51 protein-coding genes and 3 pseudogenes (2 of these 54 running past the window's edge) are annotated in these 56,430 nt (G+C 70.0%); 25 read left to right on the top strand and 29 right to left on the bottom strand.

Going from position 1 to position 56,430, the window contains the following annotated elements:
• Both WT16_RS25165 and WT16_RS25160 read right to left on the bottom strand, forming a co-directional pair.
• Positions 1-614, bottom strand: partial view of an ABC transporter permease gene (locus WT16_RS25165; RefSeq protein ID WP_063534481.1) — the 5' portion only. Its footprint begins 376 nt before the window's first position; 614 of the gene's 990 nt are visible here — the first part of the coding sequence; the start codon lies at positions 612-614; its stop codon lies off the left edge, out of view.
• Positions 611-2,128, bottom strand: coding sequence for a sugar ABC transporter ATP-binding protein (locus WT16_RS25160; RefSeq protein ID WP_006029044.1), 1,518 nt, complete (start codon positions 2,126-2,128; stop codon positions 611-613). Before WT16_RS25160 ends, WT16_RS25165 begins: the two co-directional genes overlap by 4 nt.
• A gap of 238 nt (positions 2,129-2,366) precedes the next feature.
• Between WT16_RS25160 and rpiB the strand changes: the two genes are divergently transcribed.
• The gene (rpiB, locus tag WT16_RS25155) at positions 2,367-2,861 is read left to right on the top strand and encodes a ribose 5-phosphate isomerase B (RefSeq protein ID WP_015603100.1); all 495 of its coding nucleotides are present in this window, start codon (positions 2,367-2,369) and stop codon (positions 2,859-2,861) included.
• 34 nt (positions 2,862-2,895) lie between these two features.
• Entirely contained in the window at positions 2,896-3,858 is a 963-nt protein-coding gene (locus WT16_RS25150; RefSeq protein ID WP_063534480.1) for a sugar-binding transcriptional regulator, read from the top strand.
• A 59-nt stretch (positions 3,859-3,917) separates the two neighbouring features.
• On the opposite strand, the gene WT16_RS25145 is transcribed toward WT16_RS25150, so the two are convergent.
• The 6 genes from WT16_RS25145 to WT16_RS25120 all read right to left on the bottom strand — a co-directional run bounded on the left by WT16_RS25145 (position 3,918) and on the right by WT16_RS25120 (position 9,559).
• Positions 3,918-5,117, bottom strand: coding sequence for a porin (locus tag WT16_RS25145; RefSeq protein ID WP_009914233.1), 1,200 nt, complete (start codon positions 5,115-5,117; stop codon positions 3,918-3,920).
• A gap of 67 nt (positions 5,118-5,184) precedes the next feature.
• Complete coding sequence (locus WT16_RS25140) at positions 5,185-5,730, bottom strand: hypothetical protein (RefSeq protein ID WP_006029048.1); 546 nt, start codon at positions 5,728-5,730, stop codon at positions 5,185-5,187.
• Positions 5,711-6,538, bottom strand: coding sequence for an ABC transporter permease subunit (locus WT16_RS25135; protein ID WP_015603586.1), 828 nt, complete (start codon positions 6,536-6,538; stop codon positions 5,711-5,713). Before WT16_RS25135 ends, WT16_RS25140 begins: the two co-directional genes overlap by 20 nt.
• Before the next feature lie 10 nt (positions 6,539-6,548).
• The gene (locus tag WT16_RS25130; RefSeq protein ID WP_015602743.1) at positions 6,549-7,637 is read right to left on the bottom strand and encodes an extracellular solute-binding protein; all 1,089 of its coding nucleotides are present in this window, start codon (positions 7,635-7,637) and stop codon (positions 6,549-6,551) included.
• 40 nt (positions 7,638-7,677) lie between these two features.
• The gene (locus tag WT16_RS25125) at positions 7,678-8,706 is read right to left on the bottom strand and encodes an ABC transporter ATP-binding protein (protein ID WP_006029051.1); all 1,029 of its coding nucleotides are present in this window, start codon (positions 8,704-8,706) and stop codon (positions 7,678-7,680) included.
• Between the two features lie 4 nt (positions 8,707-8,710).
• Positions 8,711-9,559 (bottom strand): ABC transporter permease subunit, encoded by an 849-nt coding sequence (locus WT16_RS25120; RefSeq protein ID WP_063534479.1) that lies wholly within the window; start codon positions 9,557-9,559, stop codon positions 8,711-8,713.
• Positions 9,560-9,725: 166 nt separating this feature from the next.
• Between WT16_RS25120 and WT16_RS25115 the strand changes: the two genes are divergently transcribed.
• The 8 genes from WT16_RS25115 (at position 9,726) to WT16_RS25085 (ending at position 18,154) form a co-directional block, all read left to right on the top strand.
• Positions 9,726-10,622: a LysR substrate-binding domain-containing protein gene (locus tag WT16_RS25115; protein ID WP_006029053.1), complete on the top strand. Its 897-nt coding sequence runs from the start codon at positions 9,726-9,728 to the stop codon at positions 10,620-10,622.
• Between the two features lie 179 nt (positions 10,623-10,801).
• On the top strand, positions 10,802-11,029 hold the full coding sequence (locus tag WT16_RS25110) for a hypothetical protein (RefSeq protein ID WP_006029054.1): 228 nt from the start codon (positions 10,802-10,804) through the stop codon (positions 11,027-11,029).
• Positions 11,030-11,395: 366 nt separating this feature from the next.
• Positions 11,396-13,681, top strand: coding sequence for a TonB-dependent hemoglobin/transferrin/lactoferrin family receptor (locus WT16_RS25105; protein WP_063534478.1), 2,286 nt, complete (start codon positions 11,396-11,398; stop codon positions 13,679-13,681).
• 56 nt (positions 13,682-13,737) lie between these two features.
• Entirely contained in the window at positions 13,738-14,889 is a 1,152-nt protein-coding gene (locus tag WT16_RS25100) for a ChuX/HutX family heme-like substrate-binding protein (RefSeq protein ID WP_063534477.1), read from the top strand.
• Positions 14,886-15,812, top strand: coding sequence for a helical backbone metal receptor (locus tag WT16_RS25095; RefSeq protein ID WP_015602662.1), 927 nt, complete (start codon positions 14,886-14,888; stop codon positions 15,810-15,812). The genes WT16_RS25100 and WT16_RS25095 overlap by 4 nt, the downstream gene beginning before the upstream one ends.
• Positions 15,809-16,057 carry a hypothetical protein gene (locus WT16_RS33960; RefSeq protein ID WP_082874663.1) on the top strand — a complete coding sequence of 83 codons (249 nt, stop codon included), beginning with the start codon at positions 15,809-15,811 and terminating at the stop codon, positions 16,055-16,057. The genes WT16_RS25095 and WT16_RS33960 overlap by 4 nt, the downstream gene beginning before the upstream one ends.
• The gene (locus WT16_RS25090) at positions 16,054-17,175 is read left to right on the top strand and encodes an iron ABC transporter permease (protein ID WP_063532565.1); all 1,122 of its coding nucleotides are present in this window, start codon (positions 16,054-16,056) and stop codon (positions 17,173-17,175) included. Before WT16_RS33960 ends, WT16_RS25090 begins: the two co-directional genes overlap by 4 nt.
• A gap of 160 nt (positions 17,176-17,335) precedes the next feature.
• Positions 17,336-18,154, top strand: coding sequence for a heme ABC transporter ATP-binding protein (locus WT16_RS25085; RefSeq protein ID WP_063534476.1), 819 nt, complete (start codon positions 17,336-17,338; stop codon positions 18,152-18,154).
• A gap of 38 nt (positions 18,155-18,192) precedes the next feature.
• Here WT16_RS25085 and WT16_RS25080 read toward each other — a convergent pair whose 3' ends face one another.
• Positions 18,193-18,801, bottom strand: a complete 609-nt coding sequence (locus WT16_RS25080; protein WP_006029060.1) for a trimeric intracellular cation channel family protein — start codon at positions 18,799-18,801, stop codon at positions 18,193-18,195.
• A 12-nt stretch (positions 18,802-18,813) separates the two neighbouring features.
• Positions 18,814-20,967, bottom strand: a complete 2,154-nt coding sequence (locus tag WT16_RS25075) for a PBP1A family penicillin-binding protein (RefSeq protein WP_063534961.1) — start codon at positions 20,965-20,967, stop codon at positions 18,814-18,816.
• On the opposite strand from WT16_RS25075, the pseudogene WT16_RS35200 reads away from it, so the two are divergent.
• Positions 20,956-21,147, top strand: a pseudogene (locus WT16_RS35200) (hypothetical protein). The gene WT16_RS25075 and the pseudogene WT16_RS35200 overlap by 12 nt on opposite strands.
• On the top strand, positions 21,144-22,115 hold the full coding sequence (locus tag WT16_RS25070; RefSeq protein WP_063534960.1) for an HTH-type transcriptional regulator ArgP: 972 nt from the start codon (positions 21,144-21,146) through the stop codon (positions 22,113-22,115). Before WT16_RS35200 ends, WT16_RS25070 begins: the two are co-directional and overlap by 4 nt.
• On the opposite strand, the gene ltaE is transcribed toward WT16_RS25070, so the two are convergent.
• Positions 22,084-23,097 (bottom strand): low-specificity L-threonine aldolase, encoded by a 1,014-nt coding sequence (ltaE, locus tag WT16_RS25065; RefSeq protein WP_063534475.1) that lies wholly within the window; start codon positions 23,095-23,097, stop codon positions 22,084-22,086. The two genes, WT16_RS25070 and ltaE, sit on opposite strands and share 32 nt — an antisense overlap.
• A 401-nt stretch (positions 23,098-23,498) precedes the next feature.
• Here ltaE and WT16_RS25060 point away from each other — a divergent pair, with 401 nt between their 5' ends.
• The 3 genes from WT16_RS25060 to WT16_RS32745 are packed head-to-tail and all read left to right on the top strand — an operon-like array spanning position 23,499 to position 26,096.
• Entirely contained in the window at positions 23,499-24,911 is a 1,413-nt protein-coding gene (locus tag WT16_RS25060; protein WP_009914212.1) for a cytochrome ubiquinol oxidase subunit I, read from the top strand.
• Between the two features lie 35 nt (positions 24,912-24,946).
• Positions 24,947-25,954 carry a cytochrome d ubiquinol oxidase subunit II gene (gene cydB / locus WT16_RS25055; RefSeq protein WP_006029065.1) on the top strand — a complete coding sequence of 336 codons (1,008 nt, stop codon included), beginning with the start codon at positions 24,947-24,949 and terminating at the stop codon, positions 25,952-25,954.
• A complete protein-coding gene (locus WT16_RS32745; RefSeq protein WP_015604075.1) occupies positions 25,926-26,096 on the top strand; it encodes a hypothetical protein in 171 nt (56 codons plus the stop codon). The genes cydB and WT16_RS32745 overlap by 29 nt, the downstream gene beginning before the upstream one ends.
• Positions 26,097-26,154: 58 nt before the next feature.
• On the opposite strand, the gene WT16_RS25050 is transcribed toward WT16_RS32745, so the two are convergent.
• From WT16_RS25050 to WT16_RS25040, 3 genes are all read right to left on the bottom strand, one after another.
• Positions 26,155-26,349 carry a YqaE/Pmp3 family membrane protein gene (locus tag WT16_RS25050; RefSeq protein WP_009914210.1) on the bottom strand — a complete coding sequence of 65 codons (195 nt, stop codon included), beginning with the start codon at positions 26,347-26,349 and terminating at the stop codon, positions 26,155-26,157.
• Positions 26,350-26,486: 137 nt separating this feature from the next.
• On the bottom strand, positions 26,487-27,332 hold the full coding sequence (locus WT16_RS25045; RefSeq protein WP_063534474.1) for an MBL fold metallo-hydrolase: 846 nt from the start codon (positions 27,330-27,332) through the stop codon (positions 26,487-26,489).
• Positions 27,333-27,350: 18 nt separating this feature from the next.
• Entirely contained in the window at positions 27,351-27,677 is a 327-nt protein-coding gene (locus WT16_RS25040; RefSeq protein WP_059933321.1) for a hypothetical protein, read from the bottom strand.
• Positions 27,678-27,681: 4 nt separating this feature from the next.
• On the opposite strand from WT16_RS25040, the pseudogene WT16_RS35195 reads away from it, so the two are divergent.
• Positions 27,682-27,897 (top strand): annotated as a pseudogene (locus WT16_RS35195) (LysR family transcriptional regulator); the annotation flags it as partial.
• Here the strand turns inward: WT16_RS35195 and WT16_RS25035 are convergent.
• A pseudogene (locus tag WT16_RS25035) lies at positions 27,896-29,031 on the bottom strand (phytoene/squalene synthase family protein). The pseudogenes WT16_RS35195 and WT16_RS25035 sit on opposite strands and share 2 nt — an antisense overlap.
• A gap of 24 nt (positions 29,032-29,055) precedes the next feature.
• On the opposite strand from WT16_RS25035, the gene WT16_RS25030 reads away from it, so the two are divergent.
• From WT16_RS25030 to WT16_RS25015, 4 genes are all read left to right on the top strand, one after another.
• A complete protein-coding gene (locus tag WT16_RS25030) occupies positions 29,056-29,340 on the top strand; it encodes a hypothetical protein (RefSeq protein ID WP_009914203.1) in 285 nt (94 codons plus the stop codon).
• Between the two features lie 147 nt (positions 29,341-29,487).
• Positions 29,488-29,877: a VOC family protein gene (locus WT16_RS25025; protein WP_015603896.1), complete on the top strand. Its 390-nt coding sequence runs from the start codon at positions 29,488-29,490 to the stop codon at positions 29,875-29,877.
• A gap of 200 nt (positions 29,878-30,077) precedes the next feature.
• Positions 30,078-31,739 carry an alkaline phosphatase family protein gene (locus tag WT16_RS25020; RefSeq protein ID WP_063534473.1) on the top strand — a complete coding sequence of 554 codons (1,662 nt, stop codon included), beginning with the start codon at positions 30,078-30,080 and terminating at the stop codon, positions 31,737-31,739.
• 254 nt (positions 31,740-31,993) lie between these two features.
• Complete coding sequence (locus WT16_RS25015; protein ID WP_006029072.1) at positions 31,994-32,215, top strand: hypothetical protein; 222 nt, start codon at positions 31,994-31,996, stop codon at positions 32,213-32,215.
• 12 nt (positions 32,216-32,227) lie between these two features.
• Here WT16_RS25015 and WT16_RS25010 read toward each other — a convergent pair whose 3' ends face one another.
• The 3 genes from WT16_RS25010 to WT16_RS25000 form a co-directional block, all read right to left on the bottom strand.
• Positions 32,228-35,962 (bottom strand): DUF748 domain-containing protein, encoded by a 3,735-nt coding sequence (locus WT16_RS25010; RefSeq protein ID WP_063534472.1) that lies wholly within the window; start codon positions 35,960-35,962, stop codon positions 32,228-32,230.
• Between the two features lie 155 nt (positions 35,963-36,117).
• Positions 36,118-37,542, bottom strand: a complete 1,425-nt coding sequence (locus tag WT16_RS25005) for a DUF1254 domain-containing protein (RefSeq protein WP_063534471.1) — start codon at positions 37,540-37,542, stop codon at positions 36,118-36,120.
• 383 nt (positions 37,543-37,925) lie between these two features.
• Positions 37,926-38,756 carry a lysozyme inhibitor LprI family protein gene (locus tag WT16_RS25000; RefSeq protein ID WP_063534470.1) on the bottom strand — a complete coding sequence of 277 codons (831 nt, stop codon included), beginning with the start codon at positions 38,754-38,756 and terminating at the stop codon, positions 37,926-37,928.
• 328 nt (positions 38,757-39,084) lie between these two features.
• Between WT16_RS25000 and WT16_RS24995 the strand changes: the two genes are divergently transcribed.
• Entirely contained in the window at positions 39,085-41,997 is a 2,913-nt protein-coding gene (locus tag WT16_RS24995) for a heavy metal translocating P-type ATPase (RefSeq protein WP_082874993.1), read from the top strand.
• A gap of 173 nt (positions 41,998-42,170) precedes the next feature.
• Positions 42,171-42,599 (top strand): DUF4087 domain-containing protein, encoded by a 429-nt coding sequence (locus tag WT16_RS24990; protein WP_063534469.1) that lies wholly within the window; start codon positions 42,171-42,173, stop codon positions 42,597-42,599.
• Positions 42,600-42,618: 19 nt separating this feature from the next.
• Here WT16_RS24990 and WT16_RS24985 read toward each other — a convergent pair whose 3' ends face one another.
• The 4 genes from WT16_RS24985 to WT16_RS24975 form a co-directional block, all read right to left on the bottom strand.
• Positions 42,619-43,098, bottom strand: coding sequence for a GNAT family N-acetyltransferase (locus tag WT16_RS24985; protein ID WP_006029078.1), 480 nt, complete (start codon positions 43,096-43,098; stop codon positions 42,619-42,621).
• 159 nt (positions 43,099-43,257) lie between these two features.
• Positions 43,258-43,413, bottom strand: a complete 156-nt coding sequence (locus WT16_RS34570; protein WP_009914188.1) for a hypothetical protein — start codon at positions 43,411-43,413, stop codon at positions 43,258-43,260.
• Positions 43,414-43,609: 196 nt separating this feature from the next.
• The gene (locus WT16_RS24980; protein WP_063534468.1) at positions 43,610-45,244 is read right to left on the bottom strand and encodes a hypothetical protein; all 1,635 of its coding nucleotides are present in this window, start codon (positions 45,242-45,244) and stop codon (positions 43,610-43,612) included.
• Positions 45,245-45,316: 72 nt separating this feature from the next.
• Positions 45,317-46,012, bottom strand: a complete 696-nt coding sequence (locus WT16_RS24975; RefSeq protein WP_015603102.1) for an MgtC/SapB family protein — start codon at positions 46,010-46,012, stop codon at positions 45,317-45,319.
• 108 nt (positions 46,013-46,120) lie between these two features.
• Between WT16_RS24975 and WT16_RS24970 the strand changes: the two genes are divergently transcribed.
• Positions 46,121-47,224: an AGE family epimerase/isomerase gene (locus WT16_RS24970; RefSeq protein ID WP_015603935.1), complete on the top strand. Its 1,104-nt coding sequence runs from the start codon at positions 46,121-46,123 to the stop codon at positions 47,222-47,224.
• Between the two features lie 77 nt (positions 47,225-47,301).
• On the opposite strand, the gene WT16_RS24965 is transcribed toward WT16_RS24970, so the two are convergent.
• The gene (locus WT16_RS24965; RefSeq protein WP_006029083.1) at positions 47,302-48,183 is read right to left on the bottom strand and encodes a LysR family transcriptional regulator; all 882 of its coding nucleotides are present in this window, start codon (positions 48,181-48,183) and stop codon (positions 47,302-47,304) included.
• Between the two features lie 50 nt (positions 48,184-48,233).
• Here WT16_RS24965 and WT16_RS24960 point away from each other — a divergent pair, with 50 nt between their 5' ends.
• Positions 48,234-49,952, top strand: a complete 1,719-nt coding sequence (locus tag WT16_RS24960; RefSeq protein ID WP_063534467.1) for an MFS transporter — start codon at positions 48,234-48,236, stop codon at positions 49,950-49,952.
• Between the two features lie 83 nt (positions 49,953-50,035).
• Here the strand turns inward: WT16_RS24960 and WT16_RS24955 are convergent, their stop codons facing one another.
• The 5 genes from WT16_RS24955 to WT16_RS24935 form a co-directional block, all read right to left on the bottom strand.
• Positions 50,036-51,649: a methyl-accepting chemotaxis protein gene (locus WT16_RS24955; RefSeq protein ID WP_063534466.1), complete on the bottom strand. Its 1,614-nt coding sequence runs from the start codon at positions 51,647-51,649 to the stop codon at positions 50,036-50,038.
• 157 nt (positions 51,650-51,806) lie between these two features.
• The gene (locus WT16_RS24950; RefSeq protein ID WP_063534465.1) at positions 51,807-53,282 is read right to left on the bottom strand and encodes a GDL motif peptide-associated radical SAM/SPASM maturase; all 1,476 of its coding nucleotides are present in this window, start codon (positions 53,280-53,282) and stop codon (positions 51,807-51,809) included.
• 77 nt (positions 53,283-53,359) lie between these two features.
• Positions 53,360-53,950 carry a DUF1842 domain-containing protein gene (locus WT16_RS24945; RefSeq protein WP_006029087.1) on the bottom strand — a complete coding sequence of 197 codons (591 nt, stop codon included), beginning with the start codon at positions 53,948-53,950 and terminating at the stop codon, positions 53,360-53,362.
• 52 nt (positions 53,951-54,002) lie between these two features.
• A complete protein-coding gene (locus WT16_RS24940; RefSeq protein WP_059933354.1) occupies positions 54,003-54,641 on the bottom strand; it encodes a DUF1842 domain-containing protein in 639 nt (212 codons plus the stop codon).
• A gap of 90 nt (positions 54,642-54,731) precedes the next feature.
• Positions 54,732-54,923, bottom strand: coding sequence for a DUF1843 domain-containing protein (locus tag WT16_RS24935; protein ID WP_006029089.1), 192 nt, complete (start codon positions 54,921-54,923; stop codon positions 54,732-54,734).
• 529 nt (positions 54,924-55,452) lie between these two features.
• On the opposite strand from WT16_RS24935, the gene WT16_RS24930 reads away from it, so the two are divergent.
• Positions 55,453-55,896 (top strand): PaaI family thioesterase, encoded by a 444-nt coding sequence (locus WT16_RS24930; RefSeq protein WP_006029090.1) that lies wholly within the window; start codon positions 55,453-55,455, stop codon positions 55,894-55,896.
• 102 nt (positions 55,897-55,998) lie between these two features.
• Here WT16_RS24930 and prpF read toward each other — a convergent pair whose 3' ends face one another.
• Positions 55,999-56,430, bottom strand: partial view of a 2-methylaconitate cis-trans isomerase PrpF gene (gene prpF / locus WT16_RS24925; RefSeq protein WP_063534464.1) — the 3' portion only. Its footprint extends 759 nt past the window's final position; only the last 432 of its 1,191 coding nucleotides appear in the window; its start codon lies beyond the right edge, outside the window; its stop codon occupies positions 55,999-56,001.

The following is a 56,430-nucleotide window of genomic DNA, read 5'->3' as shown; positions in this document are numbered from 1 at the left end:
TACAGATAGCGGCCGTACGTCGTGTAGCGCAGCACCCACCAGCACGCGAGCGCGACCGCCGCGAAGATCAGCACCGGCATGCCGAGCGGGCCGAGCTTGCCGATGCCGAGCGACAGATAATCGTCGGGCAGGTTCGCGACGGGGCTGCCGTCGTTGACGATGTACGTGACGCCGCGCGCGACGCTCAGCATGCCGAGCGTCGCGACGAACGGCGGCACATTGAAGCGCGCGATCGTCACGCCGTTGATCGCGCCGAGCGCCGCGCCGCATGCGATGCCGACCGCGAGCGACGCCGCGAGCCCGTGCCCCGCCGCGCCGGCGAGACCGCTCACGATGCCGGCGAGCGCGAGCACCGAGCCGACCGACAGGTCGATGCCTTTCGTCAGGATCACGTACGTCATGCCGATCGCGAGAATGCCGTTGATCGACGTCTGCCGCAGGATGTCGCTCCAGTTGCGCCACGTGAGGAAGTACGGGCTCGCGAACGCGAGCACGACGCACAGCGCGACGAAGATGATCGGGATGCCGAAGCGGCTCGCGAGCTCCGCGACGTTGACGCGCCTGGGCGCCGCGCCGAGACGGGACAGGGTCTGAGTGTTCATGGTCTTGTTCATGAGGCGAGATGGAGCAGGGATTCCTGAGTGGCGCCGTCGCCCGGGCGAACGGCGGCGACGCGGCCGCCCTTGAACACGGCGATCCGGTCGCTCAGATACAGCAGCTCGGGCGCCTCCGACGACACGACGATCACCGCGCCGCCGTCGCGCGCGAACGCGTCGAGGAGCCGATAGATCTCCTGTTTCGCGCCTTCGTCGATGCCGCGCGTCGGCTCGTCGCAGAGCAGCAGCATGGGCTCGGTCGACAGGCATTTCGCGAGCACGACCTTCTGCTGGTTGCCGCCGCTCATCGCCGATACGGGCATGCGCAGCGAAGCGGCCTTGATCCGCAGCCGCTCGACCATCGATTGCGCGAGCCGCCGCACGAGCGAGCGCCGGATCACGCCGCCGCGCGACAGGCGACGGTACGCGGCCATCGCGATGTTCTCCTGCACGCTGCCGGACAGCACGAGGCCCGAATCCTTGCGGTCCTCGGTGACGAGCGCGATGCCCGCGCGGATCGACCGCGCTGGCTCGCCGTGCGGCAGCGGCTTGCCGTCGAGCGTCGCGGCGCCCGCGTCGGGCCGCGTCAAGCCGTACACGCAATTGAGGAATTCGCTGCGGCCCGAGCCCATCAGCCCGTAGATGCCGAGGATCTCGCCGCGCCGCACGTCGAGGCTCACGTCTTCGAACTCGCCCGCGCGCGCGAGGCCCGCGACCTTCAGGCACGGCTCGCCGTGCGCGGGCCGGCGCGCCTTGTCGACGACGGGCATCTCGCGGCCGACGATCGCGCGCACGAGATGCGCGCGATCGATGTCGGCGAGGCGGCCGCTCTCGACGTACGCGCCGTCGCGAAACACCGTGTAGTCGTCGGCGATGTCGAACAGCTCGCTCAGCCGATGCGACACGTAGATGATCCCGGTGCCGTGCGCGGTGACGTTGCGGATCGCGGCGAACAGCGTCTCGGTCTCGCGCTCGCCGATCGCGGACGTCGGCTCGTCCATGATCATCACCTGGCAATCGTGGCTGAACGCCTTCGCGATCTCGACGAGCTGCGTCTGCGCGAGGCTCAGCCGCCGCATCGGCGCGCCCGCGTCGATCGCGAAGCCGAGGCGGTCGAGCAGATCCTGCGCGCGGCGCTTCAGCGTGCGGAAATCGACGACGACGCGCGCGCGGGTCGGCTCGCGCCCGAGATACAGGTTCTCGGCGACCGTCATCCCCGGCACCGGCGACAGCTCCTGCGTGATGATCGCCATCCGGCTCGCGAGCGCTTCGGCGGGCGACGCGAAATCGACGTCGCGGCCGTTCAGCCGGATCGTGCCCTCGTCGCGGCGCAGGAGCCCCATCAGGATGTTCAGGAACGTGGATTTTCCGGTGCCGTTGCCGCCGCACAGCGCATGCACGCGCCCGGCCGCGAGGCTCAGGCGTCCGTCGCGCAACGCGCTCACGCCGTTGAACCGCTTCGCTACCTGGCTTGCTTCGAGCAGAACAGGAGTCACTGTCGTATCCCGGATGACGAATGAACTTTTGCTCATTCACGATGATTTGATACAGCGTGACCGCATGGTAATCATCGGTTTTTTCGAGTGTCAATTACTGGTAAACGCTAAGCACAACCACAAATAACGCACTAGTCGTTTGATTTTCAAGCAAATTATCGATTCGACGTACCGTGTGAGCAAAATTTCGCCCTTTGCCAAATGTTCAGACAGGTCGTTATAATTGCTCAACCCTGTGCATTTGCGCATTCACCCTGCCCTCCGGAGGTCCACCATGAAAGTGGCGATCGGCTGCGACGAAGCGGCCTACGCGCTCAAGGAGTCGATCAAGCGGCACCTGCGCGCGGCGCATCCCGAAGTCGAGCTGACCGACTTCGGCACGCACAGCGCGGACGAGGCGGTGCTGTACCCCGACATCGCGATCGAAGTCGCGCAGCGCGTCGCTACGCGCGAGTTTGCCCGTGCGATCCTGCTGTGCGGCACGGGCATCGGCGTCGCGATCTCCGCGAACAAGGTGCCGGGCATCCGCGCGGCGCAGTGCCACGACACCTACTCGGCCGAGCGCGCGCGGCGCAGCAACGACGCGCAGATCATCACGATGGGCGCGCGCGTGATCGGCACCGAGCTCGCGAACAGCATCGTCGACGCGTGGCTTAGGGCAGAATTCGACGGCGGCCGCTCGCAGCCGAAGGTGCAGCGGATCGCCGACTACGAACGCCGGGCGGGCCTCACCCAGGCCGGCCCGAACGACGCGCACTGCGGTTCATGACGCCGCGCGGCGCGCCGCTCCACTCGACAACGACATGACGAACGAAGAACTCACGCAACTCGCGAAGTGCTATTACGTCGACGGGTTGACGCAGGAAGAACTCGCGCAGAAGTTCGCGATCTCGCGCCCGAAGGTGGGCCGGCTGCTCAAGCGCGCGATCGAGGAGGGCATCGTCGAGATTCGCGTGCGCCATCATCCGCGCGCGGTGCAGGATCTCGAACAGGAACTCGTCACGCGCTTCGGCATCCAGCGCGCGATCATCTCGGTCGATCACAAGGATCAGGACAGCCAGCGCGAGCTGCTCGCGGGGCTCGTCGCGAGCTATCTCGACCGCGTGCTCGCGGACGGCACGATCGTCGCGGTCGGCATGGGCCGCAACGTGAGCGCGGTGTCGCGGCATGCGGTATCGACGACGCAGCGCAACTGCTCGTTCGTCTCCGCGATCGGCGGCTCGTATCGCGGCGGCGAGACGATGAACGCCGACCACATCTGCCGGCGCCTCGCCGCGCGCTTCGGCGGCGAGAGCGAGACGCTGTACGCGCCCGCGCTCGTCAATGATCCGCAGCTCTTCAACGCGCTGCTCGAGAACGACGTCGTGCGCCAGTCGCTCGACAAGGCGCGCCGCGCATCGATCGCGCTCGTCGGCATCGGCGACATCCTCGAGGACAGCAATATGGTCCGCATGGGCTGGTTCACGCCCGAGGAGATGGCGGAGGCGAAGCGCGCGGGCGCCGTCGGCGACATCATGGGCTACGACTTCATCGACATCCACGGCCGCCCGGCGACGACGATGCTGCGCGGCCGCGTGATCGGGCTCACGCTCGAAGACCTGAAGCGGATTCCGAACGTGATCGCGACCGCGAGCGAGCCGACGAAGGCGACGGGCATTCTCGGCGCGCTGCGCGCCGGCGTGATCAACACGCTCGCGACGACGCAGTCGATCGCGCAGACGGTGCTGAGCCTCGCGCAGGCGACCGAGACGGCGACCGCGGAATAACGCGCGTTTCACGCGCCGGCCGCCTGCGCGAAGCGGCCGGCGCTCGCGCGCAGCGCGCGTCAGAACGTGTGGCGCACGCCGATGCGCACGAGCGTCTGCGTATCGCCCGCCGACGAGATGCCGTTGCCGACGTCGCCGACCGACGCCGTCGCCGCGACGACGTTTCCGTACGCGTCGAGCGTCTTGCCGCTCGCCTTCTGATAGCCGACGAGACCATACAGCGCGGTGCGCTTCGACAGGTAGTAGTACGACGCGAAGTTCACCTGATGGTATTTCGGCGCGGACTGGCCGTCGATCGAGCTGCCGCGCGTGAAATCGTAGCCCGCCGCGACGCGCAGCTCGGGCGTCGCCTGCCACGACACGGTGCCGCCGATCGAGTTGTACGTCGCGGTGCCGTTGAACGTCGAGAACGCGCCGGATTTGTACTGCGTGTTGCTGTACGACAGGCCGAGCGTCACCGCGCCGATCTGATAGGTGCTCGCCGCCGCGACGATCTGCATGCTCTTCGCCGATGCGAAGCCTTCGTTGATCGACGAAGCGAACGTGCCGTCGTACGAGCCCGTCCACGCGCCGCCGTTCGCGCCATACGCGTTCGTCGCATACAGGTACGCGGCGCCGAGCGAGAACGGCCCGTTCACGTACTGGCCGCCGACGCTCCACGTGCTCTGGTTCTTCACGCTGCCCGCCTGATTGCCGAAGCCGTACAGCGCGCCGAACGTGAGGCCGCCGAACTTCGGGCTCACGTACTTGATCGAATTGTTCTCGCGCGCCTGGTTGTCGATGTTGTCGAGGTCGCCCGGATGCGCGCCCATGCCGGTCAGGAACGTGCCCGCGCTGATCGTGCCGACGAAGTCGACGATCGGATCGTACTGGCGGCCCATCGTGAGCGTCCCGTAGCGTTCGCTCGACAGCCCCATCCACGCCTGCCGGCCGAACATCCGCCCGCCCTGCCCCGCCTGTCCGGTGCCGATGTTGAAGCCGTTCTCGAGCTGGAACACGGCTGCGAGGCCGCCGCCCAGATCCTCCTTGCCCTTCAGCCCCCAGCGGCTGCCCGACCAGGTGCCGCTCGCGAAGCTGTAGCTCGACTCATTCCGGTAGCTGACGGGCGAGCCGAGCGCCCCCTTGCTCTGCGCGACGCGCTGGTCGCTCGTATAGCCGAGCCCCGCGTCGACGATCCCGTAGAGCGTCACCGTGCCTTGCGCATGCGCGCCGGCGCACACGCTCCCCGTCACCAGCAATGCTGCTGCCGCCTTTTTCATGAATAGGATTCCTTCCAAATAGAATCAAACGAATGAAGCGCCTTCATTCCCCCAAACCCCGATGCGGCTACGCCGAATCGGCGAGCCACTGCGCGACGCGCGCGAGCAGCGGATCGAGCGCGTCGAAGTTCTCGACGCCCGCCACCTGCGGCGCATCGCAAATCGTGAAGACCGGCTTGCCCCACTGCAGGCCGAGCGCGATCTCGGACAGCGTGCCGAGCCCGCCGCCGACCGCGATCAGGCACAGCGACGCGCGCGCGATCAGCGCGTTGCGCGTGATGCCGAGCCCCGTCGGCAGCGCGATGCTCAGATGCGGATTCGCGCCGTTGGCGTCGTCCTCGGGCAACAGGCCGATCGCGAGCCCGTTCGCGCGCCGCGCGCCGAGCGCCGCCGCCTCCATCACGCCGCCCTTGCCGCCGCCGACGATCGCGAGCCCCGTCGCGGCGAGCGCGTGCGCGATCGCCTCGGCGATGCGCAACTGCTCGCCGGTCGCGTCGCGCGGCCCGATCAGGCCGACCGGCATCAGATGGCGGCGCGGCCCCCGCTGGCGCAGCGCGACGCGCGCGAGCGCGTCGTCCGCATCCGGCTTGTATTCAGCGATGTCGTCGCCCAACGTATTCCCCCATCGCGAGCACGCATGTGCACAGCGCCGTCAACACGATCGACAGCACGGCGGCCTGCGAAAAATCGGTCTGCCCGTCGGACAGCTTCAGGTACATCAGCAGCGGCAGGATGTTGATCTGCGTGCCGGCGAGCGCGAGCGCGGTGCCATACGTGCCGAGCGCGATCGCCGTGACGAGGCACCACGCGGCCATGACCGACGGCCACAGCTCGCGCCACGCGACGTCGAGCCACGCGCGCCACGGCTTCGCGCCGAGCGACATCGCCGCTTCGAGCGGCCTGCGGTCGAGATTCGCGAATGCCGGAAACAGCATCAGCGCGACGCGCGGAATCAGGTAGTACGCGTATGCGACGACGAGGCCGAACGTCGTGTAGATCATGCCGCCGACCTTCGCCGCATCCGCGCCGAAGCCGGCGAGCAGCGTCGTGACGAAGCCCGCGCGGCCGAACGTCAGGATGAAGCCATACGCGATCACGAGCCCGGAAAACGCAAGCGGCACGCCGAGCAGCGCGAGCGACCAGCGGCGCCGCGCGGGCGTCTGATCGGCAAGCGCCAGCGCGAGCGGCACGCCGACGCACGTCGACAGCGTGCCCGTGCCGACCGCGAGCGCGAGCGAGCGGCCGATCGCGTCGCCGACGAGCGGGTCGCGCAGCACAGCGGCGAACGCGCGGCCGCCTTCCGCGAACGCCGCGCTCACGAGCGCGGCGAGCGGCAGCACGAAGAAAAGCGCAAGCAGCCCGCCCGCCGGCGCCGCGCCGAAGCGGCGCAACAGGCCGCGTTCGAGAGACGATCGTTGCACGTCGCGCTCCTTACTGGCCAAGCGCCGCCTGCGACCACAGCCTGTCGACTTCGGCCTTGCGCGCGGCGGCCTTCGCGACGTCGAGCGGGCGCACCTGCGGCGCGTTCGGCATCTTCGCCGCGACGTCGGGCGCGAGCGCGACGCCCGGCACCGCGGGCCGCACGTAGCCGCGCGCGAACAGCGCCTGGCCGGCGTCGCTCATCACGAAGTTCAACCATAGCTGCGCGGCAGCGGGATTCGGCCCGTTCTTCACGAGGCTCATCGCATACGGCGCGGACACGCTGCCGTCCTGCGGAATCACGACGTCGACGGCGTCGCCCATGCCGTCCGCGTACTTCGCCTTCAGGCCGTCGTTCTCGTAGCCGATCAGGATCGGGATCTCGCCCTTGACGAACTTCGCATACGGCGTCGTGCCCTCGACGCGCAGCACGTTGCCCGCATTCTTCAGTTTTCCGAAGAACTCCGCGCCGGGCTTCGGATTGTCGACACCGCCGCCGAGCGCGGACGCCGCCGCGAACACGACCACCTGCCCCTGCCCGGTCGAGCGCGGATCGAGATAGACTACCGCGTTCTTGTACTCGCGCTTGAGCAGATCGGACCAGCGTTGCGGCACGTTCTTCACGAGCTTGCGGTTGACGAGGAACGCGACATTCAGCGAATGCACGGTGAACCAGCGGCCGTCGGCTTCGCGAAACACGGGTGGGAGCTTGTCGAAGTTGATCGGCTTGAACGGCGCGACGACGTCCTTGCCCGCCGCGTCGAGCGCCGATGCCGCGAAATAGTACGCGGTGTCCGCCTGCGGACGGCGGCGCGACTTGTCGAGCGCGACGACCGTCGCCGCCGAGCCGATGTCGTTGTACGTGAGCTCGATCTTCGGATAGCGCTTGCGGAACTCCGCGAACAGCGCCTTCCAGTTCGCCCATTCGGGGCCGGTGTCGAACGACACGACGAGCCCCTCGTCGGCGGCCTTCGCATAGAGCGTGTCTTCGCCCGCATAGAGCGGCGCGGCGGACGCGCCGTTCGCGGCGAGCGTCGCGCACATGCCGAACGCGAGCGCGGCGCGGCGCAGCGCCGTCAGAAATGATCGACTTGCAGACATCGTGAATCTCCGTTGAACGAAACAATCATTGCGCGCTGCCCTACGCGGGCAGCACGAGCAGATGGCGCGGCTCGATCGCGACGCCGCGCGCGGCGAGCACGCGGCCCTCGCACAGCAGCGGATGCGCCGCGCCATGCGGCACGAAGTCGTAGCGATGCGTCGCGCCGAAGTAGCGGACTTCGCCCAGCGCGCCTTCAATGCGGTTCACGCGCTGAGCGGGCGGATCGGGCTCCACGTGCTCGGGGCGCACCAGCACGGCGACTTCCGCGCCCGGCTGATGCGCGCCCGTGTCCGCGCACAGCGTCGCGAAGCGCACGTCGACCGTACCGCTCGATTGCACGCGGCCGCGCAGGATCGTCGAATGGCCGATGAAGCGCGCGACTTGCGCGGATACCGGCCGCTCGTACAGGCTGCGCGGCGTGCCCACTTGCAGCACGCGCCCGCCGTCGACGATCGCGACGCGATCCGCCATGCTGAGCGCCTCATCCTGATCGTGCGTGACGAAGAGCGTCGTCGCGCGGCACGCGCGCTGCAGCGCGCGGATCTCGTCGCGCAATTGATGCCGGATGCCCGCGTCGAGCGCGGCGAGCGGCTCGTCGAGCAGCAGCAGCGCCGGCTCGATCACGAGCGCGCGGGCAAGCGCCACGCGCTGCTGCTGGCCGCCCGACAGTTGCGTCGTGCTGCGCGCCGCATGCGCGGCGAGGCCGACGCGCTCGAGCATCTCGAGCGCGCGCCGCCGGCGCTCGGCGGCCGCGACGCCGCGCATGCGCAGCCCGTACGCGACGTTGTCGGCGACGGACAGATGCGGAAACAATGCGTACTGCTGAAACACCATGCCGACCTCGCGCCGCCACACCGGCACGCCCGCCATGTCGGCGCCGCCGATCGCGATGCGCCCGGCGTAGCCGTCGAGGAGGCCCGCGCTCAGCCGCAGCAGCGTCGATTTGCCGGAACCGCTGCGGCCGATCACGGCGAGCAGCTCGCCCGGCTGCGCGCGCAGCGTGACGGCGTCGACGCCGTGCGCCGCGCCGGGGTATCTGAAACTGACGTTGTCGAATTCGAGGCTCATGGCTTCACTTCAGTCGTTGCACGGTGTGGATCGATGCGAGCGTCGCGAATACGGCGAGCAGCAGCAGCACGACGGTCGCCGCGCAGGCAATGCCGGACGCGCCGTAGAACGCCTGCAGCAGCACGACGGGGAAATTGCGGTAGCGAAAGCCGGCAATCAGGTTCGATACCTGGAACTCGCCGATCGACAGCGCCGCGACCATCACGAGCCCGGAAAAGAGGCTCTGCCGCAAGTTCGGCAGCACGATCGTGAAAAACTGCCGCAGCGGCGGCGCGCCGAGCGTCGCCGCACAGGCTTCGAGCTTCGCGAGATCGAGGTGGCGCAGATCGCTCAACAGTGTCTGCAGCAGATACGGCAGCGTCAGCACCGCATGCGCGGCGATCATCAGCGGCAGCGTGCCGAGCCACGGCAGCGCGTCTGAGCCGAAGACCACGATGTAGCCGAAGCCGAGCGTGAGCGCCGGCACGCCGACCGGCATCAGCATCACGGCGCGCGCGGCCATGCCGCGGCCGCGAAGCGCGCGATGATGCAGCGCATACGCGAGCGGCACGCCGACCACCGTGTCGAGCGCGCAGCACGCGAGCGCGACGACGAAACTCACGCCGAACGCGCGCTGGAAGCTCGGATCGGCGGCCAGTTCGGCGAACCAGCGCCACGTGAAGCCGACGGGCAGCAGCGTGTTCGTCCAGCTCTGCCCGACCGATCCGATCAGCAACAGCACGATCGGCATCAGCAGATACAACGCGAACAGCGCGACGACGCCGTTGACGACGATGGCGCCGAACGACGGGCGGCGCTTGCTGCGACGAAACGGAATACCGCCGGCAAGCTCGGCGGTGGTGGATGAACGCATGGCGGCACTCACGGGCGACGAAAGGAAGCGTCACGCGAAACGCCCGCCGGGGCAGGCGTTGCGCGGATCGCGACGACGGCCGCCAGTGTGGGCGCGCGACATGGCATCGTCATGAAAAAAACGTACAAACTCCGCATCGCTCTTTGCATCGACGGAATACTTCGCGATGAAGCATCTGTATCCGAACGTCGCCGAGCTGCATGCATTCGCCAGTTCTGCGAAACATCTGAATTTTTCGTACGCGGCGCGCGAGCTCGGCCTCACGCCAAGCGCGGTCAGCCGGCAGATCGCGAGCCTCGAGGCGCTGCTCGGCGTGAGGCTGTTCGTGCGCGAAGGCCGCAATCTCGCGCTCACGCGCGCGGGGCGGGTCTATCAGGCGCGCGTCGCGGGGCCGCTGCGCGAGATCGGCAATGCATCGCTCGAATTGCTGAGTGCGCGCGAGGACAGCGATCTGCTGACGATCGCGAGCGTGCCGACCTTCACGACGAAATGGCTCGTGCCGCGCCTGCCGCGCTTTCTCGAAACCGCGCCCGACCTCACGCTGAGCTTCCGGCGCCACCTCGCGCCGGGCGACCCGTTCCCGCTCGGGCTCGATGCGGCGATCCGCTACGGCGACGGCCGCTGGGAAGGCGTCCAGTGCGACTATCTCGACGGCCGCACGTTCGTGCCCGTGTGCGCGCCCGAATTCGCCGAGCGCCACGCGCTGCGCGAACCCGCGGACATCGCCGCCGCGCCGCGTCTCGTGCACGAGCAGGCCGAATGCGCGTGGCTCGCGTGGGCGGACCGGCATCGCGTCACGCAGATGAACGCGCTCGCCGGCCCGCGCTTCGAGCAATACTCGGTGCTGATCCAGGCGGCGCAGGCAGGGCTCGGGATCGCGCTCATTCCCGCGTTCCTGATTCGCGCGCCGCTCGCGGCCGGCACGCTCGTGCAGCCGCTCGACGCGCCCGTCGACGTCGACGAGCAGGGCCATTACCTGTGCTACGCGCCGGAGCGGCTGCAGACGAGCGCGTCGCTGCGGCTGCTGCGCGAATGGATGCTCGGCGAGTGCGCACACGCATGACGGGCATGGCGCGCATCGCGCCGCTTCGTCCGCGCCGCGGCCAGACGCCCGCGCTTCGCGACGCGGCGAAACCGCGCGCCGCTCGGCCGCTCGGCTTTTGCGCGCGGTGGACCTAGTATGAAAAGACGGGCGGCCCGCGATCCCGCGGCGCCGCTGCGCTCTCTTCGACGGAGGTCGGCATGAACGTCCAGGCGCTGTCCGGCGTGCTTCACGCTCAGGAGTTGCTGTTCGTCTCGTTGATTCGCGTGCTTCCGCTCGAAACGCGCCAGGCGCTCGCCGACGAATTCGACCGGCAGATCCAGCTCGCGGAGACGTCGCGCCTCGAGGCCCCGCACGACCGGGAAGCGCACGACGCGTTTCTCGCGCACGTGCGCAAGCTGCTGATTCGGCTCGAATCGATGGCGTGACGCATGCCCGCGCGGGCGGATCGCGCGGCGGCGGTGCAACGCGGCGGGCTGCGAGCGGCGCGATATTCGCCGCGACGGCGACGCCGTGCGCGCGTCCCCGTCCTGACAATGCTCGACCGCTGGCTGACATCGCCCAGCCTCACGACGCCCCCGTCACTCGCCGCCCCTCCGCCCAGTCGGTAACGACATTTTTGCCGATTGAATTGCGAATGATTCTCAATTACACTTCCTGTTCGTTTTCACGAACTTTTCCTTTCAACCTGCCCGCGCCATAAAGGCGCGCGGGCGCCAGCCAGGTGCACGCGTCACCCAGCCAGCCTCCGGGCTCAAACGTCACTGGGAGACCACACCGTGCATCAACCTCTGTTGGCGCGGCGGCCGCTTCGCGCCGCGCTGTTCGGGGCCTTCGGCCTCTACGCCGCGGCCGCGCGCGCCGCGGGCGCCGCTTCCGAACCCGCAGCCGCCGCGCCGCCGCTCGCCGCGTCCGCGCCGCAAGTGCGGCACGCAACGACCGCCGCCACGCGCGCCGACGCGCACGCGCTCGACCCGATCACCGTCACCGCGACGCGCACCGCATCGGCCGCAAGCCGCACCGCGGCGAGCGTATCGGTGATCACCGATTCGGACCTCGAAGAACAGCAGGCCGACAACATCAAGGACGCGCTGCGCTACGAGCCGGGCGTCACCGTGCGCCGCACCGCGTACCGGCCGGCGAACGCCGCGCTCGGCGGCGGCCGCGACGGCGATTCGAGCATCAACATCCGCGGCCTGGAAGGCAACCGCGTGCTGCTGATGGAAGACGGCATCCGGCTGCCGAGCGCGTTCTCGTTCGGTCCGCTCGAGGCCGGCCGCGGCGATTACGCCGATCTCGACACGCTCGAGCGCATCGAGATCCTGCGCGGCCCGGCGTCGACGCTGTACGGCAGCGACGGTCTGACGGGCGCCGTCAACTTCATCACGAAAAATCCGTCCGATCTGCTGTCGATCTATCGGAAGAAGACCTATTTCTCGTTCCGGCCGAGCTACGACTCGGTCGACCGCAGCGTCGGCGCGGCCGTGGCGGCGGCGGGCGGCAACGACCGCGTGCAGGGGATGCTGATCGCATCCGGCCGCCGCGGCCACGAGGCCGACACGCACGGCGACGACAATTCCGCGAGCACGAAGCGTACGACCGCGAATCCTCAGGACGTCTACACGGAATCGCTGCTCGGCAAGCTGACGATCACGCCGACGTCGCGCGACACGTTCAAGCTCACCGCCGAGACGGTGCGGCGCCGAATCGACACGAACGTGCTGTCGGCGATCAATCCGCCCACGACGCTCGGCCTCGCCGCGAACGACAGGCTCGAGCGCAACCGCTTCAGCGTCGACTACGATTTCCACGACGCCGCCGCGCGCGGGTTCCAGACCGCGCACGTGCAGCTCTACTATCAGGAGTCGAAGCAGGATCAGGACGCGTTCGAGACGCGCGGCGGCGGCCTGCAATCGCGCTCGCGCTCGAACCACTACAGCGAGCGCGCGTTCGGCGGCTCCGCGTTCGCCGAGAGCGGCTTCGCGACCGGGCCGCTCGCGCACAAGCTGCTGTACGGCGTCGACGGCAGCCTCGATCGCATCGAGAGCCTGCGCGACGGCACCATCGCGAGCCCCGGCGAATCGTTCCCGAACAAGGCGTTTCCGGATACCGACTACACGCTGCTCGGCGCGTTCGTGCAGGACCAGATCGGCTTCGGCAAGCTGCTCGTCACGCCGGGCCTGCGCTTCGACGCGTATCGGCTAAGCCCGGCTGCAGGCGATCCGCTCTTCACCGGCAAGACGGTCAGCTCGAGCGATCACGAGCTGTCGCCGCGCGTCGCGGTGCTCTACGAAGTGGCGCCCGCGCTGATTCCATACGCGCAGTACGCGCACGGCTTTCGCACGCCGACGCCCGACCAGGTCAACAACAGCTTCTCGAATCCGATCTATGGCTATACATCGATCGGCAATCCGAACCTGAAGCCCGAGACGAGCGACACGCTCGAAGCGGGCCTGCGCGGCACGCTCGGCACGGGCTACGGGCCGCTGCGCTACAGCGTCGCCGCGTTCGCCGGCCGCTATCGGAACTTCATCTCGCAGCGCACGATCGGCGGCAGCGGCCGGCCGAACGATCCGCTCGTGTTCCAGTACGTGAACTTCGCGAACGCGCGCATCCACGGCTTCGAAGGGCGCGCCGAGTGGGTGATGCCGAACGGCTTCACGCTGAAGAGCGCGATGGCGTTCACGAAGGGCACGACGCAGGACAACGGCGCGGCGAGCGAGCCGCTCGACACGATCAATCCGTTCTCCGCCGTGTTCGGCGTGCGCTACGAGCCGGGCGAGCGCTGGTTCGCGCAGGCCGACGTGCTGTTCCAGGCGGGCAAGCGCGGCCGCGACGTGTCGTCGGCCGCGTGCCAGAACAAGACGTGCTACACGCCGCCGTCGTCGCTCGTCGTCGACCTGCGCGGCGGCTATCGGTTCAACAAGCACGTGAGCGCCTACTTGGGCATTCACAACCTGTTCGACCGCAAGTACTGGAACTGGTCGGACGTGCGCGGCATCGCCGCCAATTCGAACGTGCTCGACGCATACACCGCCCCGGGCCGCAGCGTCGCGCTCAGCATGAAGGTGGATTTCTGATGCGGCCCGCACGCTTTTTATCCAACCGGTTCGTCCGGCCATCGAGGATCTCCGACATGATGAACACCGCCGCTCCCGCCTCTTCGTCCACCCGCGCGCTCGCGCCCGGCGAACTGCGCGACGCGTTCCTGCATCTGAAAGAAACCCGCAAGCTGCGCAACCGCGACGTCGCGCAACTGCTCGGCGTGAGCGAAGGCGAGGCGCTCGCCGCATTCGCGGGCGAGCGCGTCGTGCGGCTCGAGCCGAGCTTCGTCGAGCTGTTCGAGGAGACGCCGCGCCTCGCCGGCGTGATGGCGCTCACGCGCAACGCGGCCGCCGTGCACGAGAAGGACGGCGCGTTCGATCAGATGAGCCACGACGGCCCGGTCGGCCTCGCGCTCGGCGCGATCGACCTGCGGATCTTCTATCGCAACTGGGCGGCGGGCTTCGCCGTCCACGAGCCGACCGCGCACGGCGTGATGAAGAGCCTGCAGTTCTTCGACGCACAAGGCGATGCGGTGCACAAGGTCTACCTGCGCAAGCACAGCGATCACGATGCATTCGACGCGTTCGTGTCGCGCTGGCGGATGCCCGCGCAATCGCCGACGTTCGCGGTCGAGCCCGCGCCGCGCGCGTGCGCCGAGCGGCCCGACTACGACGTCGACGCCGCGGGCCTGCGCGCCGCATGGGACGCGATGACGGACACGCACCAGTTCCACGGCGTCGTGCGCCGCTTCGGCGTGTCGCGCACGCAGGCACTGCGGCTCGCCGGCGCGGCGCGCGCGCATCGCGTCGCGACCGACGCGGCGCGGCGCGTGCTGGAGCGCGCCGCGCAGACGCGGCTGCCGATCATGGTGTTCGTCGGCAACCGCGGCATGATCCAGATCCATACTGGCACCGTGACGAACATCCGCCGCATGGGTGCGTGGATCAACGTGCTCGACAAGGATTTCAACCTTCATCTGCGCGAGGATCTCGTCGCGTCCGCATGGGCCGTGAGGAAGCCGACGAGCGACGGCGTCGTCACGTCGGTCGAGCTGTTCGACGCGGCGGGCGACAACATCGCGATGCTGTTCGGCGCGCGCAAGCCGGGGCAGCCGGAGCTCGCGGGTTGGCGCGAGCTGGTCGGCGCGCTGCCGAAAATCGATGCGACAGATGGGGCGGACGCGGTAGACACGGCCTGCGCGCCCGGCGCGCCCGGCTCAGCCGCCGCCGAGGCCGCGCGATGAGCAAGCCGCCGCGCATCGATGCACGCCGGCGCGCGTGGCTCGCGGGCACGGGCGCGCTCGTGTTCGCGGCCGCGCATCCGGGCGCGTTCGCGCGCGCGCCGGCGAGCGCGCCGCCGAAGCGCGTCGTCGCGATCGGCGGTGCGCTCGCCGAGACGATCTACGCGCTCGGCGGCGCGCGAACCGCACGCTACGAACTCGTCGGCACCGATACCACGTGCACGTATCCGGAGGCCGCGCGCCGGTTGCCGAAGGTCGGCTATCAACGCGCGCTGTCGGCGGAGGGATTGCTGTCGCTGCGGCCCGATCTCGTGCTCGCGTCGGCGGAAGCCGGCCCGTTGGCCGCGCTGTCGCAGCTCACGCGCGCGGGCGTCGCCGTCACGACGTTCGACGAGGCGCACGACGTCGAATCGGTGCGCCGCAAGATTCGCGGCGTCGCCGATGCGCTGTCGCTGCAGGCCACGGGCGACATGCTGCTCGCCCGCTTCGATCGCGACTGGCTCGCGACGCGCGCGGCGGTGGACGCCGCGCCGCCGCACACGCCGCAGCGCACGCCCGCGCGCGTGCTGTTCGTGCTGAACCACACCGGCAACCAGGCGCTCGCCGCCGGCCAACAGACGGCCGCCGACGCGATGATCCGCTATGCGGGCGCGCACAACGCGATGCAGGGATTCGATCACTACAAGCCGCTGACCGCCGAGGCGCTCGTCGCGGCGGCGCCCGACGTCGTGCTGATCTCGGACGAAGGGCTGCGGGCGGCCGGCGGACGCGATGCGCTGCTCGCCGCGCCCGGCTTCGACGCGACGCCGGCCGCGCGCGCGCGGCGCGTCGTGTCGCTCGATGCGCTGTTTCTGCTCGGCTTCGGGCCGCGTCTGCCGCAGGCGGTCGCCGCGTTGCAGCGGCGCTTGAACAGCGTGCTCGCATGAACGCGCGGCTTCGACGGCGTGTCATCCAGCGCGTCGCGGCACGCCGCACCGCACATCGCACATTGGCGATCGTTCGGGTTCCTGAAGTTGTCTTGGCTGCACGCGCTCATTCGGCCAGCGCCAACGCGCATGACATCGCGCGCCGCGACGCGACGCTTGCCGCCCGGCTCGCGCCGCTTGTCGGCGGCCGCCGTGCACGCGCGTCGGCCGTCTCGCCGCCCATCCCGTTCGATTCCTCACGATGAGCCTCGCCGCCCGTTCCCCTTCGGTCGACCCGACGCCCGCCGAGCGCCGTCCGGCGCTCGCCTCGTCGGCCATCGCCGCGCTGCGCCGGCGGCGCGCGCGATGGACGCTCGCCGCGCTCGCCGCCACGCTCGCCGCCGCGTCGATCGCCGCGCTCTGCCTCGGCGCGTACCGGCTCTCGCCCGCGCAACTGCTCGACGCGCTCGCCGCGACCGACGCACAGCTCGCGGGCGACGCCGCGCTGCGCCAGGCGCGCGCGGTGCTCGTCGACATCCGCGTGCCGCGCGTCGCGCTCGCGCTCCTCGTCGGCGCCGGCTTCGGCGCGGCCGGCGCGGCAATGCAGGGGCTCTTTCGCAATCCGCTCGCCGATCCGGGCCTGATCGGCGTATCGAGCGGCGCGGCGCTCGGCGCGTCGGCGCTGATCGTGCTCGGCCCGCTCGTCGCGGCGCCGGTCGTGCTCGGCCTGCTGCCCGTCGCCGCGTTCGCCGGCGCGCTCGCGGTCGCGGCGCTCGTCTACCGGCTCGCGGTCGCGCGCGGCCGGCTCGCGCTGCCGCTGCTGCTGCTCGCCGGCATCGCGATCAACGCGCTCGCCGGCGCGGCGATCGGGCTCCTCACGTACATCGCCGACGATGTGCAACTGCGCTCGCTGACGTTCTGGAGCCTCGGCAGCGTCGGCGGCGCGCAATGGCGCACGATCGCCGCCGTCGCGCCGTTCGCGCTCGCCGGCGGCGCGCTGCTCGCGCGCGAGCGGCACGCGCTGAACGCGCTGCAGCTCGGCGAAAGCGAAGCGATGCATCTCGGCGTGCCGGTGTCGCGCGTGAAGCGGCGCGTGCTCGTCGGAGCCGCGATGTGCGTCGGCGCGCTCGTGTCATGCACCGGCGCGATCGGCTTCATCGGGCTCGTCGCGCCGCATTGCGTGCGGCTCGCGGCCGGCCCCGATCAGCGGATCGTGATGCCGGGCGCGGCGCTTTTCGGCGCGCTGCTCGCGGTGGCCGCCGATCTCGCCGCGCGAACGCTCGCCGCGCCGGCCGAGATTCCGCTCGGCATCCTCACCGCGCTGATCGGCGCGCCGTTCTTTCTCGCGCTGCTGAGGAAGCGGCGCGGCGCGTTGGGAGCATGACGTTGCGCACGCAACCAGATCGTCCGCGTGCGGCAAACGCCCGCGCGCGTCAAGCATCCTGCCGCGTCAAGACATTCGCCGCCCCAATTCCGAACGGGAACGCGCGCAGCCTTTCTCGACCCGCCGCGCCGCCGCGCGAACCGACATCCGATCGAACGCCATGCTGACTGCCGAACACCTCCACGTCGCGCGCGACGGCCGCGTCGTCCTCGACGATCTGTCGATCCGGATCGCGCCCGGCTGCGTCACCGCATTGCTCGGCCGCAACGGCGCGGGCAAGAGCACGCTGCTCGGCGCGCTCGCGGGCGACCTGCCGGCCGGCGGCCGCGCGCGCGGCGCGACGGTGCGCGGCGACGTCGCGCTGAACGGCGAGCCGCTTCACGCGATCGACGCGACGCGCCTCGCGCGGCTGCGCGCGGTGCTGCCGCAGGCCTCGCGGCCCGCGTTCGCGTTCGGCGCGCGCGACATCGTGCTGCTCGGCCGCTACCCGCACGCGCGCCGCGCGGGCGCACTCGCGCGCGAGGACGGCGAGATTGCGTCGCAGGCGCTCGCGCTCGCCGGCGCATCGACACTCGACACGCGCGACGTGACGACGCTGTCGGGCGGCGAGCTCGCCCGCGTGCAGTTCGCGCGCGTGCTCGCGCAGCTCTGGCCGTCGGCGGACGCGGCACACGCGCCGCGCTACCTGCTGCTAGACGAACCCACCGCCGCGCTCGACCTCGCGCACCAGCATCAATTGCTCGACACGGTTCGGCGCCTGTCGCGCGACTGGTGCCTCGGCGTGCTGACGATCGTCCACGATCCGAATCTCGCCGCGCGCCATGCGGATCGCATCGCGATGCTCGCGGGCGGCGCGATCGTCGCCGACGGCGCGCCCGCCGACGTGCTGCGCCCCGCGCTGATCGAACGTTGCTACGGCTTTCGCGTGCGGCTCGTCGATGCGGGCGACGGCGTCGCGCCCGTCATCGTGCCCGCCTGAGCGGCCAATGAGCGACTACAGCGCGCGCGGCGGCGGCGTCAGCCGGCGTCGGCCGTGTGAAACGCCTTCAACCGCCAGCCGCGCCGCACGGCGAGCATCCGGAGCGCGAATCCCGCGGCCAGCGCGGCGACGGTCGCGAAGCCTTCCGCGGCGCCGACCGCCTTCATGCCGACATACAGCCCGCCCGTCAGCAGCGCGACGCTCGCGTACAGCTCCCTGCGCAGCACGAGCGGCATCTCGTTGCAGAGCAGATCGCGCAGCATCCCGCCGCAGACGCCGGTGATCGCGCCGGCGAGCACGATCACGACCGGGCTGCCGTTCACGGTCGCCGCGACGTCGCAGCCGATGATCGAGAACGCCGCGAGCCCGAGCGCGTCGACGGCCGTGAACAGCGACTTCAGCCGCGCGACGTGCGTCGCCGTCATCGACGCGAACGTCGCCGCCGCGAGCGTCAGCAGCAGGTATTCGGGGTGCGCGACCCAGGTCAGCGGATAGCGGCCGAGCAGCACGTCGCGCACGGTGCCGCCGCCCAGCGCGGTCACCGCGCCGACGAGCGCGAGGCCGAACCGGTCCATCCCGCGCCGCATGCCCATCAGCGCGCCCGACATCGCTTCGGCGACGATCGCGATCAGGTAGAGCGTATGCATGTGCGCCTGCCCTCAGTCTTCGGTGCGGAACAGTTCGAGCACGCGCGCGCGCTCGGCCGCGTCGACGGCGGGCGGCGTCGGCACGCGCGCCGCATCGGTCGCGCTGGCCGGCGCGTCGCCGTCCGCCGCTCCCCGCCGCGCCGCGTCGCACGCGAACGGGCTGCGCACGAATGGCGGCAGCGACGGCGAGCACTTGCCGCCGCCCGCATATTCGGCGTAGATGAAATCGCCGTCGACGAGCGCGACGTCCGCGGGCGGCGTGCGCTCGATCGCGCCGCGGCCGTCGATCGCGGTCTTCATGTAGTCGACCCACACGGGCAGCGCGGCCGACGCGCCCGTCGCGCGGCCGAGGCTGCGCGGCGTGTCGTAGCCCATCCAGACGACCGACACGACGCCGGACGAATAGCCGGCGAACCACACGTCCTTCGAGCCGTTCGACGTGCCGGTCTTGCCGGCCGCGTCGGCGCGCTTGAGCGCGACCGCGCGGCGCGCGGTGCCATGCGCGACGACGTCGCGCAGCATGCTGTCCATCACGAACGCGTTGCGCTCCGAGATGGCGCGCACGCCGGCCGGCGGCCGCGCGTCGAACAGCACGCCGCCCTGCCGCTGCCGGACCGATTCGATCAGGCGCGGCTCCATGCGCACGCCGCCGTTCGCGAACACGCCGTAGGCGGTCGCGACCTGCAGCGGCGTCGCCGAGCCCGCGCCGAGCGCGAGCGGCAGCGACGCGGGATTGCGCAGCGGCTCGAAGCCGAAGCGCGCCGCGTGCTGCTGGACGAAATCCGGCTGCGCGACCTGCATCAGGCTCACCGCGACGAGGTTCTTCGAGCGCATCAGCCCGCGCCGCACCGGAATGAAGCCTTCGTAGTGGTTGCCGAAATTGCGCGGCCGCCACGGGTTCGCGCCCGTCTCGTCGCGCGACAGCGTGCGCTGCGTGTCGTCGATCAGCACGCCGGGAAACATCCCTTTCTCCAGCGCGGCCGAATAGACGAACGGCTTGAAGCTCGAGCCCGGCTGCCGATACGCCTGCAGCGCGTGGTCGAACACGTTGTGCGAGAAATCCGCGCCGCCCGAGAGCGCGAGGATGTCGCCCGTCGCCGCGTCGACCGACACGAGCGCGCCTTCGAGCGCGTCCTTCGCGTCCTTCGCGTCGCACCTGCCGCCAAGCTTGAGCCCGCGCGCGAGCGCCGCGTCGGCTGCGCGCTGGTCGCGCATCGCGATCGTCGTCGTCACGTCAAGGCCGAGCGTGTACGCGTCGTCGTGGAAGCGCTCGACCATCATCCGGCGCGCGCGCTCGGCGACGTACGGCGCGGCAAGGATGCCGGGCGGCGGCGTGGTCGCGAGCGCGACCGGCGCGTCGACGGCCTGCCGGTATGCGGCTTCGTCGAGATACCCGAGCGCGCGCATGCGGCCGAGCACGTAGTCGCGGCGCGTCGTCGCGCGCGCCGGATTGACGACCGGATTGAACGCGGACGGCGCCTTCGGCAGGCCGGCGAGCACGGCCGCCTCGCCGGGCGTGAGCGCATCGAGCGGCTTGCCGAAGTAGACCGACGCGGCGGCCGCGAACCCGTACGCGCGCTCGCCGAGGTAGATCTCGTTCATGTACAGCTCGAGCAGCTTGTCCTTGCTGTACGCGCGCTCGAGCTTGTACGACATCAGGATCTCGGCGAGCTTGCGGCTCAGCACCTTGTCGCGCGTCAGAAAGAAGTTGCGCGCGACCTGCATCGTGATCGTGCTGCCGCCCTGCCCCGGCTGGCCGGTGACGACGTTCGCGACCGTCGCGCGCGCGAGCCCGCCGATATCGACCGCGCCGTGCGCATAGAACTGCGCGTCCTCGGCCGCGAGCAGCGCGTGCCGCACGAGCGGCGGGATGCGTTCGAGCGGCACGAACTCGCGGCGCTCGACGCCGTATTCGGCGAGCAATTCGCCGTCGCGAGAGAAGATCCGCAGCGGCAGCGCCGGCCGGTAGACGGCGAGCGGCTCGACGGAAGGCAGCTCCGTCCAGATGCGATGCAGCGTCCACGCGCCGACCGCGCCGCCGGCGATCGCCGCGCCGAGCACGAGGCCCGCGAGCGTGCGGAAATAGCGGCGGCGGCGCTTCGGTGCAGGCCCTCGAGGCGGCGTCGGCGGGGTTTGCCGCGACGGGTTCGGCGTGTGATCGGTCATGTCGAAATCCTTCCTTTGCAGATGCGGCGTGCGGCGCCGCGCGGATGTTGCAGCGCACGATGCGCACGCGCGCATTGTCCGGGGAGGATTCCGATGTCGGTACAATATTTAGCTTAAATTGATTACGCTAAATTTTATTTAGGATGCCGGTTCAGCCGGCGCAAAGCGAGCGACAGATGACGATCGATCCGAAACAGGCGGCGGCGCTCGTCGCCGTCGCCGATACCGGCAGCTTCGAACAGGCGGCGGCGCGGCTGCACGTGACCGCGTCGGCCGTCACGCAGCGCGTGCGCGCGCTGGAAGCGAGCCTCGGCGCGCCGCTCTTGCTGCGCACGCGGCCGTGCCGGCCGACGTCCGCCGGCCAGCGCGTGCTGCAGCATCTGCGCCGCATGGCGCTGTTGCAGGCGGATCTGCGGGCCGAGCTCGAAGCCGAACGCGGCTCGACGATCGCGGTCGCGATCGCGCTCAACTCGGACAGCCTCGGCTCGTGGTTCCTGCCGGCGCTGACCTCGGTGCTCGCCGGCGAGCGGGTGCTGTTCGAGCTGATCGTCGAGGATCAGGAGCACACGTTCGCGCTGCTCGAAAGCGGGATGGCGATCGGCTGCGTGACGACGCAGAGCAAGCCGATGCGCGGCTGCTTCTCGACGCCGCTCGGCACGATGCGCTACCGGCTGATCGCCGCGGAGGAATTCGCCGCGCGCTGGTTCCCGCAGGGCTTGACGCGCGAGAGCGCGCGCGACGCGCCCGTCGTCGCGCACGGCCGGCGCGACACGCTGCAATCGTCGTTTCTGCGCGACAAGCTCGGCCTGCCGGACGGCGCGTTTCCGTGCCACTACGTGCCGGGCACGCACGCGCACTTCGCAGCCGTGCGGCACGGGCTGGGCTATGCGATGGTGCCCGAGCTGCTGCTCGGCACGGCGCCGCTCGCCGGGCAGCGGCTCGTCGATCTCGCGCCCGCGCATTCGACCGACGTGTCGCTGTACTGGCACGCGTGGACCGTGCAGTCGCCGAAGATGGAATCGCTGTCGTCGCGGGTCGTCGAGGCCGCGCAGCAACTGCTCGCGCCGCTGCCGCGCGGCGCCGCGAAGGCGGCCGCGCGGCCCGCGGCGGCGGCCGTCAGGCGCGCGAGCGCGCGAAGTACGCGCTGATCGCCGCGACGGCCGTGTCGATGTCCTCACGCGACACGTCGCAATGCGTGACGAAGCGCGACGCATACAGCATCTGCGTGAGGATGCCGCGCTCGTTGAGCCACGCCTCGAGCGGCGCGCAATCGGCTTCGGGAATCTGCGCGAACACCATGTTCGTCGCCTGCGACAGCACCTTCACCGGCTCGATCCGCGCGAGCCCTTGCGCGAGGCGCTCGGCGTTCGCGTGATCGTCGGCGAGGCGCTCGACGTTGTGATCGAGCGCGTACAGGCACGCGGCCGCGAGCACGCCCGCCTGGCGCATGCCGCCGCCCAGCGCCTTGCGCCAGCGGTGCGCGCGGTCGATCAGCGCGCGGCTGCCGACGAGCACCGAGCCGACCGGCGCGCCGAGCCCCTTCGAGAAGCAGATCGAGATCGAATCGAACGGCGCGCACAGCTCGGCGAGCGTGCGGCCCGACGCGACGGCCGCGTTGCACGCGCGCGCGCCGTCGAGATGGGTGGCGAGCCCGCGGCTGCGCGCGAGCGCGACCGCCTCGTCGACGTAGCCCGCCGGCAGCACCTTGCCGCCGATCGTGTTCTCGAGCGCGAGGAGGCGCGAGCGGGCGAAGTGATCGTCGATCGGCTTGATCGCTGCCGCGATCTTCTCGAGCGGCAGCGTGCCGTCCGGGGCGTTCTCGATCGGCTGCGGCTGGATGCTGCCGAGCACCGCCGCGCCGCCGCCCTCGTACTTGTACGTGTGCGCGGCCTGGCCGACGATGTATTCGTCGCCGCGTCCGCAATGCGACATCAGCGCCGCGAGGTTGCTCTGCGTGCCGCTCGGAAAGAACAGCGCCGCCTCCTTGCCCGCGCGCTCGGCGACCACGGCCTGCAGGCGCGCGACGGTGGGGTCGTCGCCCCATACGTCGTCGCCCACTTCGGCGGCCGTCATCGCGGCCAGCATCGGCGCGCTCGGGCGCGTCACGGTATCGCTGCGTAAATCGATCATCTGGGGTCCCGTGGGAGTCTAGTCGAAGAAGGAACATCCGCCGTGCGGCGAAGCGGAGTGTTCGAGTGTACGAAATTGCGCGTCGCGCCGCCGGGCGCGGCTGAAGCGGCCGCGCTCGCGCCGCGCGGACGCCTTCGCCGCAGCGCGGTCAATTGACGCAGGCGCGTCAACCCGCCGCGCCCGCGACTATCACACAAAATCGCTTCAAACTTGATACCAATCAACGATTTAAGTCGACAAAGCGCTTGCCGGCGCTGGACATCTGCGACGAGTTGGCGCATTTCGCACCGCAACACCGAGCGCGATACTCCGTTCCGACTCTAGAGCCGCGGCCTTGCGCGCGCGGCGCAGGGGCCGCCGGCAGCCCCGCCGGCGGGTGTCGTCAGCTTCGGTCTACTCGCATGGAAACCGCTTTTTCGGCCCTCGATCTGGCCCGCGTGCAGTTCGCATTCACAGTCTCCTTCCATATCGTCTTTCCCGCACTGAGCATCGGGCTCTCGAGCTTCGTCGCCGTGCTCGAATACCGCTGGCTCAAGACCGGCAAGGCGTACTACAAAAGCCTCTGCCTGTTCTGGTCGAAGATCTTCGCGGTCGCGTTCGGCATGGGCGTCGTGTCCGGCGTCGTGATGGCATATCAGTTCGGCACGAACTGGTCCGGCTTCTCGAGCTTCGCCGGCTCCGTCACCGGCCCGCTGCTGATGTACGAGGTGATGACCGCGTTCTTCCTCGAAGCGGGCTTCCTCGGCATCATGCTGTTCGGCTGGAACCGCGTGAGCCCGCGCGCGCACTTCGGCGCGACGCTGATGGTCGCGATCGGCACGCTGATCTCGACGTTCTGGATTCTCGCGTCGAACAGTTGGATGCAGACGCCGCAGGGCTTCGAGATCGTCGACGGCCAGGTCGTGCCGACCGACTGGTTCGCGATCATCTTCAACCCGTCGTTCCCGTACCGGCTCGCGCACATGGCGATCGCCGCGTTCGTCGTCGCCGCGCTCGTCGTGGCCGCGACGGCCGCGTGGCACCTGCTGAAGGGCCGCCGCGACAGGGCCGTGAAGAAGATGTTCTCGATGTCGCTGTGGCTCTTGCTCGTGCTCGCGCCGCTGCAAGCGGTGATCGGCGACCAGCACGGCATCAACACGCTGCGCCATCAGCCCGCGAAGCTCGCCGCGATCGAGGGCCTGTGGGAAACCGAGCAAGGCGGCACCGCGCTGAACCTGTTCGGCATCCCCGACATGAAGGCGGAAACCACGCGCTACGCGGTGTCGATTCCGCATCTCGGCAGCCTGATCCTCACGCATAGCTGGGACGGCGAGATTCGCGGGCTGAAGTCATTCCCGCCCGAAGACCGGCCGAATTCGACCGTCGTGTTCTGGAGCTTCCGGATCATGGTCGGGCTCGGCTTCGCGATGATCGGCCTCGCCGCGCTCGCGTGGCTGCTGCGCCGGCGCGGCCGCCTCTATGAAGCGAAGTGGTTCCAGAAGTTCGCGCTCGCGATGGGCCCGACGGGTTTCATCTCGCTGCTCGCCGGCTGGGTGACGACCGAAGTGGGCCGCCAGCCGTGGGTCGTCTACGGCGTGATGCGCACGTCGCACGCGGTGTCGCCGCTGTCGACGCAGCAGGTCAGCGTATCGCTGATGACGTTCGTCGTCGTGTACTTCCTCGTGTTCGGCACGGGCGTCTACTACCTGCTGAAGCTGATGAGAAAGGGCCCCGCGCTGCCGGGCGACACGCCCGACGATGCGCACGACGCGCGACCCGGGCACACCGCCCGCCGCCCGCTGTCGGCCGCGAACCAGTTGATCGACGCCGCGTGAAGCCGGCGCGCCAACAAGCCAAGCGAGGTTAGCAAATGGATGTCACCGTAATCTGGGCCGCGATCATCGCACTCGGCCTGTTCATGTATGTCGTGCTCGACGGCTTCGATCTGGGCATCGGCATCGTGTTTCCGTTCTTCCCCGCCGAACACGAGCGGGATCTGATGATGAACACCGTCGCGCCCGTGTGGGACGGCAACGAGACGTGGCTCGTGCTCGGCGGCGCGGCGCTCTTCGCGGTGTTCCCGATCGTCTATTCGATCGTGCTCTCCGCGCTCTATCTGCCGCTCGTGTTCATGCTCGTGTGCCTGATCTTCCGCGGCGTGTCGTTCGAGATCCGCACGAAGGCGCGCCGCACAAAGCACCTGTGGGATCTTGCGTTCATCGGCGGCTCGACGGGCGCGACGTTCTTCCAGGGCGTCGCGCTCGGCGCGTTCCTGCAAGGCATCCCGGTCGACGGCGGCCGCTTCGCGGGCGACGCGTTCGGCTGGCTCACGCCGTTCAGCCTGCTCACGGGCCTGGGGCTCGTCGCGACCTATGCGCTGCTCGGCTGCTGCTGGCTCGTCGCGAAGACGGAGGGCGACCTGCAACGGCGGCTGCATCGCGTCGTGTGGCCGCTCACCGTGGTGCTGCTCGGCTTCATCGCGGTGGTGAGCCTATGGACGCCGCTGCAGGACACGAGCATCGCGCAGCGCTGGTTCGCGACGGGGCTGTTCTGGCGGCTGCTGCCGGTGCCGTTCCTCGTCGCGGCGTGCGCGGTGCTGATGCGCCGCGCGGTGCGCGAGCGCCACGACACGACGCCGTTCGTGCTCGCGCTCGCGCTGGTGTTCCTCGGCTACGTCGGGCTGCTCGTGAGCCTGTGGCCATATGCGATTCCGCAAGGCATGACGCTGTGGGAAGCCGCGGCGCCGCGTTCGAGCCAGACGTTCACGCTGATCGGCGCGGCCGTCATCATCCCGATCATCCTCGCGTACACGACGATGGGCTATTGGGTGTTCCGTGGAAAGGTGCGCCATGAAGACCAGCATTACTACCACCACTGAGCCGCGCGCCGTCGCGCGCGGCACGCGGCTGCCGGGCTGGATGTGGTTCGGGCTGCTGTGGATGGGCGGCGTCGCGGGCGCGGTGACGCTCGGTTATGCGTTCAAGCTGTTCATGTATGCGACGCTGTTTGCGGTGAAGTAGGCGCGGGACGGAACGGAGCGGCGGCATGTGCTCGACACGCGCGCCGCCAGCCGCAAGCTCAGGAACGCCGGCCGAGCGCCTCTTCGATCTTCTTGTCGGTCTTGTACTGGCTGAGCGCGTACACCGACCAGATCGCGGCAGGCAACCAGCCGATCAGCGTGATTTGAAGAATCAGGCAGATGATGCCCGCGAACGGGCGGCCGATCGTGAAAAACTGCAGCCAAGGCAGCAGCAAGGCGAGCAGAAGACGCATCGTGATTTCCTCTTGGTCGGATTGCCGATGATCGAAATTGATCGGCGGGTAGATGGTGACGCGGCGCCGGATTTCAAGTCCGGCGCCGCCGGCCTGCGCTCGGGACCACCACGCGATCGTTATAGCAGATCGTGGCCTCATGCTGCGGTCTCGTAAAGCAGGCCGTATTCCCCCCTCGTTCGTTTTATTCGCGCGAAACCAGGTTCTCCCAAATGCATGCCGGCGATCAAAAGCCCCTCCGAGCTGACCATGTCCAGAAGCCGCGATCGCGTGGTAGCTGCCTGGGACGAGTCTTGATCGAATGCAATCGATACGTCCGGCCGTTTAATCTGGATGTGAGGAAAATGAACGATATCCCCCCAGACAAGAAGGCCCTGATCACCGGATTCGAGGACATATCCAGTGTGTCCATCCGTGTGCCCCGGTAGCGGCATTGCCCTGATACCGGGAAACACTTCTCCTTCATCGAAAGTACGGAGCCTGTCGCTGTAGCCGTCGAACACTTGACGCGCTATCAGGAAGTTACCGCGGGCCCGCTCGCTGGCACGACTCAGATTTCCATCATCCTGCCAAAATTTGATCTCTCGTTGATGAGCAACCAGTTCCGCATTCGGAAAGGCAACTTGTCCGGCCGTATTCACCAGCCCCCCGACATGGTCGGGATGGGCGTGTGTGAGCAGGATTGTGTCGATCGTGGATGGTTCGATGCCAGCAAGCAATAAATTGGTCTTCAGGCGGCCGCCCCATTGCTTGATGCCCCCAGCCCCAGCGTCGATGAGAATCGTGTGGCCCGCTCCGCGCACCACGTAGCAGTTGATATGCACAGCGGAAGGCTCCTTCTGCCCTGCGTCACTCTGCATTCTGGAAGCCTCGGACGTGTCGATATTCGAGAGGAAGTCGAGGCTGGCGGTGAGGTAGCCATCGCTGATTGCGGTAATCGTGAAATCCCCAGCCTGCTGGCTTGGAAAGGTAACGGTGGACACGATTCTTCTCCAGACCTGCTAATTTCGGGCGTGAATGCTCGACGCGGCGTAACCAAAACAACGGATGCGCGCCGCAAGACCCGTGCGGCGAACGATGGCGTTCTCCAGGGCTTCCATGAACTGGTTCATGACCGGGGGCGTGCGAAACGACTCAAGGCGATATTGGACTTCCGCGAAAACGGGATGCCCATGTCCGTGCCGAACATCCACATAGATGACGTGAACGTTCTTGAGTTCTGCTTTAAGGACATTCGTACAGAGTTTGACGCAGTCGCTGGAAAGCCCGACCAGGCTCTCATCAGAGGGCATGTGTTCCGCATGAATATGGAAAGTCACGTTTGGCATCGCCGAATCGCTGAACGTGTGGCCGATTCTCGCCGCGGACGGCGAGCCCTACCGCATCGCCCCGGCCGTGTGGCCGTCGAGCGGCGAGACGCCCAGGCAGCTCGCGCTCGATGGCGCGGGCATCGCCTGCCTGTCGGATTTCATGACCGGGCAGGATCGCGCATCGGGGCGCCTCGTGCAGATCCTCGCGCGCCACACGCAGGACATGCGGCGCGGCGTCACGCCGCGAGCCGCGCCTCGACGTCCGCGATCAGGCGCTCGAGCCACGCGCGCAGCGCGCCGTTCGACATCGCGAGCGGCAACGAATACGCGATGATCCGGTAGACGTCGCCTCGCCGCACCTTCGACGCGCGCGCCGGATCGAGCCACGCGTCGTTCGACGCGAGCAGCGCGAGCGTCCGCAGGCCGATCGCGATCGGCCAGAAACAGGCGAGCCGCAAGCGCGGCGCGCGGCGCGGAATCGCGAACGTATAGTCGATGCCCGCGCGGAAATGCGCGAGCGTCGTGCGCACGAGCGCATGCATCAGCGGCCGCGCGCGCAGCGATGCGTCCGGGCGCAGCAGGTCGTCCGCGCGCAGCCCGTATTCGTCAAGCATCGCCTGCGGCAGATAGCAGCGGCCGATCCGCAGATCCTTCCCGCAGTCGCGCAGCACGTTGGTCATCTGCAGCGCCTTGCCGAAACGGATGCCGCGCTCGGCCATCGTGTCCTCGCGCTCGGTCAGCAGGCCGGGCAGATGCGCGCACGTCATCGTCGTCCAGAACTCGCCGACGCAGCCGGCGACGAGGTACGTGTAGCGATCGAGCTCCGGCCATTCGCGCAGCGCGGCGAGCCGGCCCGACGATTCGTCGGGGAACGTGCGCAGATCGAATTCCATCCCTTCGGTGAGCGTCGTCACGACGCCGCGCACCGCGCCGCGATCGGCCGCGCCCAGTTGCGACAGCACCGCGAGCGCGGGGCCGAGCGATTCGAGCAGCGTTTTCTCGTCCGATTGCGTCTGCTGCCCCGCGACTTCGCCCGCGATCCGCGCGAGCGCGTCCGGATCGGGCGTGCCGTTGACCTGCGCGCGCAGCGACAGCAGCAGTTCGAGCCGCTGCGCGGGCGGGATCAGCGACGTGTCGGCGATCGTGTCGGCCGCGCGCGCGAGCAGGTACGCGAGGCCGATCGGGTCGCGCATGCCTTCGGGAAGCACGCGCAGCGTCAGATAGAAGGAGCGCGAGACGCCCTTCAGCAGAGGGCCCAGCAGAAAGGCCCGGGTGGGATTGCCCATGGATCGGATCAGGTCGGTCATACGAGTGGCTGCCGCATTGTATCGGCAAACGCGCGCGGGCCGCCCGGCAATGCGTACAATCGCATCCTTTCCTGCAAGAGGTGACCGCGATGGCGATGAAGAAAACCGATCTCGAAAAGAACAAGGCGTTGAAGCTGACGCACGCGATGAAGCAAACGACGTCCGCGCGCTTCGGCAAGGGCGCCGAAGAAGCCGCAGCCGATCGCCGCGAGCGGCGCAAGCTCGAGCAGGCGCAGGGTCTCGTGCCGTTCGCATGCAAGCTCAACATCGAGCTCGTCGCGCGCCTGAACGAACGGGCGGCCGCGCATCCGGACGGGATGACCGGATTGCTGACCGAGCTGTTGCAGCGCGGCCTCGACGAAACCGCGAAGTAACCGGCGGGCGCGCCACACGGCACGCACGACACGCACGACACGCACGGCGACGTTGCGCAGGGCCGCCGCCGAATTTTTCGGCCTATGCTGAAGACGGCGTTGCCGCGAAACCCCTCGCGCCGAATCTTCGAATACAGGAGTGCCGTGATGAATCTCCCCGTCCTGCGCGTCGCCCGGCCGACCAACGACATCGACACACTCGTGCGCTTCTATACGCAGGCGCTCGGCTTCGACGTCGTCGCCCGCTTCGAGCATCACGAAGGCTTCGACGGCGCGATCGTCGGCCGCGCCGGCTATCCGTGGCAAATCGAATTCACGCATCAGCACGGCGTGACGGTCGCGCGCGCGCCGAGCCCCGAGCATCTGCTCGTTTTCTATCTTCCCGAGCGCCCCGTGTGGGCTGAGGCAGTCGAACGGATGCTCGCGCATGGCGCCACGCCGTGCCGCTCGGTGAATCCGTACTGGGATCGCAAAGGCGTGACGTTCGAAGATCCGGACGGCTATCGAATCGTCCTGCAGAACGCGCAGCCGGGCTGAGCGCTCGCGCGCGATCGCCAATCGCGTCCGCGCGCCGATACAAATTCTCACAACTTCACCACGCCTCTCGTCGCGCACGCGTCGCGCGCCGCGGCTCGCATCGACAGACAAACGAAAGCGGCACGTCACGACACATTCGCAATCCGCGTGCAGATTGCGGCTCCGGGTGGGACACAGCCGTACTAACGATGAGGTCAACGATGAAAAGCAACAGTAAGCAGTTCGAAATCGGCGCATGGCTCGGCGCGTGCGCGCTCGCATTCGCGAGCGTAGCTTCGGCCGCCACCGTGCAGGATCGGGATCACGACAGCCGCCTCGCCGATGCGAAGCGCGTGCTGCTGGTCAGCATCGACGGTCTGCACGAGCAGGACGTCGCGCGCTGCATCGGCGCGAACACGTGCCCGAATCTCGCGCTGCTCGCGAAGTCGGGCGTCACGTACACGAACGCGCACACGCCGGGCCTGTCGGATTCGTTTCCGGGCCTGGCCGCGCTCCTGACGGGCGGCTCGCCGAAGAGCGCGGGCCTCTTCTACGACGTATCCTACGACCGCACGCTGTACGCGCCGTCTGATACGACGTGCTCGGGCAAGCAAGGCTGGAACGTCGTGTTCGACGAAACGACCGGCATCGACGCGCAGAACGGCGGCGCGCTCACGCATCTCGACGGCGGCGGCGCGTTCAATCCGCAGGCGATCCCGCACGCGCGCGTGAACGGCCAGTGCGTGAGCATCTATCCGCACGACTACGTGAAGACGAACACGGTGTTCGAAGTCGTCAAGGAGCACATCCGCGGCTCGCGCACCGCGTGGGCGGACAAGCACGCATGGGGCTACGACTGGGTGAACGGCCCGTCGGGCAAGGGCGTCGACGATCTCGCGCGCACCGAGATCAACTCGATCGACCCGGCGACGAGCACCAACTACACCGACATCTATACGCATACCGAAAAGTTCGACGACTACCACGTGCAGGCGATCGTCAACCAGATCGACGGCAAGAACTCGACGGGCAACGCGGCCGCGCCCGTGCCGACCGTGTTCGGCACGAACTTCCAGACGCTGTCCGTCGCGCAGAAGGCGACGGTGGCATCGGGCGGCGGCTATCTCGACGCGAGCTTCACGCCGGGGCCGGAAGTCGCGAACGCGATCGCGTACGTCGACGGCGCGCTCGGCCGCATCGTCGCCGAGCTCAAGCAGCGCGGGCTGTACGGCTCGACGGTCGTGATCGTCACCGCGAAGCACGGCCAGTCGCCGACCGATCACACGAAGCTCGTGAAGCACGGCGACACGCTGACTGCGCTCCTCGAAGCGAACAACTTCCTCGACCCGAACGGCAACTTCGGCCAGAACAACACCACGTCGGGCAACCTGAACGACGGCACGGGCCTCGTCGGCACGGGCTTCGTGCAGACCGACGACGTCGGCCTCGTCTGGCTGCGCGACCAGAGCCAATTGAGCGCGGTCGTCGCGAAGCTGAAGGCGAACCTCGGCTGCAACGCGCCGGGGATCTGCGCGGACGGCCCGCAGGCATACATCCTGTATGGCCCGAGCGTCGCCGCGCGCTTCGGCAATCCGGCGCTCGGCCGCACGCCGGACATCGTCGTGCAGCCGAACCCGGGCGTGATCTACACGTCGAGCAAGAAGAAGGATGAAGAGCATGGCGGCAACGCGCCGGACGACAGCCACCTCGGCCTCGTCGTGTCGTACGCGGGCTTCCGCCAGGGCCGCACGATCGACGCGCCGGTGCTGACGACGCAGGTCGCGCCGACGATCCTGCGCTCGCTCGGGCTCGAGCCGCGCCTGCTGCACGCGGTCGCGCTTGAAGGCACGCGCGTGCTGCCGGGCCTCGGCCTCGACCGCTGAACGAGCGCCGCGAGGCGCGCGACGCCTCGCCATCCCTCTCCCGCTCAAAGCCCGCGCCACAGGCCGGCCCGCGAAGCCGCGCGCGGCAACGAAAGTGTGTGAAGTCGTCGGCGATCGTGCGAAAGTGCACACGGACGGGCGCCGCCCCATCGTTGCCGCCCGGCGCGGCGTCTATCGCGCCGCAGCATTTTTTTCGGGTTGGCGTCCGACTATTGTCATGCGATAACGGGGTCGTCCTTATCCGGAGCATCACGATGGCCACGCTGGAAGCCTTCCGCTGCGTGCTCGACGACGCGCGCACGCCCGAGATCATTCGTCATCACATCATCGATGCACTGCAATACGCGCTGCGCAATTACGGTCAGGTGTTCACTGCGAAGGAAGTCGAGTGGCTGACCGCGTGGGACGACCCGCGCATCCCGCTCGCCGCGCGCAAGGAGCTCGACAAGCGCGATCCGGTCGCCGCCGCGCGCTGACGGCGCACGGCGTCACTTCAGGCCGAAGTCGACGCGCGTCGTCGCCCCCTTGTCCTCGATGCCCTTCGCGTCGAGCTTCGGCGCGACGATGAACATCCGGCTCGGGTCGACCTTGCCCTCCAGATACTGGCGCACCGCCTGCGCGCGCGCCTGCGCGAGCGCGCGCAGGCTTGAGTCGTCCACGCTCGCGTGATCGGCGAGCGCCTTCCTCATGTCGTCGTCGGGCAGCGTCTTCGTCAGGCCGATCATGTTGCGTGGCTTCTTGAAATCGGCCGCCTTGTACGCCTTCGTCAGGTACTTCGTGTACTCGGCGGGATCGACCTTCACCGTCACTGGGTCAACACTCTCGCCCTGGCCGACCACGTCCTTCAGCTTCTGCTGCCGCACGAGCCGCTCGACGTACGCGTCGCGCAGCCCCGGCAGGTCCTTGTCCGGATCGACGCGGCCGATCAGGTCGAGGCGGATCGACGGCTTTTCCGCGAGCATCTTCGAGATCGTGTCGAGCTTCTTCTGCGACGCATCGGACAGGTTCGCGCGGCCCGGATCGAACTCGACGTAGCCGAGCTCCTCGCCGCTGCCGCCGAACGCGTGCGCGAGCAGCGTGAACGGCGAGGTGACCGCCTTCGCGATCAGGTTCAGCACCGCGCGCCAGATCAGCCCGCCGATGCTGAACTCCGGATTCGACAATGATCCGGACACCGGAATGTTCACGTCGATCTCGCCGCGCGAGTTCTTCAGCAGCGCGATCGCGAGCCGCACCGGCAGCTTCGTCGCGGTGTCGTTGTCGACGTGCTCGCCGAACGTCAGTTGATCGATGAAGATGTGATTGTTCGCGGTCAGCAGATCGTTGTCGAGCTTGTAATTCAGATCGACGTTCAGCTTGCCCTTCGTGATCGGATAGCCCGCGTACTTCGCCGAATACGGCGTCAGGTTCGTGAGCTCGATGTCGTGCGCGGTCGCGGTCAGGTCGAGCGACGGCTTCCCGATCAGCGGATTCACCGTCCCCTTGATCGTGATCGGGCCGTTCCCGGCGAGGTTCGCGTTGACGTCGACGGGCGCGGGCGCCGTCGAATCGGTGCCGAACGCGCCGACCGTGCCGTTGATCGCGACGAGGTTCGCCGTGTAGTTCGGCTTGATGAAGTTGTCGGTGTACGTGACGCGGCCGCTTTGCAGCAGCAACTGGCCGAAGTGCAGTCGCACCGGGTGCTGCGGCGGCGCGGCCGCGCGCACGACCGCGCCGCCCGACGCGGGCGATGCCGCGGCGGCCGACGCGAGCACGGGCGCCGACGCGGCGCTCGCCGCCTTCGCCTGCGGCGTGAGCGGTATCGGCTCCTTGCCGCTCGCGTCGCGCGTGAGCGACTGCGCGGGGCCGCTTTCCTTCGCGACGACCTCGCGCAGGTTCAGCTTGCCTTGCGCGTCGAGCAGCACGCGGCCGTAGAAGTTCGAAAACGTCACGCGCGACGCGTCGACGTCGGTGCCGCGCACATCGTCGTAGTTCGCCTTCAGGTTCGAGAGCGCGAGCGAGCGCCAGCCGGCGAACGGATCGGACGTCGCCTTGTCGAGCATCCGCACGTCGACGAGCGCCGCGTCGCCGCGATACGACGCCTTCATCGACTGCCTCGTCCGCTCGACGCTCAGATCGCCCTTCGCATTCAGCAGCGCGCTCGCGATCGTCGCGTTCAGCATGCTGCCGAAGTACGGCTCGAACGCGGCCGCGTCGAGCCGGTTGCCGTTCAGCTTCAGGCCGACCTTCAGCGGCGAGCCCGTCACGTTGCCCGACAGGTCGAGCGAGCCCTTGCGGTTCAGCGTCGCCGTCAGCTTGACGGGCAACGGTTTCGACAGGTCCTCGCTGATCTGCCTGACGTTCAGCGCGAGCGGCGCGATCGCGAGCTTCACGGGGTGCGGCGTCGAGCGGTCGGTGAAATTCGCCTTCGCGTCCTTCACGTTCAGCTCGTCGATCCTGTAGCGCCATGCGGGCGCGGCGGGCTGCGCGCCGCGCGCGGCCGCCTTCGCGCCCGCTGCCTTGCCGCCTTCGCCCGCGAGCGACGCGAGGTCGATCTGGCCGTTCTGCAGCCGCGCGACGTCGAGCGCGAGGCCCGTCGCGTCGACGCTCGCGATCTCGGCGGTGCGCGCGGCGAAATCGATCTTCGTCACCTTCACGCGCGCGTCGGGCAGCGCGACGGCCGGCGTCTTCGCGTTCGGCAGCGCGATCCTCAGCGATTTCAGGCCGAGCTCGCTGTCGCTCACCTGTGCGTCGAGCGGCGTTTTCGACCAGTCCGCCTTCGCTTTGACCGACGTGCTGAGCGCGCCGTCGAGCACGCGCGCGGACGTCGCGCCCGCGAGATACGGCTGCACGACGGGCAGCGCGAGCGCGTCGACGACGAGCAACGTGTCCGCCTGCCGCGCGGCGAGGCTGAACGCGCCCTCGGCCTTCAGCGAGCCGCCGCTCGCGACGTCGGTCGCGAGCGTGTAGCGCGCGGGCGTCTTGCCTGCGAGCGTGAAGTCGGCAAGCGTCGTCGCGACGTGCCTGAGCGAGATCGCGGCGGGCGTCGCGAGCGACGCGTCGTTCAGGTTCAGCGTGCCGTCGTTGATCGCGAAGCGCTTGATCGTCAGATCGAGCGGCCGCGCCTTCCCGGCGGCGGCGCTCGCGGCGGCGGCGCGCGACGCAGCCGGCGCGCCGTTCGCGCCGCCCGAGAGCTTCATCACGTTCAGCACGCCCGCCTTGTCGCGCGCGAGCGATACGACCGGCTGGTCGATCCGGATGTCGTCGAAATGCAGCACGTTGCGCAGCGGCTCGAGCTGCGCGGCCGCCACGTGCACCGCGTGCGCGGCGAAGAGCGGCTCGTTCGCGCGGCTCGTCACCTGCGCGTCGTTCAGGTCGACGGTGCCCGATACGCGCAGCGAAGGCGTGTCGCCCGCCATCGCGAATTTCACGTCGAGATCGCTCGACAGCCTGCCCGCGCGCACGTCGACGGGCAGCTTCGTCGGCGCATACGACAGCAGGCGCGGCATGTCGAGCCCGTCGAACTTCAGGTTGATCGACGATTCGCGCGACTGCGCGAACGGCTTCGTCTTGCCGTCGATCGCGATCGGGCTGCCGTCGAGGCGCGCGCGCAGCTTCGGCTCGACGAAGATGTCGGTCTTCGACGGCAGCGTCGCGATGAACGGAATGCCGACCGTCCATTGGTCGACCACGTGCTTCGCGTTCAGCAGCCGGTCGTCGAACTCGATGCGGCCGTCGTTGATCTGGATGTTCGACACCGAGAAGCGCACCGGCTTCGGCGACGGCTGCGGCGACGGCTTCGAGAACTTGTCGACCAGATCGGTGAAGTTCAAGCGCTGCGCATCGTAGCGGACGATCCGAAAGCGCGGCTGATCGAGCCGCACCTCGTCGACGATCGGCGCGAAGCGCGCGAGCGACGTCCACGACGCGCGCACGACGAGCTTGCCGATGTCGACGAACCCGCCCTGCCCGCCGCGCTCGCCGACATGCACGCCGTCGGCCTCGAGCCGCAGCGTGTAGGGATTGAACGCGATGCGCGCGATCGTCGCGGGGCGGTCGAGCTGCTCGCTCAACTGCTGCTCGGCGACGTGCCGGATCAACGGCGGCGCGGCGAAAAAGCCGAGCAGCCCGAACACCACGAGGAAGATCAGCACGCCGATGCCGGTGCGCTTCGCGCGGCGCGACCGGGCGGCTGCGCCGAGCTGTTGCAAGGTCGATTGGACGGTTTCTTTGTTGAATGCCATTACGGAACTGAATCGCCGTCGAAACGGCAGCGAGGAAATCGGGACGGGAGCGTCCGGCTTTCGTCAGTATAGGCGCTGCGCCGCGCGCGGCGCAGCAAGGCGGCAACAGCGGCGCGCGCCGTGCCCGGCCGCGTGGCCGGGCGGCGCGCGCACGGTCACTTGCGGACCACGGCGGGCGGCTGCCAGTTGCCGTCGGCGGCTTGCCGCTTCGGCGCGTAGAGCCGCAGCGCGAGCTCGAAGTCGGCGCGCGGCGCGGGCAGCCAGTTCGACGCGTAGCCCTTGCCGGGCGGCGTCGCGGACACGACGATCTCGAGCGAGCCGTCGCGGCTGCGGTGCAGCCGGTCGCGCTCGCCGATCGAGCGGCGCGCGCGGCCGAGCTCGGGCACCGCGCCGTCCGGCGTGTACGGCGCGAGCGACCAGAACGCGCGCGCGGGCGGCAGCGCGTTCGGCGCAAAGCGGATCACGTAGCGGTACGCGCCGTTCAGCGGCCGGCCCGCGCTGTCGGTCTTCACGACGGCGACGGCCTCGTCGTCGCGCGTTCCCGCGCCGAATTGCGTCGACGCCGCGTATGCCCGCAATGCGTAGTCCTGCCCGTAGTTGCCGACGCTGTCGCCGAGCCAGCTCCAGCCGTTCGCGGTGAGCGCGTTCGGCGGCAGCGCGGCGAGCCGCTCGCGCGCCTCGGCCGCGCCGTTCTCGGCGCCGATCAGCTTGTCGCCCTTCCATTGCACCGGCGCGCCCGCCGTCACGCCGATGTCGGCGAGGATTTCCTGCGCGTGCGCGTCGGCGGCGGGCGGCGGGTTGTCCAGCAACGCGCGCGCGACGCGCGAGAAGAACGCGGGCGGATCGAGCGCCGCGACCTGCGCGACGGGTGCGGCGGCGCCCGATGCGGGCCCGGCCGCCCCCGCGCCCGCACGCGCGGCGGGCGACGCGCCGCGGGCGTCGCCCGTGTAGACGGACAGCGGCTCGACGCGGATCGCGCGCTGCAGCTTCTTCGCGGCGGCGAGGTCGCGCCCGCCGCTCGTCTGGACCCGCACGTCGAGCCACACGTTGCGCGCGGGCACGTCGACGCGCGTGAGCCCGTCCGGCAGCGAGCCTTCCCAGCCCGCGCCGACGAACGCGAGCGCGCGCGCGCGGCTCGCGCCCGAACGCGGATTCGCCGACGGGCCGCTCGACCACAGCACGTTGGTCCACATGTCGAGCGCGCGGGCGTCGAGATAGCGGCCGCGCCCGTCGGGCAGCACGACGACGACCGGCTCGTCGGCGACGTCGAGCCACGCGGTCGAATCGAGCATGTCGCCGCTCGCTAGCGGCGGGTTCGCGGTGCCCGGCGCGGGCAGCGCCAGCGCATGGCGCAGCGTGTTGACGGGCGTGCCGTCGGCCGTCGCGGCTTCCTTCGCGACGTCCATCAGCACGAGCGGGTAGGCATAGATATAGGAATCGGCGACCTCGCTGCGCATCCAGCCAGTCTTGCGCTGGATCGCCTCGGGCGTCGACGTGCAGGCCGCGAGCAGCGCCAGCGCGGCAAGCGACGCGCAAGCGCGCCGCAGAGAAACAGTGGGTTCTCGTCGGTTTGTTGTCATTGGGTGGCCACGGCGAACGCGCGGCCTGGCCGCGCGTGTTGATCGGCGGCCGGCGCGTAGGGCGCGGTGCTTTCCTCGTAGCGTGCGTGCCGGCCGGCTGTTGCTTGATCAGCTCTTTGTTTTTTGATCGGCAGTATCGTACTCTCGTCGCCCCGGCAAAAACAACGCCTGATCGCGAGATAGGGGCGATTCGGGCGGCGCGGCGCACGGGCGCGCGGCGGTGCGTGGTCAATATTTGGGATCGGGCGACGGTGGAGGATGGGCGACGCGTGCGCGGTGACGCCCTGCTTGTCGAGCCGGCCGGCGGGTCGATCGAACGTGCGTGGCGCGCACGGCGCGTCGCGCCGGCGCGCAATCGGGCCGCCGGCCCCATCGGCGGCCCGCTACCCGCGCTGCTCGACGAGCCGGCCTTGTTCGAGCGCGAAGCGCCGCACGACCTTGATCGTCGGCGCCTGCGCGAACGGCGCGCCTTCCGGGCGATCCAGATATTCGACAACGACGACGATCGCGCCGGGCGACGCCGCGCGCTCGATCGACACCGAGACGGGCTTCACCCGATCGCCGAGCAGCACGGCCGGCGCGCCGCCGCCCGGCTGCGCGGTCGCGACGTACAGGAACCGGCCGCTGCCGCCCGGATCGTCGCTCAGCAGGACGGCCTCGACCGGACGGCCGGCGATCGTCGCCGGGGCGCTCCGCGCGACGAGCGTCGTCACGCGCTTCATCGCCGATCCCGGCGCGGCCGAGCGCACCGATTCGCCGTTCGTCAGCTTGATCGGCTCGCCTTCGATCGCGTACGTCGCGTCGGCCGCGCCGGGCGACGCCGCACTCCCGCCCGTCATCCGCAGCGCGAGCCGCTCGGCGGCGACGCCGCGCAGCGCGGCGATCCGCGCGGCGTACGCTGCCGTCAGGCAATCGATCCGCGCGCCGCACGCGTCGCGCACGCGCTGCCGCCAATTCTGCTGCTCGTCGCGCAGCGCGTCGCGGAACTCGCGGTACGCCATGCCTTCGTCGGCCGGCCGCGCGTTCTGCAGCATCTCGTAGTACGTGGCCATTCGAACGTCCTGCTCGCCGAGCGCGGGCGTCCGGCAGATCGCGCGCTCGGCGGCGCTCGCGGCGCGCGCGCAGTCGAAGCTCGCGGCGCGCGCGAACGGCGCGCCGAACGCCAACGCGGCGCCAAGCGCCGCGGCCGTCAGTCGTTTCGTGTTCGTCGACATGATTCCTCCTTGCGGTGCTTCGAGTAAACGATTCGGCGAACGTTCATGTGGCGCGCAGAGGGGAAGGGGCTGGCGGCGATGACCGCGCCCGCCGCCGATGCGCGACCAAACGCCGCGGCCCCGCGCAAGCCCGAAGGACCACGCCGACCGCCCGAACGCCCCGCGGACGCCGTGCGCGGCGGCCCCGCCGCGATCGCCCCGCTCCGCCCGCCTCCGGCATCCGGCATCCGGCATCGGCTCCCGATCTCGCGCTTGACCTTCCCATCATGGGAAAGTTGATACTTCGGATCATTGGCGGCATCGCCCGCCACATCGAATCGGATTGCAGATGACAAAACTGTTCGCTCCCGCCGCCCCGGTCACGACGACGCTGCTCGTCGAAGGCATGCACTGCGGCGGCTGTACGTCGCGGGTCGAGCAGGCGCTCGCCCGGGTGCCGGGCGTAACCGGCGCGGCGGTGGATCTCGACGCAGGCACGGCGACTGTCGACGCGGCGTCCGCGGTCGACGCGGCCCGCCTCATCGACGCGCTCGACGCGGCCGGATACCGCGCGACGGTCGCGCCGGCGCCCGCCGCGCGCCGGCACGCGGATGCACGGCGCGAAGACGAAGATGACGACGCCGTCGCGCCGCGCACGGCGACCGTCACGCTGGCCCTCGGCGGAATGACCTGCGGCGGCTGCGCGCGGCGCGTCGAGCAGGCGCTCGCGAACGTGCCCGGCGTGACGGGTGCGAAGGTGGATCTCGCGACGACGAGCGCGGAGGCGGACGTCGCGCGCGACGTCGATCCGCAGGCGCTCGTCGCGGCCGTCGAGCGCGCCGGGTATCGAGCGGACGTAGTGCGAGACGCGCGCGCCGACGCCGCGCCGACGCCGGCCGCATGCCCGCTCGACGGCGCGGGGCGCTCACAAGCGTCGCCCGCTGCTTTCGCGGTCGACGAATCGACCGTTGCGCCCCCGGAGCGCGCCGTGGCGACGAAGACGTCCGAACTGGATATCGACGGCATGACCTGCGCATCGTGCGCCGGCCGCGTCGAAAAGGCGCTGTCGCAAATCCCCGGCGTCGCCCGCGCGACGGTCAACCTCGCCACCGAAAAGGCAACCGTCGATGCCGACGCGCGCGTCGAAGCCGCGCAGTTGATCGAGGCGGTGAAGCGAGCGGGCTACCGCGCGTCACCGATCGTCGCGGCTTCCGCCCCCGCGTCCACGGCATCCCACGCGACCGTGGCCGCGCCCGCCCCCCGCCCCGCATCGCCGGGCGCCGACGACCGCAAGCGCGCCGAAGCGCGCCGCGAGCGCGCGCTCGTGATCGCGTCCGCCGCGCTGACCGCGCCGCTCGCGCTGCCGATGTTCGCCGCACCGTTCAGCGTCGACGCCGCGCTGCCCGCGTGGCTGCAGCTCGTGCTCGCGTCGATCGTGCAGTTCGGCTTCGGCGCGCGCTTCTACCGCGCCGCGTGGCATGCGCTGAAGGCCCGCGCCGGCAACATGGACCTGCTCGTCGCGCTCGGCACGTCGGCCGCGTACGGGCTGAGCATCTGGCTGATGCTGCGCGACCCCGGCCAGGCCGCGCACCTGTACTTCGAGGCGTCCGCCGTGATCGTCACGCTCGTGCGCTTCGGCAAGTGGCTCGAAGCGCGCGCGAAGCGGCAGACCACCGACGCGATCCGCGCGCTCAACGCGCTGCGCCCCGATCGCGCGCGCATCGTCGAGCACGGCGTCGAGCGCGACGTGCCGCTCGCGCAGGTGCGCGTCGGCACCGTCGTGCGCGTGCTGCCGGGCGAGCGCGTGCCCGTCGACGGCCGGATCGAGGCGGGCGTCACGCACGTCGACGAATCGCTGATCACGGGCGAGAGCCTGCCCGTTGCGAAGGAGCCGGGCGAGCGCGTGACCGCCGGCTCGATCAACGGCGAAGGCGCGCTCACTGTCGCGACGACCGCGGTCGGCGCCGAGACGACGCTCGCGCGCATCATCCGCCTCGTCGAATCCGCGCAGGCCGGGAAAGCGCCGATCCAGCGCCTCGTCGACCGCGTGAGCGCCGTGTTCGTGCCCGCGATCGTCGCGATCGCGTTCGTCACGTTCGCCGGCTGGCTCGCGGCCGGCGCGGGCGTCGAGACGGCGATCCTCAACGCGGTCGCGGTGCTCGTGATCGCGTGCCCGTGCGCGCTCGGCCTCGCGACGCCCGCCGCGATCATGGCGGGCACGGGCGTGGCCGCGCGGCGCGGCGTGCTGATCAAGGACGCGCAGGCGCTCGAGCTCGCGCAGCGCACGCGCATCGTCGCTTTCGACAAGACCGGCACGCTGACGGAAGGCAAGCCGACCGTCACCGCGTTCGACGCGATCGGCATCCCGCACGCCGACGCGCTCGCGCTCGCCGCCGCCGTCCAGCGCGACAGCGCGCATCCGCTCGCGCGCGCGGTCGTCGCCGCGTTCGACGCCGACGCCGACGCGCGCCGCTCGCGCCTCGCCGACGCGCGCGCCGACACGTCGCGCGCGGTCGCGGGCCGCGGCGTCGAGGCGCGCGTCGACGCGCGCCTCCTCGCGCTCGGCAGCACGCGCTGGCGCGACGAGCTCGGCATCGCCGTGCCCGACGACGTCGCGCGCCGCGCGGCGGCGCTCGAAGCGGCGGGCAACACGGTGTCGTGGCTGATGCGCGCCGACGCGCCGCGCGCGGCGCTCGCACTCGTCGCGTTCGGCGACACGGTGAAGCCGCACGCGCGGCGAGCGATCGAGCGGCTCGCCGCGCGCGGCGTCAGGAGCGCGCTCGTCACGGGCGACAACCGCGGCAGCGCGGCGGCCGTCGCCGCGTCGCTCGGCATCGACGAAGTGCACGCGCAGGTGCTGCCGGACGACAAGGCGCGCGTCGTCGCGCAAATGAAGCGGACGGCGGGCGACGGCGCGGTCGCGATGGTCGGCGACGGCATCAACGACGCGCCCGCGCTCGCCGCCGCCGACGTCGGCATCGCGATGGCGACGGGCACCGACGTCGCGATGCACACGGCGGGCATCACGCTGATGCGCGGCGATCCGGCGCTCGTCGCGGACGCGATCGACATCTCGCGCCGCACGTACCGGAAGATCCAGCAGAACCTCTTCTGGGCGTTCGTCTACAACCTGGTCGGGATTCCGCTCGCGGCGCTCGGCTGGCTGAACCCGATGATCGCGGGCGCGGCGATGGCGTTCTCGAGCGTGAGCGTCGTGACGAACGCGCTGTTGCTCCGGCGCTGGAAAGGCGACGCGCGCTGAATGAACAAAGCGCGGACATGCGCGAACTGCGCGGCGCGCTTGGGGCATGCATCGCGCGCTGCTCGCGACGGCGACGGGCGACAAATTGCGACACGGCCGCGAGCGCGGCTACGCTAGACTTCACGCATCGACGAATACGACGGCGTGCCGACACGCGCCGCCCCTCAAGCCGCATGATCGCATTCATTGCCCGCCGCATCGCTCGGCGCGCGCCGGCGCCCGCGACGATTTCCCGTTCGCGCCGCGCCGGCCGCCCTCTGCTCGCCGCACTGGCCGTCGCGCTGATCGGCCTTCCACAAGCGCACGCCGAAATCCGCTGCGGCTGGCTGCAGAATCCGACGCCCGGCAACTGGTGGCTCGACGACCGCACCGGCTCGTGGACGCTCAGCGCGATGGGCGGACCCGAAGCCGAAGGGATGGACCTGATTCCCGACATGGCGGGCAGGCAATACGTCGAAACCAACGGCTCGCACGGCTATGCATGCGCGTGCCTCACGGTGGTCACCGACAAGCAGGAACGGCGGATCGTGAAGGTGCAGAAGGCGAAGCAGTTGCCGCTTTCGCGGTGCCGGCGCGACAAGCGGCTCAAGGAGCCGGCGTAATCGGAAGCCCGAACCGGGATCAGAGCGATTCGATCGACTTGACGAACGTCGTCGTCGCGGCGGCGAAGCCCAGCTCGCGATACAGCGCGAGCGCGGCCGCGTTGTGATTGAACACCGACAAGCCGATCTCGCTCACGTGGAGCTGCCGCGCGTCGTCCTCGAGCGCCTGCAGCACGCGCGTCGCCCAGCCCTGGCGGCGAAAGGCGGGCTCGATTTCGAGATCGTAGATGAAGAGCGACCGATGCGGCCCTTCGGTGACGACGCCGTACCACAGGTGGCCGAGCACGACGCCGTCGGCGGATTCGCTCAGCGTCAGCAGCACCTGGTCGTCGGTGAGGAGCCCGTCGGGCAGCAGCGTGTCGATGCACGCGAGCGCGCGTTCGTCGGCTTCGTCGGGCGCGCTCTGGCCGGATTCGATCAGGTCCCGCGCGTAGCCACGCGCCGCGCGCTCGCGGTATTCGCGGAATTCCGTCTGGGTCATCGGGCGCATCTGCAACATGCCGCACCTGTTCGAAGAAGCGGGTCTATCAGTCAGTGTAGCGGGCGATGCGGGGTTGCGCGAACGGAATTCGCTTCGCCGTTGGCGGGTGGGTCGGACGCTGATTGTTCGCCTGCCGCGACGGCCTTCGCCATCGCGATCGGCCTGCCGGCGCCGCTATCAACGGCGGATCAGGCCGATCTGCGAGACGTGCGACTTGCGCACCCGCTCCGCCTCGGCGTGGCGGGCCTTGTACGAATAGTCGGCGTCGAGCGGCAGATGCGGCGACGTGAAAAGGTCTTCGATCTTTTGAAGCAGCGCGAAGATGAGGCTCATTTGCGACTCCTGTCAGCTAACGTCAAGGGTTTTCCCTTAGATGAGATTCTAGGTGTTTTCCCTAGGAACATCTAGTGCGTCGCAGCAAAAATCTCGCAAATCGCCCTTTCCCGCCGCGAATGGAGGCCGGCCCGTTGCGACCTCGCAACGCGCGTGCGGCATCGCGCCGCGGTGGTTCGTTGCATCCCTCTTTCAATCAGCGCCCGCGGCGCGGGGCATGCGCCCGCTTGACCGGCGGCGCGGCGCTCGACAGGCGGCTCGTCAGGCGGTCGACCTGCGCGCCGAGCTCGTCCTGGCGCTGCGACAGCATCTCGATCGTCGCGTAGTGGGTCACCTGTGCGGCGACGAGCCTGTCGATGCGTTGCCGCATCGCAGCAAATCGATCGCGCTGCGCCGACATTTGCACCGCCTGGACGACCAGCGCGACGATCGCGACGAGCAGAGCCACCGCGAGCGCGAGCAGCAGGCGGTTCACGCGGCGCATCTCCGCATCGGCCGCCCGGCGCAGGTCGATCGTTTCCGATTGGAGCGCGCGGACCCGGTCGGCGAGCGGGCGCAGGTGCGCGTCGAGATCGGATGAGACGGCGAGCGCAGCCGACGGCACGGGCGACGTGGGCGATACGGACGGAGACGGCGTTGACGGTGCGTGCGGCATAGACGCCGCAGTGGGCGCAGATGACACAGACGACATGGACGATGCGGCCGGGACGGCAGACAGGGGCGCGTCGACGCTGTCCACGGCGCCGACGCGGCTGCCGGAGGTGCCGGAACGATCGGCGCGGCCAGCCGCGCGGCCGTTCGATGCGGCCGGCTTTGAGTTGCCGCTCGTGTCGGGCGCCTTCCGGGATTTCGACGCCGCCGGCGCATCGACCGCGACGCCGCCCGCGAGCGGCAAAGCCGGCTGCGGATTCGCCGGACTCGAATCGGCGCGCTCCGCGTTCGCCGGCTCGCGATCCGTCGCCGCCGGGGCCGCAACCGCTTCGGTCGCCCGATCGCGCGTTGCCGCATCCTGACGCGCCACGGGCTCGGGCGACGCGCTGCGAGCCGCGCCAGCCAGCACAGCGCGATTCCCGGCCGCCCCGCCTCCCGCCGTTTCCCCTCCAGCCACCTCGCCTTCGGGAGCCTCGCGTTCGGCCGCCTGCTTGTTGCCGTCCGCGCGACGCGCGGACGAGCGGCGCGAACGAGGCGGCCGGGCAGCCGTCGCGTCGGCCGCAGTGGACTTCGTCGCCGCCGGCCCGGATGCGTCGGCCGGGGGGGACACGTCGCGTTGCCCGGCGTCCGCGTCGGCCGCTGCAGGCTCGCCGGAACGCGTCGCGGCGCCCGCGCCTTCGTTCGCCGCACCCGCCGCCGGCGGGCGCTCGTCCGCCGCATCGGCAGCGGCGCGCCCGCCGGCGTCGCGTTGCGCATCCCGCGTATCCGCTGCCGGCGCTTCTACGAATCCGCTCAGCAGATCCGCCTGTTCGCCCGCCGGGTCGGCCCCGCGCACCGTCGCAAGCGCGCCGCCGCCGCCCTGCGGCCGATCGAAACCGTCGAGCCCGCGCTGTTGCGCGCGCGCCGCATTTCGTTCGGCATCGTCGACGGCCACGCCGGCGGCCGCTTCGTCCGTCCGCGCGCTGTCTCCGGCCGCGACGCCGAACAGATCGAGCGTGTGCTCGTCGCGGAGCGCGTCGCTCGCGGTGGCGTCGCGGCCGGGCCGGGCCGCCGCGCGCGACTGCGCGGGGCCGCTCGCCGCAGCGGCGCGCGGCCGCCGCCGAGTCGTGGACGAACGGGAAGAACGGGAACGTGGGGATGCTGCGGAATCGGTCATGGATCGTTCAGCGGCGCGCCGCACGCGCGCCGGACTCGGCTTCGAACAATTTCAGGAAGGCGGCATTGTCTCATGCCCGCCGCGCGAGCCCGCGCGTCAATCGTCCGGCAAGCCGCTCGTCTGCTCGGTGAAGCCCTTCACGCCCGGCAACTGCCGCAAGCGCGCGCAAATGCTCTCGTATTCGACGTCCGACACGCGGCCAAGCGCGATCGTCACTTCGTCGCTGTCCGCCGCATCCTCGCTCTGCTGGACGATGAAGCGCTTGACGCGCGCGCTGTCGACGCCGAGCGCCGCGTGCAGCGAATCGAACGTCAGCGTGCCGCGCTCGGCCAGCAGCACGAGATGGCGGCGCTGGCGCACGGTCAGGTAGCGCCGCTCGAGCGGCTTGATGCCGGCGAGGATCAAGAGAATGATGACCGTCGCCGCGATCGCCGCCGCGTACAGCCCGCCGCCCACCGCGAGCCCGACTGCCGCGACCGACCAGAGGCTCGCGGCCGTCGTCAGCCCGCGGACGATCTCGCCGCGCAGCAGGATCGATCCCGCGCCGAGAAAGCCGATCCCCGACACCACCTGCGCCGCCATCCGCGACGGGTCGAGGTCGATGTGCGCCTGGCCGAGCACGTCGGCGAAGCCGAACGCCGACACGATCATGATGAGCGCCGAGCCGACGCACACGAGCATGTGCGTGCGCAGCCCGGCCGCCCATGACAGGCGCTCGCGCTCGATGCCGATCACGCTGCCGAGCGCCGCCGCGAGAATCAGCCGCATGATGAGTTCGACGTTGTTCAGCATCCATGCTCTCCCAGGTTCGACGGCGGCGGGCCGCATGCTTTATCCTTGCCGCTCGGCCCGCGCGCGCGGTGCCGCGTTCTTCCACTGTCAACCGCGTCGTCATCCGTCATGTCCGCACTCGTCTCCGTTTCCGACCAGGCCGCCCGATTGCGCCGCCACTTCGCGCAAATCGTCTTGCCGCTCTGGCGCGGACCCGGCTTCAACCCGGCGCTGCAACTGCCGTTCGAGGCCGTCGCGCCGGACACGCACGCGCCGCTGCCCGTCACCCGCTATCGCGCGATGGCGTGCGCGCGCCAGTTGTTCGTGTTCTCGCAGGCGGGCGACGCCCAGCACGCGCACACGCTCTTTGCCGCATTGTGCCGCCACTTTCGCGATCCTCGCCACGACGGCTGGTTCTACAGCGTCGATGCGCAGGGCGCGCCGCTCGACCGCACGAAGGATCTGTATACGCACGCGTTCGTCGTGTTCGCGTGCGCCGAATATTTCGCGGCGTCAGGCAATCGCGACGCGCGCGACGTCGCGCAACGCACGGCGGCGCTGATCGTCGAGCGCTTCGCGCCGCAACCGGGCAGCGCGCTCCTCGACTCCGCGCGCAGCGACGACTTCGCCGCGACGGCGGGCGGCCCGCTGCAGAATCCGCTGATGCACCTGACCGAAGGCTGGCTCGCCGCGAGCCGCGCGTTCGGCGAGACCGCATTCGACGACGCGCTGCTGCGCACCGCGCAGGCGGTCGAGCGCACGTTCGTCGATCCGCATACCGGCTGCGTTGCGGAGCTGCCGCTCGGCTGCGCCGACAATCGCTTCGAGCCCGGCCATCAGTTCGAGTGGTTCTATCTCGTCAGCGCGGCGGGCGCGCGGCTCGCGTCGACCGGCCTGCCCGACGCGCTCGCGCGCGCGTACGCGTTCGCGCAACGGCACGGCGTCGATCCGGACACGGGCGGCGTCTGCGCGGCGACCGACGCGCGCGGCGCATGCCTGGACGGCACGCAGCGGATCTGGGCGCAGACCGAATATCTGCGCGCGCTCGCGACGCACGGCGGCGAGCCGGACGCGCTCGCCCGTCAGATCGCGCGCTTTGCCGAGCGGTTCCTGCATCCGCGCGGCTGGTACGAATGCAGGACCGCGCAGGGCGGCGTGTCGCGCGCGGACATGCCGTCGACGACGCCGTATCACCTCGCGACCGCATACGCGTCGTTGCCTGCGGGAGCGTGACGCGCCGCGCGCGAGGCGCGTGACGTGCGTCGACTGACATCGCCGCCGGAGCACATGCAACCGCGCGCGCCCCCGCGCTAAAGCGCCGCCTGCCGCACGTACCGCACGAACGCGCGCACCGCGGGCGCCTTCTCGTGCTTGCGATACGCGATCGCCACTTCCGACGGAATCGGCTTGCCTTCGATCGGCCGGTACGCGACGCCCGGCAGCGACACGCAGCCGACGAGCGACTGCGGCACGATCGCGGCGGCTCCGCTGACCGACACGTGCGCGAGCACCGCGACGAGCGCGCCCGGCCGCGCGTCGACGACCGGCTCGAAACGCCCGCGGCGCGCCACCTCCAGCGTGCCGAGCGCCTGCTCGGGCACGACGAAGCGCTCGCCGGCGAGCGCGGCCGGCCGGATCGACGCGCGCGCCGCGAGCGGCGAATGCTCGTGCACCGCGACGACGAACACGTCGCGGTGCACTGTGTGCGTCGACACGCCGTCCGGCAGCGGCAGCGGCGGGCGCACGTATGCGACGTCGAGCGTGCCAGCGTCGAGCTGCGCGGCGACATCGCCCATCGGCACTTCGCGCACGTCGACGCCGATGCGCGGATGCGCGTCGCGAAACGCGCCGACCGTGCGTTGCAGCACGCCCGCATACGCGGCCGACGACACGTACCCGACCTCGATCCGCCCGATTTCGCCGCGCTCGGCAAGCGCCGCCAGCTCGCGGCCGCGCGCGAGATGCGCGAGCGCCGCCTGCGCTTCGCCGAGGTAGACCGCACCCGCCGCGCTCAGCGCGACCGAGCGCCGCGTGCGATGAAAGAGCCGCACGCCGAGAAGCCGCTCCGCATCCTGGATGAGCCGCGTCAGCGCGGGCGGCGCGACGTCGAGCTCGTCCGCCGCGCGGGCGAAGTGCAGATGCCGCGCGACGCAGAGAAACGCCCGGACGTGGCGCAGTTCGAGGCGATCCATTTATTGCTCCCGCTTATTGCTTCCGCTTATTGCTTCATCAAGCAATAAAGATGGATTTCTGTAGCAATGACACGCAACAACCGCTGAGCCTAACATGCCGCTCTCCCCTTCGCATCATGGTGTCCGGCATGCACGACGCGCCCTCCCGCCCCGCTCCGATCGAGCCCCTCCGTCACGCTTGCGGCTCGCCCGCCGCCTCCGCGTCTGCCCCCGCCCCCGCATCCGCGCCCGGCTCCGCGGCGCTCGCGCACGCCCGCCGCAGCACCGCGTGGCGCGCGCTCGCCACTGCGTCCGCGGCCTGCTCGCTGATTGTGCTCGACACGAACGTCGTCGCGGTGTCGCTGCCGTCGATCGCCCGCACGTTCCACGCGAGCTTCGCGGACATCGAATGGGTCGTGAGCGCGTACATGACCGCGTTCGCCGCCTGTCTGCTGCCGGCGGGCGGCCTCGCCGACCGCGCGGGCCGCAGGCGCGTGCTGCTCGCCGGGCTCGCGGTGTTCTTCGTCGCGTCGCTCGGCTGCGGGCTCGCGCCGTCGGCCGCGTTGCTCAACGTCGCGCGCGCGGTCAAGGGCGTCGGCGCCGCGATGCTGCTGACGTCGGCGCTCGCCGTGATCGCGAACCGCTTCCCCGACGGCCGCGACCGCACGCGCGCGTGGGCGATCTGGGGCATGTGCATGGGCATCGCGACGACGGTCGCGCCGCTCGTCGGCGGCGCGATCGCGCAATGGATCGGATGGCGCTGGATCTTCCTGCTGAACCTGCCGGTGTGTGTCGCGCTCGCCGCGGCCGTTTGCGCGACGATCGACGAATCGCGCGATCCGCACGCGAAGCGCATCGACGCGCCGGGCAGCGTGCTGTTCGGCTCGGCGCTCGCGCTCGGCATCTGGGCGCTGATCGACGCGCCGTCGCGCGGCTGGACCGCGCCCGGCACGCTCGCGCGCTTCGCGGCGAGCGCGGCGCTCGTCGCGGCGTTCGTCGCCGCCGAGCGCTGGCAGCGGCGTCCGGTGATCGATCTCGCGCTGTTTCGCGAGCCGCGCTTCGTCGGCGCGCTGCTTGCGATGTTCGGCTACGCGGCGTGCGCGCAGGTGATGATGACGTTCCTGCCGCTCTATCTGCAGATCGGCTTCGGGATGTCGGCAATCGACGCGGGGCTCGGCATGCTGCCGTTCGCGCTCGCGATGATCGTCGGGCCGTCGCTCGGCGCGGCGCTGTCGGCGCGCGCGCCGGCCGCGACCGTGCTCGGCGGCGGGCTCGCGCTGATCGGCATCGGCAATGTCGCGACCGCCGCGCTCGCGGGCGCGTCGCATTACGGGCCCGTCGCGCTCGGCATGCTGATCACCGGCTGCGGCGCGGGCATCCTCAACGGCGACACGCAAAAGGCGATCATGGCGTGCGTGCCGCCGGAGCGGACCGGGATGGCGTCCGGGATCAGCACGACGACGCGTTTTTCCGCAATCGTGATGTCGGTCGGCGTGCTCGGCGCGGTGCTCGCCGCGCGGACCCACGCGGCGCTCGCCGCGCGCGTCGCGCACGCGCCGGAGCTGCTCGGCGCGCTCGACGCGCACTTCATGTCGAGCCTGCTCGCGGGCGATCTCGCGCAGGCGGTACGCGGCCTGCCGCCGCGCACGGGCGCGGCGCTCGCGCGAATCGCGCCCGCGGGCTTCGCGAGCGGCTTCGCGGTCGCGCTGGGCGTGAGCGGCGCGTTCGCGCTCGCGACGGCCGTCGTGGTGCGGCTGCTCGTCGGCGCGAAGCCGGGGCGGGCCGCATGAGCGCGCCCCCGATGCGAGACGGGCGGCGCGGACGACGATGCGCGATCCGTCCCGCCCGCCCCGCGCACCCGATGCATGCGCGACTATGCGCCCGCGAGCTGCGGCGCGCCCGCGCCGGCGAGCGCCGCGCCGCCGGCGGGCCGGCGCTCGCGCGCGTCGCCGAGCTCGAACACCGAGACCGACTGCTGCAACTGCTCGGTTTGCTCGTTGAGCGAGCCGGCCGCCGCCGCGACTTCCTCGACGAGCGCCGCGTTTTGCTGCGTCAGTTGCTCCATCTGCGTGACCGCCTGGTTGACCTGCTCGATCCCCGCGCTCTGCTCGATCGACGCGGCCGTGATCTCGGCCATCGTCTGCGCGACCCGCTCGATCGACGCGGACACCGAGCGCATCGCCTCGCCCGCGCGCTCGACGAGCTCGGAGCCGCCGTCGATCTGCGTGACCGATTCCTCGATCAGCAGCTTGATCTCCTTGGCCGACTGCGCGCTGCGCTGCGCGAGCGCGCGCACCTCGCCCGCGACCACCGCGAAGCCGCGCCCCTCCTCGCCCGCGCGCGCCGCCTCGACGGCCGCGTTCAGCGCGAGGATGTTGGTCTGGAATGCGATCCCGTCGATCACCGCGATGATCTCCGCGATCCGGCCCGAGCTGCGCGCGATGCCGTGCATCTTGTCGATCACGTCGTCGACGATCGCGCCGCCGTTCTTCGTCGTTCGCAGCGCGTCGTCGGCGAGCGCGCTCGCCGCGCGCGCACTGTCGCTGTTCTGCCGCACGGTGGCGGTCAGCTCCTCCATGCTCGCCGCCGTTTGCTCGAGCGACGCGGCCTGGCTCGACGTGCGCGCGGACAGGTCCGCGTTGCCGCTCGCGATCTCGGCCGCGCCGAGGTGGATCGCGTTCGACGCGTTGCGCACGGCGCGCACGGTGCCCGCGACGCTCGCCTGCATCTCGGCGAGCCCGCGCAGCAGCCGCTCGATTTCGTGGATGCCGTGCGGCGCCACCCTCCCGTCGAGGCGGCCTTGCGCGATCTGCTCGAAATGCACGCCCGTCTGCGCGAGCGGCGCGACCACCGCGCGCCGCGCGACGGCGTAGATCCCCGCGATGCACGCGAACATCAGCACGAGCAGCACCGCGCCGACCGTCTCGAACCAGCGCATCCCGGTGTCGATCATGCCGAGCGCATGCTCGCTCGTGCGGCTGCTGAATTCGGAGAACGTGCGCAACTCGCCGAGATACGCGTCCTGGATCTGCTGCGTCGGCTGATCGAGAAACGCCTGCATGTTGTTGGATTCGAGGAACTGCACGAGATCGACGAGCGCCGCGTGGTACTTGCGGTAGCGCTCGGTGAGCGCCGCCGCGCGCTCGGTGTTCTCGGCGCTGATCGTCGGCGCGGCCGTGAAGGCGGCGAACGCGCGATCGGCGAGCGCGAGCTGGTCGCGCACGTGCTGGAGCGTCTCGGTGGGCATCGGATCGCCCTTCACCATCCGCGTGCTGGCGCGCGACAGGTTGGTGCGAGCGTCGAGCATGTGCTGGGTCGCGACGGTCGTCGCGTCGACCTGCTTGATCGCGACGTTGGACAGATCGTCGACATTGCTGCGCGACGCGGACAGCGACCAGAAGCCGAGCCCCTCGACCGCGATCAGAAACAGGCAGAACACGACGAGCACGCCGAGCAGGCCGGATGCGAGCTTGATTTTGCTGAACATGAAATTCCGTTAGAGCCAAGAAAAGATGCTGCCTTGGCGTTAGCGGCATTTCGGCGGCGGACTTGAGCGATCACCTACGCGGCGCGGGGGCTCTCTGGTTGCCCGGCGTCCGCCGAAACGGCGAGGCCGGGCGCGAGCGCGTCCGGCCTCGCGAGCGTCACGCGCCGTCGAACGTCGACGCCGACAGGCCGAGCAGACGCTCCAGGTCGTTCATCAGCGCGTGCCGGCGCCGCGTGTCCTGCTCGTGGGCGCGCGCCGCCGCGTCGATGTCGCTGCCGCAATGCGGACAGGTATGCTCGCTCGCATGCACGTAGCCGTCGCAGTTGCGGCACAGCTTCATTCTCGACGGCACGCGCCCGACGTCCGGCGAGCGCTTGCCCTTGTTCTTCCAGGCGAGCTCGATCACCTGCCCCGAGCGGACGATGCTCGACACCGGCTCGCCATCGGCGATGCGCTCGGTCACGAGATCGAAGCGGCCCACCGCGAACGACGCCGGGCCCGCGTCCTGCACCTTCTCGATCCGCTCGCGCAGCCCCTGCTTCTGCAGCTCGAGCACGCGATAGTGGCAGTACGGATTGTTGCCCGGCTTGCCGAGCAGCGAATGCGAGGTCCACGTGCAGCCGCCGCGGCACACGTCCGCGTAGTAGCAGGTGCGGCAGAAGCCCCACAGATCGTCGACCGAGCGCAGCCGGCCGAAATGGATGCCCTCGCTCGTGCGCCAGATGTCCTCGATCGACATGTCGCGCACGTTGCCGCCGGAGAAGCCGACCGTCGCGAGCGACGGGCAGCCCTTCACCGTGCCGTCCGCTTCGAGCGCGATCACGGTCTGGCCGGCCGCGCAGCCGGTCCAGTGCACGCGCTCGTCGCCGAAGCCGCGCCAGAGGTGCTCGTACGGCCCGTAATAGCCGATGTTGTTGCCGACCGTCATCAGCAGCCCGCGGCTCACGCCGTCCGTATACAGCTTCGCGAGGAGCGGCATCAGCTCGGCCAGCCGGTACGGCTGCAGCAGCACCTCGTCGTTGTCGACCGCGTTGCCCATCGCGACCGTCAACTGGATCTGCCAGTGCGTCGCGCCGAGTTCGATGATCGTGTCCATCAGCGCGGGCAGGTCCGCCATCGTCTGCGCGCCGATCTGCGTGTTGACGCTCACCGCGAGGCCCGCGTCGCGCGCGCGGCGCAGCGTGTCGAGCGCGCGCTCGAACGCGCCCGGCACGTTGCGCACCTTGTCGTGCAGCGGCGCGAGCCCGTCGAGCGACACGCCGACGCCGTTCAGGCCCGCGTCGACCGCTTCCGCCAGGCGCTTCGGCGTCAGATTGCGGCCGCCCGTCTGGATCGCGCAATACATGCCGTGCGAGCGGATCGCGCGGATCAGTTGCGTCCAGTCCTTGCGCAGATACGCCTCGCCGCCGATCAGCGACACTTCGCGCGTGCCGAGCCGCGCGAGCGCCTCGATCACTTCGAGGCATTCGGCCGTGCTCAGCTCGTTGGTCCGCCGGCGCCCCGCCCGCGAACCGCAATGCAGGCACTTGAGATCGCAGGCGAGCGTGATTTCCCAAACGGCATGAACCGGGACGAAGCGTTGATAGTCGCTGTCGATCAGGTAGCGGGCCGGGCGCGCGTCCGTTGTGCTCATGTCGATGTCTCCTTGTGGGACGGTGGCGGCCGCACGCGCGGACGGGCCCGCGCGTGCGGCAAGCGGCGCGGGCGCGCTCAGCGGCGCGCTTCGAGCCGCGCGATTTCCGCTTCGAGCGTCTCGAGCTCGGCGGCGATCGCATCGTGATCGGCGAGCTGCTGCTCGGCCTGCTGCGCGATCGCCTTCATCCGGCTCAGGTCGCCGGACGCCCTCGCTTCCTGCAGGCCGACGCCGTACATCGGCACCACGTGCTCGTGCGGCGGATCGAGCGGGATCAGCGAGTTGTCCTTCGACACGATCGCGTGCTCGATCGAATGCCAGCGGCCTTCGTAGAAGTAGCGGTAGTTCGCCGTGCCCGATTGCCAGTCGTCGTTCAGCAGCCCATTGAGCTCCAGGATCACGACCTGCGGCGCGATGGGGCCGGTCGGGCTGCCCGTGAGGGTGAGCGCGATCGACGGCGGCGCCAGGGGATCGATCCTCACTTGATGGAACTGTCCGACGACGCGCGCGCGGAAATGCGGCGGCGGATAGATCGGCTGGGTGATGCGGGCGAAGCCCGAAACGGTCTTCTCCACAGCATTGACGAGCAGATACAGCCAGAGGACGGGCGCGCCGAGATTGGGCGTCGCGACGCGAAGTTGAACGGGAAAGAGGCCGGTAGTAGCCATGACGTTTGCTCCACGAAGATGAACGAATGATGTCGATGCAAGGCCGTGCCGCTCACTGCCGGCTTTCGAGCCTGGCGATTTCCGTCTTCAGCGCGGCCAGCGCGGCCGCGATGTCGTCGTGGCTGTCCAGTTGCTGCCGCGCATAGGTGGCGAGCGTCTTCATGTGCGCGAGATCGCCGGACGCCGCCGCATACTGGATCGTCACTCCGTACAACGGCACCGGCCCGTACGCGGTCCGCGGCGATCCGCCGATGACGGGCCCCGGCTCGAGCGGCACGAGTTCGGGGTCGGCCTTGACCGGCACGTTCTCGACTTCGTGCCAGGTGCCGTTCGAGTAGTAGCGGTACGACGCGATGCCCGTCTTGCCGTCGCCCTTCAGCAGCAGATCGCCGTAGAACGTGATCATCGAATTCGAGTGCGGCCCGCCCTGGTTGCCCTGCAGCGCGATCTGCACGATCGCGCCGCTGCCGTCGCGGCGCGGCGGCGGGCCGAGCCGGAACACGTAGGTGCCCCAGACATCGGCATGGAAGTTCAGCGGCGGGCTCACGGCCTGCGAGATCGCCGCGGCGCCGACGACGCTGTGTTCGGCCGTGTCGACCACCAGATTGAGCACGAGCTGCGGCGCGCCGGGCAGCCCGGTGCCGACGAAGTAGCGAACCGCAAAAAGACCGACGCGAAGATCTTCGGACATGTGAGTCTCCTTGATGCGAGTGGTTGAACGACGACGACACGCTGAAACGCCTCCGCGGCGACACGGCGAGCCGAGGCGGCTGACGCGCGGCTACTTGCTCCGTTCGAGCCTGGCGATCTCGATTTCGAGGAGCTCGAGCGCGGTGGCGAGATTGCCTTGCTGGCCGAGCAGCGCCTGTGCCTGCGTGCGCAGCGACTTCATCTGCGCGAGATCGCCGTCCGCGATCGCCTGATGGATCGCGACGCCGTAAGGCGTGACCGGATGACCGTGTGCTTGACTCATGTTTTCCTCGCTGAAAATGGACGATGGCCGACAGCCCCGCGATCTCTCCTGCAGCGGCGAAGTGCCTCCGGCTGTCGTATGTGCGCAGGATCGGGAAATTCGTCGATGAATGACGCGTTCGCCGCCGCGCGGCGACACGGTGTCTCGTGACGTGCTGCTCGCAGCCCGTGATTTGCCATTCGTTATCCTTCTGAACCGGCGCGTCGTCGGTCCACGGCGGCAACGCGGTTGTCCCCGTGCGCCCGCCGGCGCGGCGGGGCGCTTTCATGTCGTCGATTGGTCTGCGTACTAAGGTTAGTTCGCCTGCGCGCTTTCGCTATCTACCAGAATTGGTAGTGGCCCGCCGGGCGCATGACCGGCGCGTGGCGCGTGGCGCGTCGCCGCGAGCGGGCGCCGGCACGACGAATTTCCTTGCGTATCGCCCGCCCCCTTCCTAGAGTGGAGCGCAAAGAGCCGGATTGCATCGGCGGCGCGCGCGCCGCGCCGCATTGTTCAACGTATCAATTCAATCGATAGCGAAGGAACGTCGATGACCGACATCGTGGACCACGCGCGCGGCGCCCTGCGCGCGCAACCCTTCAGCATGCTGCTCGGCACCGAGCTCGTGCACATCGGCGGCGACGAGGCGTCGCTGCGCCTGCCGATCCGCGACGAGCTCAGGCAGCAGTACGGCTTCGTCCACGGCGGCGTCATCAGCTATCTCGCGGACAACGCGCTGACGTTCGCGGGCGCGCTCGCGCTCGGGCCGCGCGTCGTCACGGGGGAATACAAGATCAATTACCTGCGCCCGGCCGTCGTCGGCACGCTGATCGCGCGCGCGAAGCTGATTTATGCGGGGCGGAATCAGGCGACCTGCCAGTGCCACGTGTTCGTGATCGACGGCGACCACGAGCGGCTCGTCGCGGTCGCGCAGGGAACGATCAACCGGGTCGGCGACGGGCGCGAGCCGGGCGCGGCCGAAGAGAAGGCATAGGGCGCGGCGGCGCGCCGCGCCCGGCTCGGGGTGGGCGCGCAACGGCAAAGCCGCCGAACGCCCGATCGCTCGATCGCCGCCGCCCCCCCGAGCCCCGCCGCGTCAGAACGCGTCGCCCGGCACGCGTACCCAGCCCTCCATCAACACGCGCGCGCTGCGGCTCATGATCGCCTTCGTGACGGCCCACTCGCCGCCGTCCTGCTTCGCTTCGGCGCCGACGCGCAGCGTGCCCGACGGATGGCCGAAGCGCACCGCGTGGCGCGCGCCGCCGCCCGCCGCGAGGTTCACGAGCGTGCCCGGAATCGCGGCCGCGGCGCCGATCGCGACAGCCGCCGTGCCCATCATCGCGTGATGCAGCTTGCCCATCGACAGCGCGCGCACGAGCAGATCGACGTCGGCGGCCGCGACGCGCTTGCCGCTCGACGCGATGTAGTCGGCCGGCTTCGCGACGAACGCCACCTTCGGCGTGTGCTGGCGCGTCGCGATCTCGTCGAGCGACGCGATGAGGCCCATGCGCAGCGCGCCGTGCGCGCG

Origin of the sequence: Burkholderia sp. MSMB1589WGS (assembly GCF_001636105.1) — a bacterium.
Taxonomy (GTDB): Bacteria; Pseudomonadota; Gammaproteobacteria; order Burkholderiales; family Burkholderiaceae; genus Burkholderia; species Burkholderia humptydooensis.
This window is presented reverse-complemented; position numbering and strand designations above follow the sequence as displayed.

Bases quoted from the DNA above. Each gene is read 5' to 3' on its own strand.
- WT16_RS24935 (WP_006029089.1), bottom strand. From the start codon at position 54,923: ATGAGTCAAGCACACGGTCATCCGGTCACGCCTTACGGCGTCGCGATC.
- WT16_RS25110 (WP_006029054.1), top strand. From the start codon at position 10,802: ATGAACGTCCAGGCGCTGTCCGGCGTGCTTCACGCTCAGGAGTTGCTG.
- WT16_RS34570 (WP_009914188.1), bottom strand. From the start codon at position 43,413: ATGAGCCTCATCTTCGCGCTGCTTCAAAAGATCGAAGACCTTTTCACG.
- WT16_RS25085 (WP_063534476.1), top strand. From the start codon at position 17,336: ATGCTGACTGCCGAACACCTCCACGTCGCGCGCGACGGCCGCGTCGTC.
- WT16_RS25000 (WP_063534470.1), bottom strand. From the start codon at position 38,756: ATGTCGACGAACACGAAACGACTGACGGCCGCGGCGCTTGGCGCCGCG.
- WT16_RS25020 (WP_063534473.1), top strand. From the start codon at position 30,078: ATGAAAAGCAACAGTAAGCAGTTCGAAATCGGCGCATGGCTCGGCGCG.
- WT16_RS25075 (WP_063534961.1), bottom strand. From the start codon at position 20,967: ATGACCGATCACACGCCGAACCCGTCGCGGCAAACCCCGCCGACGCCG.
- WT16_RS25005 (WP_063534471.1), bottom strand. From the start codon at position 37,542: ATGACAACAAACCGACGAGAACCCACTGTTTCTCTGCGGCGCGCTTGC.
- WT16_RS25050 (WP_009914210.1), bottom strand. From the start codon at position 26,349: ATGCGTCTTCTGCTCGCCTTGCTGCTGCCTTGGCTGCAGTTTTTCACG.
- WT16_RS25040 (WP_059933321.1), bottom strand. From the start codon at position 27,677: ATGCCAAACGTGACTTTCCATATTCATGCGGAACACATGCCCTCTGAT.
- WT16_RS25150 (WP_063534480.1), top strand. From the start codon at position 2,896: ATGACGAACGAAGAACTCACGCAACTCGCGAAGTGCTATTACGTCGAC.
- WT16_RS24950 (WP_063534465.1), bottom strand. From the start codon at position 53,282: ATGAGCACAACGGACGCGCGCCCGGCCCGCTACCTGATCGACAGCGAC.
- WT16_RS24965 (WP_006029083.1), bottom strand. From the start codon at position 48,183: ATGGATCGCCTCGAACTGCGCCACGTCCGGGCGTTTCTCTGCGTCGCG.
- WT16_RS25160 (WP_006029044.1), bottom strand. From the start codon at position 2,128: ATGAGCAAAAGTTCATTCGTCATCCGGGATACGACAGTGACTCCTGTT.
- WT16_RS24985 (WP_006029078.1), bottom strand. From the start codon at position 43,098: ATGTTGCAGATGCGCCCGATGACCCAGACGGAATTCCGCGAATACCGC.
- WT16_RS25070 (WP_063534960.1), top strand. From the start codon at position 21,144: ATGACGATCGATCCGAAACAGGCGGCGGCGCTCGTCGCCGTCGCCGAT.
- cydB (WP_006029065.1), top strand. From the start codon at position 24,947: ATGGATGTCACCGTAATCTGGGCCGCGATCATCGCACTCGGCCTGTTC.
- WT16_RS32745 (WP_015604075.1), top strand. From the start codon at position 25,926: ATGAAGACCAGCATTACTACCACCACTGAGCCGCGCGCCGTCGCGCGC.
- WT16_RS24940 (WP_059933354.1), bottom strand. From the start codon at position 54,641: ATGTCCGAAGATCTTCGCGTCGGTCTTTTTGCGGTTCGCTACTTCGTC.
- WT16_RS24960 (WP_063534467.1), top strand. From the start codon at position 48,234: ATGGATTTCTGTAGCAATGACACGCAACAACCGCTGAGCCTAACATGC.
- WT16_RS25025 (WP_015603896.1), top strand. From the start codon at position 29,488: ATGAATCTCCCCGTCCTGCGCGTCGCCCGGCCGACCAACGACATCGAC.
- WT16_RS25115 (WP_006029053.1), top strand. From the start codon at position 9,726: ATGAAGCATCTGTATCCGAACGTCGCCGAGCTGCATGCATTCGCCAGT.
- WT16_RS25080 (WP_006029060.1), bottom strand. From the start codon at position 18,801: ATGCATACGCTCTACCTGATCGCGATCGTCGCCGAAGCGATGTCGGGC.
- WT16_RS33960 (WP_082874663.1), top strand. From the start codon at position 15,809: ATGAACGCGCGGCTTCGACGGCGTGTCATCCAGCGCGTCGCGGCACGC.
- WT16_RS24990 (WP_063534469.1), top strand. From the start codon at position 42,171: ATGATCGCATTCATTGCCCGCCGCATCGCTCGGCGCGCGCCGGCGCCC.
- WT16_RS24995 (WP_082874993.1), top strand. From the start codon at position 39,085: ATGACAAAACTGTTCGCTCCCGCCGCCCCGGTCACGACGACGCTGCTC.
- WT16_RS25015 (WP_006029072.1), top strand. From the start codon at position 31,994: ATGGCCACGCTGGAAGCCTTCCGCTGCGTGCTCGACGACGCGCGCACG.
- WT16_RS25125 (WP_006029051.1), bottom strand. From the start codon at position 8,706: ATGAGCCTCGAATTCGACAACGTCAGTTTCAGATACCCCGGCGCGGCG.
- WT16_RS24970 (WP_015603935.1), top strand. From the start codon at position 46,121: ATGTCCGCACTCGTCTCCGTTTCCGACCAGGCCGCCCGATTGCGCCGC.
- WT16_RS25090 (WP_063532565.1), top strand. From the start codon at position 16,054: ATGAGCCTCGCCGCCCGTTCCCCTTCGGTCGACCCGACGCCCGCCGAG.
- WT16_RS25145 (WP_009914233.1), bottom strand. From the start codon at position 5,117: ATGAAAAAGGCGGCAGCAGCATTGCTGGTGACGGGGAGCGTGTGCGCC.
- WT16_RS24930 (WP_006029090.1), top strand. From the start codon at position 55,453: ATGACCGACATCGTGGACCACGCGCGCGGCGCCCTGCGCGCGCAACCC.
- WT16_RS24955 (WP_063534466.1), bottom strand. From the start codon at position 51,649: ATGTTCAGCAAAATCAAGCTCGCATCCGGCCTGCTCGGCGTGCTCGTC.
- WT16_RS25010 (WP_063534472.1), bottom strand. From the start codon at position 35,962: ATGGCATTCAACAAAGAAACCGTCCAATCGACCTTGCAACAGCTCGGC.
- WT16_RS25130 (WP_015602743.1), bottom strand. From the start codon at position 7,637: ATGTCTGCAAGTCGATCATTTCTGACGGCGCTGCGCCGCGCCGCGCTC.
- WT16_RS25060 (WP_009914212.1), top strand. From the start codon at position 23,499: ATGGAAACCGCTTTTTCGGCCCTCGATCTGGCCCGCGTGCAGTTCGCA.
- WT16_RS25030 (WP_009914203.1), top strand. From the start codon at position 29,056: ATGGCGATGAAGAAAACCGATCTCGAAAAGAACAAGGCGTTGAAGCTG.
- WT16_RS25120 (WP_063534479.1), bottom strand. From the start codon at position 9,559: ATGCGTTCATCCACCACCGCCGAGCTTGCCGGCGGTATTCCGTTTCGT.
- WT16_RS24975 (WP_015603102.1), bottom strand. From the start codon at position 46,012: ATGCTGAACAACGTCGAACTCATCATGCGGCTGATTCTCGCGGCGGCG.
- WT16_RS25100 (WP_063534477.1), top strand. From the start codon at position 13,738: ATGATGAACACCGCCGCTCCCGCCTCTTCGTCCACCCGCGCGCTCGCG.
- rpiB (WP_015603100.1), top strand. From the start codon at position 2,367: ATGAAAGTGGCGATCGGCTGCGACGAAGCGGCCTACGCGCTCAAGGAG.
- ltaE (WP_063534475.1), bottom strand. From the start codon at position 23,097: ATGATCGATTTACGCAGCGATACCGTGACGCGCCCGAGCGCGCCGATG.
- WT16_RS25095 (WP_015602662.1), top strand. From the start codon at position 14,886: ATGAGCAAGCCGCCGCGCATCGATGCACGCCGGCGCGCGTGGCTCGCG.
- WT16_RS24945 (WP_006029087.1), bottom strand. From the start codon at position 53,950: ATGGCTACTACCGGCCTCTTTCCCGTTCAACTTCGCGTCGCGACGCCC.